This is a genomic window from Methylobacterium sp. Leaf466 (genome assembly GCF_001425565.1).
Taxonomy (GTDB): Bacteria; Pseudomonadota; Alphaproteobacteria; order Rhizobiales; family Beijerinckiaceae; genus Methylobacterium.
The window spans coordinates 1-55,739 of sequence record NZ_LMRC01000008.1 but is presented as its reverse complement, the minus strand read 5'-3'; the positions used below and the strand labels follow the sequence as shown (position 1 = coordinate 55,739).

Here is a 55,739-nt window from a genome sequence, read left to right as displayed (position 1 = left end):
CGGTGATGAAGCGCTCGAACAGGCCGGTGTTCTCGATGGTGAGGTCGAGGGCCTTGGCGGTGGCCGAGAGCCAGGCGTAGCCCGAGACCGCCGCATCCGCGTCGAACACCTCCGGCCCGATGCCGCCCACCGTGCCGTTGAGGCGCAGCGTGCCCATCTCCTTGCCGGAGACCGAGATCTCGCGGACCTTGAGTTCGCGCGCCGCCTCGTCCCAGGAGGATTCGGCCACCGCATCGAGGTCGAGGTCGCGGTAGCCGTACTGGCCGAGCGAACCGAGGCCGGGGATGCCGGCCACGGCGGCCGAGGGCAGGGTGAGCCCCGACAGGCTGAGCCGGCCGGCGGTGGGCACCCCGTCCTTGGGCGTGCCGAAGCTCATGGTGGCGTCGCGCAGGCCGACATGGGCGGCGGGCAGGACGACCGGCGCAGGGACGGGCGAGGGAGCGGGCATCGCCGGCGGGCCGGCGCGCAGGTCCCCGCCGAGGCCGGGAGGCCTGTCGACCGGGACCCTGGCGGCGGCCGGCGGAGGCTCGGCGGGCACGGTCTCGGCCGGCAGGTCGATGGCGACGTTCTGCACTGCCAGGGTGCCGATGGTGGGGGTGAGCCGGCGCAGATCGTCGTCGGAGGGCGGCGTCGTGAGCGCGGAGAGCCGGCGCAGGGCGGCGACGGTCGGTGCCAGCGAGAAGCCCGAGAGCGAGAGCCGCCCGATCCGGGAGCGGGCGCCGCCGCCCGAAAAGCCGATGTCCTCGAAGCTGGCGCCGGCCGCCCCCATGGTGAAACGGGCGATGCTGAGGTCGACCGCCTTGTCCCTGGTCTCCTGCAGGCTGAGGCCCGTGGCTTCGAGCGCGCCGATCGCGACGGAGTCGACGAGGTCGGCCGCCATCCCGGTCAGCCGGGCCCGCTCGGCCGGGGACATCGTGTCGAGGGCCTCCCTGTCGAGGTCGAGCCCGGTGAGGGATTGGAACGCGCCGGCCCAGGTCGCCGGCGTCTGGCGGCCGCTCATGTCGCGGCCCTCGATGCGGGCGATCCGGAGGGCCGTGCCGCGGTCGTCGACATAGGCGACGTCGCTGAGCGAGACCACACCGTAGATCCGCTGCATGGCGCCCTTGCCGTCGCCCGGCTCGCCGTAGAGGCGCGACAGGGTGACGAGGTCGACGTCGCGGGCCTCGATGCGGCCGTAGGTGCCGGTGCCGGTGCGCGGGCCGCCCGTCACCGAGACGGAGGCGCCCGAGGCGGTGAGTTCGGCGATGCGCCCGGCCCGGACGTCCTTGGCGACCACGTCGCGGTAGACCACGCCCTGGCGGGCGGGGCCGCCCTCGACATAGGACACGCGCAGTTCGGGGATCGTCAGGCTGGCGGCGTCGAGGCGGGCGAGGCGGGCCGGCCAGGGCGCCCCGGGGCCCGGCTTGAGCAGGGCGACGACGTCGTCCTTCGACAGGCGGGTGCCGCTCACCGTCAGGCGCGGCGCGGTGAGGACGGTGCCGCCCAGCGGCAGCACCACGTCCTGGAGCGTGACGTCCTGCACCGCGGAGGCCGCTTCCTGGGCGACGGCGGGCGACAGGACGCCGTGGAGGCCGGGCCCGGCGCCCATCAGGGCGATCAGGCAGACCGAGAGCCCCGCGGCCCGCGTCAGGTTCGGGCGGGCCTTCCAACAGGTCATGGGCGTATCCGGATCGCTGGCGGGGAAAACCGTGAGCCTCGAGGCCGCGCCATCCCTGCCGCGTTTTGCAGGGCGAGGCAATCGCGGGCGGTCCGATCCCGTCAGAGCGAGAACGAGGTGCCGCAGCCGCAGGAGGCGGTGGCCTGGGGGTTCTCGATCTTGAACGACTGGCCGATGAGGTCGTTGACGAAGTCGATGGTGGCGCCGCTCATGTATTCCAGCGAGACCGGGTCGACCAGCACCGTGGCGCCGTCGCGCTCGATGGCGACGTCGTCGCCGGCGCGGGTGCGCTCCACGTCGAAGGCGTAGGAGAAGCCCGAGCAGCCGCCGCCGTTGACGCTGATGCGCAGGGAGGCGCCCGGAGGCTCGGCCCCCATGATCTCGTTGATGCGCTTGGCGGCGCGGGGGGTGAGGGTGATCTCAGGACTCGTCATGCTCGGGTTCCGGTCCATCGTTGTCGGCGCCGGTGATTGCCGTGGCCGGTGCCGCACACAAGATATGAGGTGCGGGTGCGCGCCGCAACGCGGCGGATGCGGTAGCCGGATGCCAACGGACGAATCCGATGACCCTGGGTTGCCGAGCCTCAGGCGTCGGCGGCCGCATCCGCGGCCTTGGCTTTCGCCTTCGCTCGACGCCTTGGAGGACCGATGTCCTCCAAGGCCCGCTTCGCGGGGCGCTCTTCGCGCCCGGACCATCGAAATCGGGTTTCACCCGCCAGCATGAAGGAACGCGACGTGCGGCACAACGGGGAACGCTGGCGGGCGCCCTACGCGACCGACCCGGCCGCCACGCGCGGGCGCCTGATCCCAGAGCCGGCCTCGGCGACGCGCAGCGACTTCCAGCGCGACCGCGACCGCATCATCCACGCGAGCGCGTTCCGGCGCCTCAAGCACAAGACCCAGGTCTTCGTGCACCACGAAGGCGACCATTACCGCACCCGGCTCACGCACACCCTCGAGGTCAGCCAGGTCGCGCGGGCGCTGGCGCGGGCGCTCGGCCTCGACGAGGACCTGGCCGAGGCGCTGGCGCTGAGCCACGACCTCGGCCACACCTGCTTCGGGCACACCGGCGAGGACGCGCTGGATCTGGCCATGGCCGCGCACGGCGGCTTCGACCACAACGCCCAGGCGTTGCGCATCGTCACCCGGCTGGAGCGACGCTACGCCGGCTTCGACGGGCTCAACCTCGCCTGGGAAACCCTGGAAGGCCTCGTCAAGCACAACGGCCCCCTGCTCGGGCCGGACGGCCGGCCGACCCCGCGCTGGGCGGAGCGCGGCATCCCGGCGGCGATCCTCGACTACAATGCCCTCAACGACCTCGACCTGTCGCGCTTTGCCGGGCCGGAGGCGCAAGCGGCGGCCATCGCCGACGACATCGCCTACGATTCCCACGACCTCGACGACGGCCTGCGCGCCGGCCTGTTCGAGCTCGGCGAGCTCGACGCGGTACCGTTCCTGGCCGGCCTCCTCGACGAGATCGACGTCCTCCATCCGAACCTGGAGCCATCGCGAAAGATCCACGAACTGGCGCGGCGCGTCATCACCCGCTTCGTGGAGGACGTGATCGGCGAGAGCCGCCGCCGGATCGCGGCCCTTGGCCCGCGCTCGGTGGAGGACATCCGCGGGGCGCGCGAGGCCGTGGTGGCGTTCTCGCCCGCGATGGTGGAGGCGGACGCGCAGATCAAGACGTTCCTTTTCGCGCGGATGTACCGCCACCCCGGCGTGCTCAGCGTTCGCGCCAAGGCCGACGTCATCGTCGCCGACCTGTTTGCCGCCTTCACCGCCGACCCCGCCGCGATGCCCGAGGAATGGCGCGCCGGCCTCGACGACGCCACCCCGAGCCGCCTCGCCCGGCGCGTGGCCGACTACATCGCCGGCATGACCGACACCTACGCGGTCCTCGCCCACCGCCGGTTGTTCGCCACGACGCCCGACCTGCATTGGGGTGGGATGGATCGGGGGTTGCCGCTGGCCGAGGGATGAGGATGGCCCCAGCGCCCCCGCCTCGCTCCGACCGGTCGAAAGCGCCACGCTCCGGCGCGAAACCATCCGCGCCGGAACGAGGCTTTCGCGTGCGCGGGCAGGACGACTACGCGGGCAGGACGACCACCTTCGTCTTGACCTGCGTTCGTGCGTAGAGGTCGATCATGTCCTGGCTGAGCAGGCCGACACAGCCACTGGTGATGCCCGTGCCGATCGTCTCGGGATCGCTCGAGGCGTAGATCGTGTAGAGCGTATAGGCGCCGTTCTGGTAGAGATGGAGGGTGCGGGCGCCGAGCGGATTGTCGAGGCCGCCCGGCATGCCGCGGGCGTATTTGGCGGCCTCGGGCTGACGCCGGATCATTTCCTTGGGGGGCGTCCAGGTCGCCCATTCGGACTTGCGACCGACATAGGCGTCGCCACTCCACAAGAACCCATCGCGGCCGACGTTGGCGCCGTAGCGGGTGGCGGTCCCATCGCCCTCGATGCGGTAGACGTAGAAGTTGCCCGGATCGACGACGATCGTGCCCGGCGCCTCCTTGGACTCGTAGCGAACCGTCCGGCGATAGTACTTCGGGTCGACCTTGCTGACATCGGCCGCCGGGATCGGGAATTTTTCGTTCGGCAGCGGCCCGTAGATCTTCGCCGCCTCGGCGAGGAGCATGCCGTCGGAGGTCGCGCAACCGGCCAGCCCCATCGCGCCGAACCCGACGGCCGAGCCGGCCACGAAGGACCGGCGGCTGAGAAGCCCGGCCCGACGCCCGAGCGGAGCGGCCTCATCCCCCTCGGCAGTCCCACCGTCCATCGTCATGATCCCGGAACTCCCATGTCCTGCGGGCCGATGCGGCAACGCGCCGACAGACACCCATCGAGCGTATTGCCAAGCTGAGATTGCGGGTCCCCAGCTCGTCAGGCAAGCCCGGCTCTCGCGTCGTGACGCTGGCTGTCCATCGAGGCCAACACCGTCAGGGAGAGCGAGTGGCCCGACGTGCGCCAGCGTCAAAGACAAGAGACACTTCGCAGGATCGGCAACGCCCTCGAGACCGCATCAATATTCGGTACCCGGAAGCAGGCGGAATACGTCGAGAGTGAGGCCACGATCTCCCGGCGTCCGAGATCGGTCGGCGATAGACCGCCCCTCGAACCCTGGAAAGCTCGACCCGACGCCCCCCTCAATGCGGCACCCCCTCCCGCCCCGCCTCCAGCTGCCGCGCCAGTTCGAACCCGATCTCCATCATCAGGTCGTCCACCGCGGCGCAGAGGCCGGGCTGGCGCAAGTCGGCGCAGAGGATGCGCAGCGCGATGGCGTGTTCGGCCATGCGGTTGACGATGGCCTGGGGCTCGGGGTCCTCGTCCGGCCCGAAGGCCAGCGCGATGCCGTCGCCCTGGCGGGGCTGGCCGAGGGGGTCGCGGGCAACGCGGCCGCGCAGGCTCACCCGTGTTGCCCCGTCCCGGGCCCGCAGGGTCAGGTCGAAGGGGCCGCCGCGCTCGGCCGCCGCCTCGAAGGCCGCCTGGATCCGGGCCCGGTCGGCGCGGTGCAGGGCCGCCACGAAGGCGGCGAGGGGGAGCCCGCGCGTCGCCGCCTCCGGCGCCAGGCCGAGCCGGCGGGCCACAGGGGCGGAGACGGCGATCAGGGCCTTGGGCACGTCGTAGCGCCAGGTGCCGACGACGCCGGAGGCCTTCAGGGCCGACCGGAGGTCCGGCAGGGCTCGCGAGGGTCGCCGAAGGGAAGCCGCCATGGTCGATCCGCGATGGGTGCCGCGCCTGAGGTCCCGGCGCTCACAGTAGCGATACCTGAGGTTGATATCGATGCGCACCCGGTGACTAGGCCGGGTGGTAGAGCTATCGATATCAACGGGATGAGGGAAGGGGTCTCGGATCGCCTTCTGCCGGAAAAGCAACTTCAAATTGTTATTGCGGCATCCCGCCGCGTCCTGGCCGAAGCGCCGGCGTTAACGACCCGTTAACCACGATGACCCAGACCCGGATCAGGTCATCCTTGCATCACAGGATGGCGGGCCGTGGCCGGGGCGATCGACGGGCCGACGCGAAGGAGACCCGATGCAGGCCATCACGTTCGTGACGCAGAAGGGCGGCAGCGGGAAGAGCACCCTGTGCATCTCGCTGGCCGTGGCCGCCCGCGAGGCCGGGCTCTCGGTCTGCATCCTGGAGATGGACCGCCAGGCCACGATCAGCGACTGGGCCGACCACCGCACCGCCGACGGCCCCGAGGTGGCGCAGATCGACGCCACGCAGATCGACGGGGTGATGGCCCGGCTGCGCGAGACCGCCTACGACTTCGTCTTTATCGACACTCCGGGCGTCGATTCCCCCGGCACCCTCTCGGCCATCCGCGCCGCCGACCTCTGCCTCGTGCCCTGCCGGCCGACGCCGGCGGACCTGCGCGCCTTCAAGCCGACCCTGGCCGCGATCTACCGCCTGGAGAAGGCCTTCGCCTTCGTGCTCAACCAGACCCCGGCGCGCTCCTACCGCATCCGGGACGCCAGCGACGGCCTCTCGGTGCTGGGCGTCCTGCCCGACGTGACCATCGTCTCGCGCACCGACCACCAGGACGCGATCGGGTTCGGGCAGGGGGTGACCGAGTTCAACCCCAAGGGCCAGGCCGCCGCCGAGGTGCGCGGGCTCTGGCGCTGGATCGAGCGGCGGATGCGGGAGATCGCGGACATCGGAGCCGGGCATGTCGCGGCCGCCTAAGCCGAGCCTTGCCGCCATCGTGGCGGCCTCCGCCGCCCCCGGGCGCGGCGCCGAGGCCGTCGCGCCGGCCGCTCGGCCCGCCACCCTCAAGGCCCGCGCCCGGCAGATGTCGGTCTACCTGGAGCCGCCGGTCTACGATCAGCTGCGCGACCTCGCCCACGTCGAGCGCACCAAGATGCACGCCCTGATGCTGGAGGCCCTCGACCTGCTGTTCCGCCAGCGCGGCAGCCCCTCCATCGCGCATCTCACCCAGGCGAGCGCGCCCAGGCCTGATGTGGACGCGAAAGACGCTTTAGGCTGAACCGGTTGCGGTCGTTCGCTGATGCGATGCCCGAGGTATCGGGCGATGCTGACGCGAGCCGAGTGCGCCGGCAGGACGGGGCGTCCTGCGGACAGCGTGGAAGGCGTAGTCTTTACTTTTTCCTGTCAATATTTTGCAGCGGTTTCCGGATGTTGATTCTCGGGGATAACCCGGTGGCCGGCCGGACCCGCCCCGTCATCGTTCAGGCTTCGTTTACGCCGTCTCGACAAGTGTTCGTTTCGGGATGACGCCGCCGGGTTCGCGGCGCGGCCCGACGCCGCTTGAAACGTCTCGAACAAGGGTCCGCCGGTCTCGCCCTCCGCGCCGGCGGCCGCCCCGTGTCGCGTACACGGCTGAGGGCACGGGTTTGATCGCGTGATGGTGCGTATCTGGAAGGCCGGAGACTCTGCTGCGCGGATGCGGCCGGTCTGGCGGGTGCGGCCGGCCTGGCGAGTGATGGCCGTAACGGCCCTGGCCCTGACCACGGCCAATTGCGCGGCCCCGACGCAGAAGCTCGCCGGCGGCGCGACCGGGTCCGGCTCCGAGATCGATCCGAAGTACGGCGTCAAGGCGAGCCCGCGGCTATACAAGGAGGGCGACGTCATCCCCAAGGGGGGCGGGCGCCGCTTCTCGGGCAAGCCCTACGTGGTGGCCGGGCGCACCTACGTCCCGCGCGAGGACGCCAAGGGCTATGTCCGCGAGGGGCTGGCCTCCTGGTACGGGGCGGCCTTCCACGGCCGGCTCACCGCCAACGGCGAGGTGTTCGACCGCAACTCGGTGGCCGCCGCGCACCCGACGATGCCGCTGCCGAGCTACGCCCGGGTCACAAACCTCGCCAACGGCCATTCCATGGTGGTGCGGGTGAACGACCGCGGCCCCTATCACGCCAACCGCCTCATGGACGTCTCCGAGGAGGTGGCCAGCGCCCTCGATTTCCGCCGCCGCGGCACCGCCAAGGTGCGGGTGGAATACGTCGGCAAGGCCTCCACCGCCGGCAGCGACGACGCCAAGCTGATGGCGACCCTGCGCACCGACGGGCAACCGGCGGCGATCCGCGGGGCCGCTCCGGTGATGCTCGCCGACCTCGGGCCGGACGCCGAGATGCCGGTGCGCGCCTCGCGCCCGGCCATGGCCTTCAAGCCGGCGGCCGAGGTGGACGAACCCGCCCCCCGGCCGGTCCGCATCGCCCCCACCGTCGTGGCGGCGGCGAGCATCGCCGTGCCCGCGGCGGTGCAGCCGACGCGGGTGCGTACCGCCGCCTTCGTGCCGGTGCGCCCCTCGCACCAGGCCTCCGCGAACCAGGCCTCCACCAACCAAGCCTCCGCGAACACGAAGGCGCCCATGAGCCTGGCGCCGCCGCCGATCCGCCTGGCAGGCGCTCCCCAGGAGATTCACAGGCAGGAAATTCACAGGCAGGAGATCGACCGGTCGGCGTTCGCCGGCCACCGCCCGGCCGGGTCCGGGGCGAGCGTCAGGCTCGCCGCCGGCAAGGAGACGGTCAAGGACGCCCCCAGGGTCGAGCCGGCCGCCCGGCGCGGAAGCGGGCCGATGGCGCCGCCCAGCCGCCTCGCCGCCCAGCCGGCGCCGCCCTCCGCGCCCATGGCCGGGCGCATCGCGGTGCCGCCGGCAAGGCCCGGGCAACCGGCAAAGCCCGTGCTGCTGGCAGGGGCCAGATCCGTCGAGACGAAGCCGGCGGACACCAGGGTCGTCGCACCGGCCGGCCTCAAGGCGCAGCCCGCGAAGGTCGCCGCGGCCCCGGTCGCCGCCAAACCCCGGCGCGCCCAGTTCGCCCGGGTGGAGTGACCGGCCGGTGCATCCCGACGATGCACCGCGGCAAAGCCACGTTCGTTTTCAGCGCCGAATCCTGTAGCGTGCCGCGCAGGATACGAGATCGAGCCGGCGCCGATGGCGTCGGCGCTGCGAGGCGAGTGATGCACGACGCGACGAGGAAGCCGGCAGGGCAGAGGAAGCCGGCAGGGCATGGGCGTGCGCTGCGGCGATGGGCGATCCTGTGCCTGGTGCTGCCCGCCGCCCTGGGCCTGCGCGAGGCCGCCGCGCAGAGTTTCCAGACGGCGGCACCGCACGCGATCCTGATCGACGCGGATTCCGGCTCCGTCCTGTTCGAGAAGCAGGCGGACGAGGCCTTCTCCCCGGCCAGCATGGCCAAGCTGATGACCACCGAGATCGTGTTCAACGAGATCCGGCAGGGCCGGCTCTCCATGGACAGCGAGTTCCAGATCTCCGAGGACGCCTGGCGCCGCGGCGGGGCGGGGGGCGGCGGCTCCTCGATGTTCGCGCAGCTCAACAGCCGCATCAAGCTCTCGGACCTCCTGCGCGGCCTCATCGTCCAGTCGGGCAACGACGCGGCCATCGCGCTCGGCGAGGGCATCGCCGGCTCGGAGGAGAATTTCGGACGGATGATGACGGCGCGGGCGCGTGAGATCGGGCTGTCGCGCTCGACCTTCCGCAACGCCACCGGCTACTCGGCGCCCGACCAGAAGACCACGGCGCGCGACCTCGCCAAGCTCGCGATCCACCTCATCGACACCTATCCCGACCTCTACAAGATGTTCGCCGAGCGCGAGTTCACCTGGAACAAGATCAAGCAGCAGAACCGCAACCCGCTCCTGACCCTCGACATCGGCGCCGACGGGCTCAAGACCGGCTACCTCGAGGAATCCGGCTACGGGCTCACCGGTTCGGCGGTGCAGAACGGCCAGCGCCTCGTGATGGTGGTGAGCGGCCTCAAGACCGCCCGCGACCGCGCCGCGGAATCGCGCAAGCTCGTCGAATGGGGCTTTCGCGCCTTCGAGCCGCGCCAGATCTTCGCCGCCGGCGAGAGCGTCGCCGAGGCCTCGGTCTACGGCGGCGCCAAGGGCGGGGTGCCGCTGGTGGCCAAGAAGCCGATCCGCCTCCTGGTGCCGCGCGGCTCGGGCGACAAGGTCACGGCCCGCGTCGTCTATCGCGGCCCGCTGACGGCGCCGGTGGCCGAGGGCGCCCAGGTCGCCCGGCTGCGGATCACCCGCGGCGAGACCCAGGCCCTCGACCTGCCCCTCTATGCGGCCGAGACGGTGGAGGCCGGCAGCATCCCCCAGCGCGCCCTCGACGCGGCCTGGGAGGTCGGCACCGGCCTGTTCCGCAAGGCGATCGGCACCAGTGACGGCGACAAGGCCACCACCGGCTCGTGAGCGGCTCCGCGACACCGGCGAACCCCGGCCAAACCCTCGCCGGCCAAACCCTCGCCGCTCACGGCCGCCCGGGCGCCTTCATCACCTTCGAGGGCGGGGAGGGCGCCGGCAAGTCGACCCAGATCGGCCTGCTCGCCGAGCATCTGCGCCTGCGCACGCCCCGGCCCGTCCTCACCACCCGCGAGCCCGGCGGCTCGCCCAAGGCGGAGGCCCTGCGCGAGGCGCTCCTGTCGGGCATCGCCAAGCCGCACGGCGCCTTCGCGGAGGCGCTGGTGTTCTACGCCGCCCGCATCGACCACCTCGACACCCGCATCGTGCCCGCCCTCACCCGCGGCGAGATCGTCCTATGCGACCGCTTCATCGATTCGACGCGGGCCTACCAGGGCGCCGCCGGCGGGGTCGATCCCGGCCTCATGGCCAGCCTCGAGCGGGTGGTGGTCGGCGACATCCGTCCCGACCTCACCCTCGTGCTCGACCTCGACCCGCGGATCGGCATGGAGCGGGCCAAGGCGCGGGCGGAGGCGAGGGCGGGCGAGGCCGCGGCCCCCGACCGCTTCGAGGCCGAGGCGCTCGACTTCCACCACCGCCTGCGCGCGGCGTTCCGCGCGATCGCCGAGGCCGAGCCGGAGCGCTGCGTCCTCATCGACGCCGGCCAGGACACCGATACCGTGGAGGCGACGATCTGGTCGGCGGTGAGCGAACGCCTGCCGCGCCTGTTCGCCGCCGACCGGCCGCAGGGGACGCACGACGATGCCGCCTGAGCGCAGCGCCGAGACGCTCGAGCCCGGCGACCTACCCGACATTCCGCGTCCGCGCGAGCAGACGGCACTGGTCGGCCACGGCGAGGCACAGGCCGCGATCGCCGCGGCGATCGGCTCCGGACGGCTGCACCACGCCTGGCTGATCGGCGGCCCGCGCGGCATCGGCAAGGCGACCCTGGCCTACCGGGTGGCGCGCTGGCTGCTGGCCCATCCCGAGGCGGGGCCGGTGCCGGACGACCTCGAAGTGCCGGCCGGCCACCCGGCGGCCCGGCAGGTGGCGATCCTGTCCCATCCCAACCTCAAGGCCCTGCGGCGGACCAAGCCCCCCGGCGCCAAGAGCCTTCCGACCAAAATCTCGGTGGATGCGGCGCGCAAGGCGCTGGAATTGTTCGGCGCCACCGCCGGCGGTGCCGGCTACCGCATCTGCATCGTCGACAGCGCCGAGGACCTCAACGCCAACTCGGCCAATGCGCTCCTCAAGATGATCGAGGAGCCGCCGCCGCGCTCGCTCTTCCTCGTCGTCAGCCATGCGCCGGGCCGGCTCCTGCCCACCATCCGCTCGCGCTGCCGCGCCCTGAGCCTGCGTCCCCTCGGGGCGGGGGAGGTGGCGCAGGTGATCGGCGGCTTTCCCAACCCCTTCGTCCAGCCCGAGCCCGCCGCCCTGGCCCGGGCCGCCTCCCTCTGCGAAGGATCGGTGGCGCGGGCGGTGGCGCTGCTCGACCCGGCCACCGCCGGCCTCGTCACCGAAGTCGAGACCCTGCTCGCCCGCCTCGACCATCCCGACTGGCGCCGCATCCTGGCGCTGGCGGACAAGCTCGCCGGCCGCGACGCCGACGACCTGTTCGCGGCCAGCCTCGACACGGTGTTCCGCTTCGTCTCGGACGAGTTGCACCGGCGCCGGGACGAGCCCCCCGCGCGGCTGGCCGCCCTGGTGGAGGTTTGCGACGGCATCGCCCGCGCCGCGGCCGAGGCCGCCACCTACAACCTCGACCGCAGGCCGCTGGTCCTGTCGCTGTTCGGCGATCTCGCCGCTTCGATGCGCACGCCGGCTTGACCGAGGGCGCGGACCCGCGCAACCCATCGGGACGATTCCATGCACCTCTTCCCTGAACCCGCGTCTCCGGGGGACCTCGACGTGACAGACCCGGCAGCCCCAAAGACCTTCGGCATCACCACCGCGATCTCCTACCCCAACGGTGCGCCGCACATCGGCCACGCCTACGAGGTGATCGCCACCGACGCCATCGCCCGCTTCAAGCGCCTCGACGGCTTCGAGGTGCTGTTCTCCACCGGCACCGACGAGCACGGCCTCAAGATCCAGCAGACCGCGACGCGGGCCGGGGTGAGCCCGCGCGAACTCGTCGACGACATGGCCGCGCGCTTCAAGGCCATGGCCGATGCGCTGGACTGCAGCTTCGACCGCTTCATCCGCACCACGGAGGCCGACCATTACGCGGCCGCGCAGGAATTGTGGCAGCGGATGGAGGCCAACGGCGACATCTACCTGTCGAAATACGCCGGCTGGTACTCGGTGCGCGACGAGGCCTATTACGCCGAGGACGAACTCGAGACCGGCCCCGACGGCACGCCCGTGGCCAAGGCCACCGGCACGCCGGTGACCTGGATGGAGGAGGAGAATTTTCTTTTTCGTCTGTCCGCGTATCAGGACCGGTTGCTCGCCCTCTACGAGAGCCAGCCCGACTTCATCGGCCCTGAGACCCGCCGCAACGAAGTGGCGAGCTTCGTGCGCTCCGGCCTCAAGGACTTTTCCGTCAGCCGCACCAACTTCGATTGGGGCGTGCCGGTGCCGGGCCACCCCGACCACGTGATGTACGTGTGGGTCGACGCGCTGACCAACTACCTCACCGTGACCGGCTTTCCCGACGAGGCCGACGCGCGCAAGAAATTCTGGCCGATGGACCTGCACGTGATCGGCAAGGACATCGTGCGCTTCCACGCCGTGTACTGGCCGGCCTTCCTGATGTCGGCGGGCCTGCCGCTCCCCAAGCGCGTGTTCGGCCACGGCTTCCTGCTGACGCGGGGCGAGAAGATGTCGAAGTCGCTCGGCAACGTCGTCGACCCCTTCGACCTGATCGCCACCTACGGCGTCGATGCGCTGCGCCACTTCGTACTGCGTGAGGTGCCCTTCGGCGGCGACGGCAACTACAGCCACGAGGCGATCATCGCGCGCTACACGGCGGACCTGTCGAATGGGCTCGGCAACCTCGCGCAGCGCTCGCTCTCGATGATCGCCAAGAACCTGTCGGGCGTCGTCCCGGAGCACGGCGAGTTCACGGACGAGGACCGTGCCCTCCTGGGGCTGGCCGACGCGCTGCCGGGCACCGTGCGGGGCGCGATGGACAAGCTGGCGCTGCACACCGCGCTCGGCGAGATCTGGGCGGTGGTGACGGCCTCCGACCGCTATTTCGACGCGCAGAAGCCCTGGGTGCTGCGCAAGACCGACCCGGCCCGGATGGGCGCCTCGCTCTACGTGGTGGCCGAGACCCTGCGCGCCATCGGCATCCTGGTGCAGCCGTTCATGCCGGGCTCGGCGGCAAAGCTCCTCGACCTGCTCGGCGTGCCACCCGAGCGGCGCCTGCTCGCCGATGTAGGGGAGGGTGGGCGGCTGGTGCCGGGTACGGCCCTGCCCGCGCCGAGCGGGTTGTTTCCAAGGTTCGTAGAGCCGGAGGCGTCCGCAAGCTGATTTCGAAACACCGTCTTCCAGGCGTTACGTCTTGTGGTTACATGTGAACCATGGGGTTTCAGTGGGATGCCAGGAAGGATGCGGCCAATCAGGCCAAGCACCTCGTCGGCTTCCAGCAGGCCGCTGAGATCTTTCGGGGCTTCAGGTTGGTCCGCGAGGACATCCGCCGCGACTACGGCGAGCGTCGCTTCATCGCCCTGGGCCAGTACGACGAGGCGGTGCTGCGTGTCGTCTACACGCAGCGCGGCGGAGACATCCGCATCATCTCAGCATGGAAGGCAGGTCGTGATGACCGGGAAGCATACATCCAAGCGCGAGACGCTGGTCCGGTTTGACGAGTTCGACGCGATGCCGCCGGCGCCGCCGCTGAGCCCTGCCTTCAGGGCGCTCACGGACGAGGACGCCGAAGCGCGGGCTGCAAGTGACCCGGATGCCGGGACGATCCCGCCCGGCTTCTGGGACACGGCGCAACCCGTCGGAGCCGAGACCAAGGAGCAGATCACCCTGCGGCTCGACCCCGACGTGTTGCGGCACTTTCGAAGCCAGGGCAAAGGTTACCAATCCCGCATCAACGCGGTGCTCAAGAGCTATGTGAAGGCGAAGGAGAGCGCGCGTTAGACATCGCCCTTACCGGCCCGGACTCGACGTGCCGGGCGCGGATATCGGCCAGCGCCCTGCATCGACCCGTGCTCGGGACGTCATGGATATGCCGGAATGGATCGCACTTTCTCTCGGCGTCCTGGCCGGGATCGTCGTCGTAGGAGGGGCATTGACCGGGGCGCTATGGCCGCGCCGTCACCGGAGGCATAGTCGGCTCCATCCGCCTTCAGGCCGCGAAGACCCGCACGACTTTTCGTAGGCTCACCAAGGAACACCCCGCTCCGTATGCTCATCGACAGCCACTGCCACCTCGACTTCCCCGATTTTTCCGCCGACCTGCCCGGCGTGATCGCACGCGCCAAAGCCGCTGGCGTGAGCGGGATGCTCACCATCTCCACGCGCATCGCCAAGACGAAGACCTACGAGGCGCTGTCCGAGGCGCATCCCGAGATCTGGCACACGGTGGGCACCCACCCGCACGGGGCCGGCGAGGAGCCGGACGTGCCGGCGGCCGAGATCGTCGCCCTGACGCGCCACCCGCGCTGCATCGGGATCGGCGAGGCCGGGCTCGACTACCATTACGCCGACGCGGCGCCGCAGGCCGTGCAGGAGCGGGTCTTCCGCGCGCATATCGCGGCGGCCCGCGAGACCGGGCTGCCCCTCGTCATCCATTCGCGCGACGCCGACGCGCAGATGGAGGCGGTCCTCGTCGACGAGATGGGGCAGGGCGCCTTCAAGGCGGTGCTGCACTGCTTCTCGTCCGGCGCGCGGCTGGCGGAGGTCGGCGTCGAACTCGGGCTGTTCGTGTCGTTCTCCGGCATCGTCACCTTCCGGCGCTCGCACGCGCTGCGCGACATCGCGGCACGGGTCCCGCGCGACCGGCTGCTGGTGGAGACCGACGCGCCGTTCCTGGCGCCCGAACCCCATCGCGGCCGCACCAACGAGCCGGCCTACACCGCCGACACGGCACGCTCCCTGGCGGGGTTCCTCGACCTGCCGGTCGAGGCGTTTTCCGCCCTCACCACGGCCAATTTCCATCGGCTGTTCGACAAGGCCGTGCCGGCGGCGGGTCGGTAGGGCCTGGATGCGGGATCCGGCCGTGGGTTCATCGCTTATGTCGGCCGGACCGGTCCCGTCGTCGCAGACCGACCGATCGCATGAGAGGGATGAGATGACGGACCTCGTGCGCAACAAGGCGACCGTGATCGCCTTCTACGCGTTGATGTTCAACGATGGCCGGCCGCGCGAGGCGATCGAGCGCTACGTCGGCGACGACTACGTTCAGCACAATCCGCATGTGCCGACGGGCAAGGACGGCTTCATCGCGTATTTCGAGCGCATGGCGCGCGAATGGCCGGGCAAGCGGGTCGAGGTGAAGCGCGCGGTCGCCGAAGGCGACCTCGTCGTCCTGCATTGTTTGCAGCACTGGCCGGGCGATCACGACTACGCGGCGATGGACATCTTCCGGCTCGATGAACGCGGCAGGATCGTCGAACATTGGGACGTGCTGCAGATCCTGCCCGACACCTCGGCCCATCCGAACGGGATGTTCTGACATGTCGGGGCCGGACGCGCATCGTTCGGCAGGCTCGTGTTTTCGCGGCGACCGAACCGGGACACGACCGATGGGCGGGGGGAGGTGACACGCCCTTGCCCGCTCCGTTACGAACGGGCCGGGAGGTGCCGATGCGCTCGCTGAGCTTGACGATCTTGGGGTGCGGCTCGTCCGGCGGCGTGCCGCGGGTGGGCTACGGCTGGGGGGCCTGCGATCCGGCCGAGCCGCGGAACCGGCGCCGGCGCTGCTCGATCCTGGTGGAGGGGCGGGGGGATCACGGCACCACCACCCTCCTCGTCGACACCTCGCCGGACCTGCGCGAGCAGCTGCTGGCGGCCGAGGTCCGCCGCCTCGACGCGGTGCTGTTCACCCATGCGCACGCCGACCACACCCACGGCATCGACGACGTGCGGCCGCTGGTCATCCACATGCGCCGGCGCATCCCGGTCTATGCCGACCCCGAGACCCGCGCGCTCCTGGAGATGCGGTTCGGCTACTGCTTCGCGAGCCCGCCCGGCAGCGAGTATCCGCCGATCCTCGACATGAACGACCTGGCGCCGGGCGAGCCGGTCTCGATCCGGGGGGAGGGCGGCGCCATCACGGCGGCGGCCTTCGGGATGGAGCACGGCCGCGAGAGCGCCCACGGCTTCCGCTTCGGCCCGATCGCCTATGCCCCCGACGTCAGCGTGATGCCCGAGGCGAGCAAGGCGCAGCTCCAGGGCCTCGACCTCCTCGTCATCGACGCCCTGCGCGAGACCCCGCACCCGACCCATTATTCGGTCTCGGACGCGCTCGCCCTGATCGAGGAGGTGCGCCCGCGCCGGGCGGTGCTGACCAACCTCCACACCGACCTCGACTACGCGACGCTGGCGGCCAGGCTCCCGCCGCACGTGGTGCCGGCCCACGACGGGCTGCGGATCAGCGTCGACCTGTGAAGGCGGCCCGCCACAGGTCGGCGAGGGCGGCCGGCGCGAAGGCGAGGCCGGCCAGGACCAGGGGCGCCACCAGGAGCCCCCAGTAGAAGTTCTCGGGCCGGCCGAACGCCAGGAAGGCGCCGGCGTAACCCCACAGCAGCAGCGCGATGCGGTTGCCCAGCGGCGCGGCCCAGGCCGCCCAGCCGAGGAGACAGACCGGCACCAGCACGCCCGCGGCGGCCAGCGGCAGGAAGGCGAGGGCGGTGCAGTTGCGGATCGTGGTGACGACGAAGGGCCAGCCCGCCGCCCGCAGCCAGCCCTGCGAAGCGAGATCGGTGGGCAGGATCGCGGCCGCCACCATCGCGGCATGGGCCGCCAGCAGGCCGCAGGCCGTGAGGATCGCCAGGAACCAGGCGAGGGCCTCGCGCCGGTGGCCCTCGAGGGCGGCGAGCACCGCCATCACCAGGAGGTAGGGCAGGGCGATCTCGCGGATGGCGACGGCGAACAGGCCGACGAGGAGGCCGACCCCGTAGCGCCGCGGCGAGCGGCAGGCGAGGGAGAGCACGATCAGCACCGCCGCCCAGGCCTCGTGCCAGACCACGAAGACGGGCAGCAGCGCGAAGCTGATGCCCACCGCCACGAGGGCGAGGACGACGATCCAGCGCCGCCCGCCGGGCAGCGCCGTCTCCAGGCGCCGGGCGAGCACCACCAGGGCAACCGCCACGAGGAGGGCGAGGAGGAGGCCGGCGCCGGCCATCCCGAGACCGGCCTGGAGGGTGGCGAGGGTCGGCGGGCGCACGGTGACGAAGGGCTTGAGCGGGTAGTCGCGCAGCCGGTGCTCGGCCACGGCGGCGGCGTAGTACCCCTCCCCGCCCGCGACCCGCGCGGCGATCGCCCCGTAGAGGGCGGCGTCCGAGGCCTGGGGGTCGTCCCCGGTTGCCGCCAGGGACGGCGGCAACGGCGGGGCGAGCCCCGGCACCAGCCCGATCGCCGCCCCGTAGAGCATCAGCGCGGCGAGGCCGGCGAGGACGAGGCGGGCGGCGGCGGGCGGCCAGCCGGCGAAGCGTGTGACGAAACCGGAGGGCCTCATCGCGTCACTTGCGCCGGATCATTTGCGCCACGTCACGACCGAAGAAGCCGCAAAATTCCACACCGAGCCGATCACCGCCCCGGCCACGCCCGACAGCCACCAGCTCTGGTCGGCCTCGTAGATCAGGCTGCCGACCCCGACGTTGGCGGCGGCCCCGACGAGGCAGACCGCGTAGAAGCTGAGGAGCCCGGTGACGAAGGCCCAGCCGCGGCGGCGGCGGTCGCGATAGGTGAAGACGTTGTTTAGGGCGTAGTTGAAGGTCATGGCGGCCCCCACCGCGAGGCCCTGCGCCACCACGAAGGCGGCGAGCCCCGTGGCCAGCACGAGCCCCAGCACGCCGAGGTGGACCCCGAGGCCGAGGCCGCCCACCATCAGGAACAGGATCAGGCGCACCGGCACCAGGCGCCCCACCGTCTTCTCCAGGAGGAGCGTGAGGTATTCCGTCGCCACCATCAGGTCGAGCTTGCTCTCGCCCACCGTGCGGTTGCGGAAGACGTAAGGCAGTTCGACCACCCGCAGCGGGCGCGGCGCCGAGGCGACGATGTCGAGGAGGATCTTGAAGCCGATGCCGGAGAGCCGGGGCAGGGCCTCCTCGAAGGCGCCGCGCGCGATCACGAAATAGCCGCTCATCGGGTCGGAGAGCGGGGTCGCCAGGAGGCGATGGGCCAGCGCGGTGGCGAGGCCGCTGGCCGCCCGGCGCTCGGACGACCAGTCGCCGAGTCCCCCGCCGGCCGCGTGGCGGGAGCCCACCGCGAGGTCGTGGCCGTCCTCGGCCACCGCCGCGTAGAGGCGCGGCAGCAGGGTCTCGTCGTGCTGGTGGTCGGCATCGATCACCGCGAGGACGGGAGCGGAGGTCGCCAGCATGCCCTCGATCACCGCCGAGGCGAGGCCCTGGCGCCCGACCCGCTGCAGCACCCGCACACGCAGGTTGGTGCGGCCGATCTCGCGGATGAGACGGGCGGTACCGTCCTGCGAATCGTCGTCGACGAAGATCGCCTCCCAGACGATGCCGTCGAGGACGGCGTCGAGGGAGGCCAGGAGCGAGACGACGTTGCCGGCCTCGTTGCGGGTCGGAATGACGACCGCCAGGGCGATCGGCGCATGCACGCCGACCATGCGGTCGGCGACGATGGGAGCCTGGAGCATCGGACCATCCCGATAAAGATGCCCCGGGGCACCTTGAGATCGAGCCGACGGTCTAGCCGCGACCGGTTAAGAATTCCGTCAGGGCCTGGGCGCGGTGGGCGCGAGGCCGGCCTGGGTCAGGATCTGGACGCTGGCGGCCTTGGCGAGGCGGTCGTAGCCGGCGTCGGTCATGTGCAGCCCGTCGGGCCCGATCATCTGGGTCGGGGTCAGGAGGCCCTTGGCGACCCAGGTCTGCATCAGGGCGTGGCGGCGGATCACCGGCACGCCGAGTTCCTCGGCCAGGGCGTGGAGGGCGGCGCCGTAGCGCTCGGCGCCGTCGATGCCGCTGAGGCGCCGGCACCATTGCTGGTCCATCAGCACCACGTCGGCGCCGGTGGAACGGATCGCCGCGATGCCGTCGCGGGTGAGCTTGGCGAAGCGCTCCACGGAGACGCCGGTCATCGGGTCGTTGCTGCCGGTCTGCCAGATCACCAGGGTTGGGCGCTCGGCGAGCACGTCGCGCTGGAGGCGGCGGGCCATGGCCTCGGCGTCGTCGCCGCCCTTGCCGCGGTTGATCATGGTCACCGCCGGCCGGCCCGCGACGCCCAGGCGCAGGCTCTCGGAGAGGTCGCGCTGCAGCAGCGCCGGATAGGTCGAGGCCGGGGAGGAGGCGCCGATGCCCTCCGTGGACGAGGAACCGAAGGCGACGATGCGGACCTCGCCGCCCTCGGCGAGCCGGGCGGCCAGGCGCGGCAACCCCGTCGCCACGGTGACGGCGGCCGGCGGGGCCACCGGTTCGGCCCGCGCCGGAGTTCCCGATCCGGGTATTCCGAGACAGGCCGCAGCCAGACCGACGGCGGCCAGGAGGCGGGAGCGGGACGGGAGGCTCGGGCAGGGGCGGGGCATGAGGCTCGGCTCGGTCGCGGCGGTCCGGCGGGTGATCACGGACACCGCCTTCCCTTTGGAGGACGATTATGACGATTGCGCGATCATGTTAAGGGCATCCCACACCCAATGGAACGGCCGCGCTTCGACCGGCCGTATCTGCATCCGTGGTGAATCCAGCCTGGACGGGGATGGTGAATCCTTGTGGAGCGGTCCGGTCTACGAGGGGTAAGCCTCCGACGGAAGGCACGGCCCAACCGAGAAGGTCGTTCACAAGGAGCGCATCGGGCAGGAAAGTCCCCTTCCCCCAAGTACCTAGCGTCTCCATGTTCCATAATATATCTTATGCGAATAGCGGACCATGGCGACGGCGGGGGTCCGGGGGGGCGGCCTGCCGCCTCCGGATCCGACCCCCTCCGGCTCCGCGACGGCTGGCTAAGCGCCGTCCGAGGGCCTGGATGATCGTCATCGGGGCAGGGGCACCGGATCGGTGGCAGCCCCCCTGCCCCCGGCGAACCGCGCGAACCTGAGCGCCAGCGTCGGCAGGATCATCAGGTTGAGGATCGTCGAGGTGACGAGGCCGCCGAGGATCACCAGGGCCATCGGCCCCTCGATCTCGCGGCCGGGCTCGCCCGCCCCCAGCGCCAGGGGCAGGAGGCCGAGGCCCGTCACCAGGGAGGTCATCAGGATCGGCACCAGCCGGTCGGCGGCGCCGTCGATGGCGGTGGCCAGCGTCCAGGCCCGGCCCTCGATCGTGACGAGGTGTTCGTAGTGGGAGATCATCATGATGGTGTTGCGCAGCGAGATGCCGAACAGCGTCACGAAGCCGACGATGGAGCCGAGCGACAGCACGCCGCCGCTCGCGGCGACCGCGAGCACGCCGCCCACGAAGGCGAAGGGCAGGTTGACGAGCACCAGGAGGAGGTTGCGCACCGACCCGGTGACGACGGCCAGCAGCATCAGGATGCCGAACCCGGCAAAGCCAGAATAGAGCAGGAGGTCGCGCTGGGCCCGGTCCTGCACCTCCGCCGACCCCGAGTAGCCGAGGTAGACGCCGGGGGGCAGGGCGACCTCGCGGGCGATCTTGGCGCGGACCGCCGCCATGACGGCGGCGACGTCCCTTCCCTGCACGTTGGCGGTGACGGTCTGGACCCGCTGGGCGCCCTGGTGCTGCACCTGGTAGCGGCCCGAGGTCGCGTAGATGTCGGCGACCTGGGCGAGGCTGACGTAGCGGCCGTTGGGGGTGCGCAGGGGCAGCTCGCCGAGGCTGCCGGGGCGCCCGCGCGGCTGGGCGGCCAGGATGACGAGGACGTTGAAGACGGCGTTGCCCTCGTAGGTCTGGCCGACCACGTCGCCCTGGTAGGCGGTGCGCACCGCCTCGAGGACGTCGACGGCTTCGAGCCCCCAGTGGCGCAGGTCGTTCGGGCGCAGGGAGACGTTGACCTGGGGCAGGCCCGGGGGGGCGCTGCGCTGGACGTCGGTGGCGCCCGCGACCTCGGCGACCTCGCGGGCGATGTCCGCCGCCGCGGTCTCGATGCGGGTCAGGTCGTTGCCGAACACGCCGATCACGATGGGGGCGCCGGCGCCCGAGACGGTCTCCTCGATCCGCTCGGTGAGGAAGGTCTTGAGCGAAAAGGCGGCACCGGGGAAATCGGCCAGCACGGCGCGGATGCGGGCCTCCACCGCCTTCTGCGCCGCCCCCCCGAGACCGGGGTCGAGGTCGATGTGGATCTCGCTGTAATGGGTGCCGGCGGTGTCCTGGCCGGCCTCGGCCCGCCCGATCTGCGAGGCGACGGCGCGGATGCCGGGAATCGCCTTGAGGGCGGCGGTGATGCGGGTGCCCAGCCGCATCGATTCCTGCAGCGAGGTGCCCGGCGCCCCGGCCATGTGCAGGATCAGGTGGCCCTCCTTCAGGTCGGGCAGGAAGGTGCTGCCGAAGCCCGGCACCAGGGCGGCGCCAGCCAGCGTCAGGACGACCGCCAGGGCGACGACGGCGGCCGAGACCCGCTCGATCCCTGCCAGCGACCAGGCGTAGGCGGCGCGCGACCAGCGCATCACCGGCGGGTCGCCGGCCTGGGCCCCATCGCGCCCCGTCAGGAGCAGCATCGCCAGCGCCGGGGTCACGGTGAGCGCCACACCCAGCGAAGCCACCACCGCCAGGATGTAGGCGAGGCTCAACGGCCCGAACAGCCGGCCGGCGATGCCGGACAGGGCCAGCACCGGCAGGAACACCAGCAGCACCGCGAAGGTGGCGTAGGCCACCGCGGTGCGCACCTCCAGGATGGCGTCGATCACCACCCTGCCCTCCTCGCGGGGACGGCCGAGGCGGCGGTTCTCGCGCAGGCGTCGGACCACGTTCTCGACGCCGATCACCGCGTCGTCCACCACCTCGCCGATGGCGATGGCGAGGCCGCCCAGCGTCATGGTGTTGAGGCTCTCGCCCATCGCCTGCAGCGCCAGCACCGCCGCGATCAGCGAGAGCGGGATCGCCACCGCGCTGATGACGCAGGTGCGCCAGTCGTAGAGGAACACGAACAGCACGATCACCACGAGGATGCCGCCCAGCCCCAGGGCCTGGAGCACGTTGGCGTTGGCCAGGGTGATGAAGGCGGCCGGCTTGAACAGGTCGGGGCGCAGGGTGACGCCCTCGCGCTCCAGGGCGGGGGCGAGTTCGGCCAGGGCCGCCTCGACCCTGGCGGTGACCTCGCGGGTGTTGGCGCCGTACTGGGCGCCGACCATCACGAGGACGCCGGGCACCCCGTCGACCAGGGCCGCGCTGATCGGCGGCTCGCCGGCCGCGACCACGTCGGCGACGTCGGCCAGGCTCACGCTGGCGCCGCCCTCGTTGACGAGCACCGTGCGCCCCAGCGCCTCGGGGCCGAGGGATTGGCCCTCGGTCTGGAGGGTGACGCGCTGGTTGGCCGTATCGAGGAAGCCCGCCCCGCGCACGCCGGTGGCCTTGCGGGCGGCGGCGAGCACGTCGTTGATGCCGATGCCGAACCGGATGAGGTCGTGGGGCCGGACCTGGATCTGGAGCGAGCGCACCGCCCCGCCGTAGACCGAGACCTCGGCGATGCCCGGCACGGCCAGCAGCCGCAGGCGCAGGGTCCAGTCGGCGAGCGTGCGCAGTTCCATCGGCGAGCGGCCGGGCGCCGTCATCCCGACGAGGAGGACCGTGCTGGTGGCCGAGGTCAGGGCGGTCATGGCCGGGGCGCGCACGCCCTGGGGCAGGCGGCCGGCCAGCGCCGTCAGCCGCTCGGTGACGAGCTGGCGGACCCGGTAGATGTCGCTGCCGGCCCGGAAGGTGGCGGTGATCACCGAGAGGCCCTGGATCGAGTTCGAGCGCAGGGTGACGAGGCCGGGCAGGCCGTTGACCGACACCTCGATCGCCTGGGTCACCAGCACCTCGACCTGCTCGGGGTCGAGGCCTGGCGCCTCGGTCTGGATCACCACCGAGGGCGGCGCGAACTCCGGGAAGACGTCGTACTTGGCGTCGCCGAAGGTCGCCACGCCGAAGCCGGCCAGTGCCAGGGCGAGGGCGAGCACGATGCCGCGAAACCGCACGGCGAAGGCGACGAGGGCGGCCTGGGGACCCGAGGGCAGGGTGTCCTTGGTCATACGAAATCCGTTTGGTGGCTTCGCCATGCGGATGTCGGCGTCGCTCAGGCGCCCCGCGGGCTTGGTGATACGGGTCCCGCTTGATCCAAGCGGGAACCGTGTCAGTCGTTGTCCACGCCGCCGGAGACCTGGAGCTGGGCCTTCATCTCCTCGGACAGGAGCGCCTGGGCGCCGCGCAGGACGATCTCGGTGCCGCCGGGCAGGTCGTCGACCACGTAGGCGTCGTCGGCCATCACCGGATCGGCCTTGAGCGGGTGGCGGACGTAGGCGCCCGGCTGCACCGCCCGGTAGACCCAGGTGCCCCCGCCCCAATGCACCACCGCGTCCTCGGGCACGCTGATGCCGGTGACGGTGCGGTCGCCGGCCAGGAACACGAGCATGCTCATGCCCGGCAGGAAGCCGCTGTTGCCGGGCACGGTGTAGAAATAGCTCAGGCCCTGGATGCGGGCGTCGGTGCGGGTGGCCGGCGAGACGTAGGCGAGGGCGACCCGCGCGCTCTGGGGCGGCACCTCGGCGAAGGCCGCCGCGGGCGGACCCTTCAGGGTCTCGCCGGGGGGCAGGGTGACCTGGACCAGGAAGTCGCTGCGCTCGATCAGCCGGGTGACCGCGGCGCTGCGCTCGACGATGGCGCGGCCAATCACCGGCCCCCACTCCTGCTGGGCGGTGGCGCTCAGCGTGCGCACCTGCGATTCCGCCGCCGCCAGGGAGGCGACGTCGGTCTGGAAGGTGCCCTCGGTGGTCTCGACCTGCACGGTGGTGGCGTAGGGCCCCAGCGTCTTGGCCCGCTGCGAGGCGCTGCGCGAGACCTCGACCTTGGCCTGCGCCGTCTGCAGCTGGGCCCTGGCGGTGGCATAGGCGTTGGTGAGCTCGGTGACCCGGGCGAGATCGAGGACGCTGCCGTAGGCCTGCAGCTCGGCCCGGTGCGCCAGGGCCGGCACGACGCGGGTCTCGATGCCCACCAGTGCCTGCTCGGCCGGCTTGAGGCGCACCACCATGCGCCCCTCCTCGGCGGCGACCCGCTGGGCCGGCAGGTGCGGGCGCTCGGGCGGGGGTGGATCGGCGAGGGCGTGGAGGCGCGCCAGGGCGGCCTCGCGCAAGGGGGGATCGACGATCAGGACGGTCAGGCCGACCGCCGGCACGAGGGCCAACAGACCCCGGAGCCATCGCGTTGCGCGCGCCGCCACTCGTCACCCTCCCCCGAGGCTCGTTGCCGTCTGCATGTCCGATAGCGCGTCCGGGGGCGAACCGATACCGGCGGGCCTCACACGGGCGCGCCCAGGCAGTGCACCGTGATCGGCCGGGCCCGCCCGCGCACCGCCCGGGCGGTGAGCACGGGCGGCTCGGGCAGGGAGGAGGGCCGGTGGAGGGCGGCGATGAGGTCGCCGGTGAGCACGATCGGGGCACCCTCGGCCTTGGCGATGTCGAGGAGCCGGCTCGTGACGTTGACGGTGTCGCCGGTGGCGGTGATGTGCTGGTTGCGCGTGCCCCCCAAGCGCGAGACCACCACCGGACCGGAGTGGACACCAATGCGGACGCCCCCCTGCCCCGGCCCGATCTCGCGGTCGAGCCAGGCCGCCAAGCGGGCGGCCAGATCCCGCGCGGTGGCGAGCGCCCGGTCGGGGTCGTCCGGCCGCGCCTCGGGCAGGCCGAACAGGATCATGGCGCCGTCGCCCATGAAGCTCGTCACCGAGCCGTCGCGCAGGGTGGCGGCATCCTCGACGATGTCGTGCATGTCCTTGAGGAGCGCGCGGGTCGAGGCCGGCCCCAGGCGCTCGGACAGGCCGGTGAAGCCCGAGAGGTCGACGAACAGCACCGCGGCCGCCTGCTCCACCGGCACGACGAGGAAGTCCGGCTCCCGCGCCAGCCGGGCGGCGACCGCCGGGGGATGGAAGCGCAGGAGCGCGTCGCGGTCGCGGGTCAGCCGGACGGCCTGGCGCCGGTCGAGCCAGAGCCGGGCGCCGAGGTAGGCGAGCACCGGTACCGCGACGGCGGCGAGCGGCAGCGCCAGGCTCAGCCAGATGCCGTAGGCGAACAGCCCCGTCACGGCTCCCGCCGTCAGAGCGACGAGGAGGCACGCGAGGCCGAGGCCGAGGGCGACGCGCCGGAAGGCGACGAGCAGGATCGCCAGGGCCGGCAGCAGCAGGGCGATGCCCGCGTCGATGCGCCGGACGGTGGCGGTGCGCACCAGCGCATCGCCGGCGGTGAGATGCGCCAGGGCGGTGGCCAGGATCTCGACCCCCGGCAGCACCCGGTCGAAGGGAGTCGGCAGCACGTCGCCGCTCCCCGGGCTGGTCGCCCCCACGAGGACGAGGCGGCCCCGCAGGCCGACGCCGCCCGCCCGCCCCTTGACCACGTCGGCGGCGCTCACGGTGCGCACGGTCCCCTGCGGCCCGTAGAAGCGCAGGGCGAGGCTCGCCCCGACGTCGAGGGGAACGGTGAGCCCGCCGAGGGTGACGGCGTCCGGCCCGAAATCCGGGTCGCGCCCGGCGGCCAGCGCCGCCAGCCGCAGCGGCAGCGACGGCTGCAGTTCTCCCTCCGCCACCACCAGCAGGGGAACGTGGCGGGCGATGCCGCCGTGGTCGGTGGCGACGTTGACGAGGCCGAGGCCGGCCGCCTGCGAAAACCTGTCGGCGGGCCGCAGCAGGCGCTCGGCGACGGGCAGGTTCGCGAGCGCACCGGCTCTGGCGCGGGCCTCGTCGCCGAGGCGCGGGAACAGGGCGGCCATGGCGATCACCGCCCGGGTCTCGGAGAAGGCGGCGGCGAGATCGGCGTCGTCCCGTTCGGTGCCGGCGGCCACGAACAGGACGTCGACCCCGATCGCCCTCGCACCGGCCGAGGACAGCGCCCGCAGCAGCCGGGCGACATAGGCCCGCGGCAGGGGATAGGCGCCGGCGGCCGCGATGGTGGCATCGTCGATGGCGACGACGACGACGTCGGCCGGGGCCGGCCGCGGCCCGGCGACGAGGAAGCGCAGGTCGGCCAGCGGCGCCTCGATCCGGTCGAGGAGGCTCGCCTGCCCGCGCAGGTGCGGCAGCACCAGGGCGAGGCTCCAGGCGAGGCCGAGGCCGAGCGCCGCCAGCAGCAGCAGCCCCCCGCCCCGCTCCGCCCCCCGCATCAGGACGAGGTCCGGGTCGGGTTTCCCCCGCAAGCACGTCCGTCCGCGAAAGCCCGGTGGATCGACGCACTCATGCCCATTGGAGCCCTCACCGGCCGAACCGGGCGAGCAGATGCAGGGCGCGCTCGCGCGGCCATTGCCGGACCGTCAACCCGCCGGTCGATTCGACATCGACCCCGTCGCCGGGGCCGAGGGTGACGCTCGAACCCTGCGGGAGGCTCGAACCCTGCGGCCGGGAGACGGCGACGCGGCCGGCGCGCACGAACACCGCGGTGGCCCGGCCCGTGACGTCCACCGCCCAGGTGGTGCCGCGCACCGAGGCGATGGCGTGGGGGGTGAGGACCTGGAAGCCGTTGCGGCGCCCCGGCGGGACCTCGATCAGGATCCCCCGCCCCCGCAGCTCGGCGCCGACGGGGCGCCCTTCGCGCTCGATCAGGCGATAGTCGGCCTGCTTCTCGGCGGTGACGGTGAGCCCGTCGGCGCAGGCGAGCACCTCGCGCGGCGGATCGGTGAAGGCGGTGGTGCGGCAGCCTTCAGCCGAAGCCCCTCCCACGCCGGCCAGCAGCAGGGCTGCGGCCAGGATGGGCACGGCTCTCATCGATCGATCGACCGTCATGGTTCTCCGTCTCCGGCGCCGGCCGCCGAACGCGACAGCGGTCCCGGGCCGACCGTGGCCCGGATGCCGACTAGGCGCTGAGCGCATCCGCACGTCACGATCCGTCCGAGGGTCCCGCCAGGCGGGCGAGCGCATCCGCGTCGCGGATCAGGATGCGCCCGCGGCCGAGCGCGATCAATCCGGCCCGCTTCCACACCTGGAGCTGGCGGTTGACGCTCTCGCGGGTGGCGCCGACGAATCCGGCCAGGTCCTCCTGCGACACCGCGATCTCCGTGCCGAAATCCTCGGCCAGACCGATCAGGCGGCGCACCAGGCGCCGGTCCAGGGGAAGGAAGGCGGCCTCCTCGGCCTGCTCGCTCATCCAGCGGATGCGCGCGCACAGGAGCTCGATGACCTGGATCGCCAGTTCGGGGCGCCGGGTGAGGAGGGCGAGGAGATCGCCGCGGCGCACGACGAACAGGTCTGCCGCCTCGCTCACCACGGCGGTGGCGGTGCGCGGCCGGCCGTCGAGGAGGGCGACCTCGCCGAAGACGTCGCCGGCGCCGAGCACGTTGAGGGTGCGGCGCTGGCCGTCCCCGGTCGCCGCCACGATCCGCACCTGGCCCCGCCGGATGGCGTAGAGGGCGTCGCCGGGGTCGCCCTTCAGGAACAGGGTGCGGCCGGCCTCGAAGCCGCGGGTGAGGCAGAGGCCGGCGATGGCCGCCACCGCCTCGGGCCCGAGGCTGGCGAAGAACGGATTGACGGACAGCAGGCGAGCGAGATCGCCCGGTTCCCTCATCGCGGCCCCCTCCCCTCGCGGAGTGGCGAGAAGAGCATGGCCGTGGCAAAGGCGCCAGCGGACTCGAGGCTATCGCGGCGGCCCTCGCGTACGGACGCGGGACGTTTAGCCTGAGCGGATCAGCGGATGCGGCCGGGACGGGCCGGCTCGAACACGATCCGGCGGTGGAAGGCGCACCAGCTCTTGCCGTCGGGCACGGGCGCGCCGCAGCATACGGCCTGGTCGTTGGGCTCGCCGATGATGAACTTGCAGACGAACGCGCCCGATTGCGCGAAGGGCACGCGCAGGTCGGCGGACGGTTCGGCGATGGCATCGGCCTCGCCGATCTGGGATAGGCGGACGAGTTGGTTCATCGATATCAAGACTCGTGGAGGCCAGGGCTCGCGCGGGGGCAAGCAGGGCCCGGCCTGTGGATAACGGCGTCGCGTCCCCACGGATCGCCCCGACGGCGGGGAGCCGTCGTCGGGGCGATCCGAAGAGATCCCAAGCCCGGACCGATTCGGCCCAGGACACGGCAACGTCATGCGTTTGTTGTATCTGGGGTTCTTGACTCGGCAAACAAGTGCCCGTGCGCCGGTGTGCTGCAGCGCACAGACCCGTCGCGGGTCGTCGGCCCTCAGCGAATGCCGCCGCTGGCGGTGATCTCCTCGCCGGTGAGCCAGCGGGCCTCGTCGGAGGCGAGGAAAGCCACGACGCTGGCGATGTCGTCGGGCTGGCCGGAGCGGCCGAGCGGCGTTTGCGCGACGAGACCCGCTTCCATCTCCGAGCCGACGATGCCCGCCGCATGGGTGCCCTCGGTGACCACGAAGCCGGGGCTGACCACGTTGACCCTGATCCTGCGCGGCGCCAGTTCGTTGGCGAGCACGCCCGAGATCGCGTTCACGGCGCCCTTGGTCCCGGAGTAGACCGAGGCGGCCGGCGTATTCACGCGGGTGATGGCCGAGGAGATGTTGACGATGCTGCCGCCCTCCCCGAGGTGCCTTGCGGCCGCCCGGGTCGCCAGCAGGACGCCGAGCACGTTGACGTCGAAGAGCCGCCGGTAGTGCGCCTCGGTCACCTCCTCGATCGCCGAGAATTCGTAGACCCCGGAATTGTTGACCAGCACGTCGAGGCGGCCGAACGCCTCGACCGCCGCCTCGATCAGCGCTTGCGCCTGCGCCGCCTGCGAGACGTCCGCCTGGACCGCGACGGCCCGGCCTCCCGCCGCGGTGATGGCGGCCACCACGGCCTCCGCCCCCGCCTTGCTCGAGGCGTAGTTGACCACCACCGCCGCGCCGTCCTTCGCCAACGCCCTGGCGATGGCCGCGCCGATCCCCTTCGATGCGCCGGTCACCACGGCGACCTTCCCGTCGAGCTTCGACATCCGTGCTATCCTTCGACCCTGGGCCGGCACCGGGATGGTCGCCGCTAGTCCCATAGTTCAGGACTTCGGAACTGAAGACGCGCAGATCAAGCCCCCATTTGGACGATCATGAGGCCGCTGTTTCATCCCCCGATCGAGGACGTTCCGCCCAACGCGATCCTGCACGCGCTGTCCGATCCGAACCGGGCTGCGATCTTCGCCAGCATCATGGGGGCGGGCTGCGTCGAGGCGTGTTCGGCGCTCGCCGCGGTGGGGGACCGGGTGATTCCGAAGTCGTCGCTGTCCACCCACTTCAAGGTGCTGCGCGAGGCCGGCCTGATCCGCTGCGAGCGTCACGGCGTCGAGATGCGCAACCACTCGCGCCACGCCGAGGTCGAGGCCCGCTATCCGGGCCTCCTGTCCGCGATCGTCAGGGCCTACGCGTCGAGCGGCTGCGAGGGCGCGACGAGCGCCGGCTCCTGAGGCCGTGGCGGGCGGGCCCTATTCCGCCGCGAACAGGCCGAAGCCCTCCGGCGGCACCGCCTTGCCTTCACGGGCCAAACCCTTGACCTCGCTCGGCGGCGCCTTGGGGTCACCGGGCGATGCCTTGGGATCGCCCGGCGCGGTCTCGCAGCCGAGCCCCGGCAGGGCGACGACGCGGTTGCCGCGATAATCCATGCGGCAGACGATGGTGCCGCGGGTCTCGATGTAGCTGAGCAGGCGCCGGGCCCGGCCGGGCGAACGGCTGCCGATCGCCCGGGCCAGGGCCTCGTCGCCCGGGCAGGGCTCGGCGGCCAGGGCCGCGCGGGCGAGCAGAAGGAACAGGCCCTGGACCTCGTCGGGCAGGGCTGCGGCCACGCTCCGCGCCTCTTCCCAGCGGGCATCGGCCTGGGGATCGACTCCGGCGGCCTCCTCGTCGACGCCGGCCCGTGCGACGCCCAGGCGCCGGCGGAAGGCCGAGAGGGTGATCGCCTCGCCGTCGAGGCCCCGCATCCGGCAGCGTACCAGAAAGTCCTGGTAGACCACCGCCACCGGCTGGCCGGCGGCATCGCGGTCGTCGGCGATGCCGCGCAGGACCGCCTCGATCCCCTCGCGGATCTCGGCCTCCGACAGGGTCGGCGCCGCCTCGACGGGCTCGGGCCGGTGGCGGCCGAGTTCGCGCATCAGCTCGGCCGGCGTGGTGCGCGGCGTCGGCGTCGCCCGCGGGGCCGGCGTCCAGGCGGCGGGCTCGTCGTCGGCGCGGGTCAGGATCAGGGCGCGCAGATCGGCGGTGGCGGCCTGCGGCAGCGGGATCAGGGTCGGCGAGCCGGCCCGGCTTCCGGTGAAGACCGGGCCGATGCGCAGCGCCAGGGGACGCCGGCTGAGGGCGGGCCCGAGGGCCACGAATTCGCCGCGCGCCAGGTCGCGGAAACGCTCGGCGCCGCGCCGGTCGAGGCCGAGCAGGTCGGCGGCGCGTGCCATGTCGATGTCGAGGAAGGTGCGGCCCATCAGGAAGTTGGTGGCCTCGGCGGCCACGTTCTTGGCGAGCTTGGCCAGGCGCTGCGTCGCGATCACCCCGGCGAGCCCGCGCTTGCGGCCGCGGCACATCAGGTTGGTCATCGCCCCCAGCGAGGCCTTGCGCGCCTCGTCCGAGACCTCGCCGGCGGCGGCCGGCGCGAACACCTGGGCCTCGTCGACCACCACGAGGACGGGATACCAATGGGCGCGCTCGGCCTCGAACAGGCCGCCGAGGAAGGCGGCCGCGGCCCGCATCTGCGCCTCGGCGTCGAGGCTCTCCAGATCGAGCACCACCGAGACCCGGTGCGCGCGCACCCGCGCGGCGATGGCCTGGAGATCGGACTCGCCATGGGCGCCGTCGACCACGACGTGGCCGTGCGCGGCGGCCAGGGTGACGAAATCGCCTTCCGGGTCGATCACCACCTGCTGCACCGCGCCGGCACTCTGTTCGAGCAGACGGCGCAGGAGGTGCGACTTGCCCGAGCCGGAATTGCCCTGGACGAGGAGGCGGGTCGCGAGCAGCTCCTCGAGGTCCATGAGGGCGGGTTCCGCGCCCGCGCCGAGGCTGACGCCCATCTCGATGCCGACCGTCATCACCGCTCCGGTTGCCCGCCAAGTCCGGTTGCCCGCCAAGTCCGGTTGCCCGCCAAGACGGGGACACGGGGGATCGCCGCGATCCCTCGCCCGCGCAGTCTAGCACGCGGGCCGCGTCGGCGGACGGGCGGCGCGGCCGGGCATCCACAGGGCTTCGGCCGCACGGGAGAAGGGTGGAGAACCCGGACCTGACAAGTATCCTAGGACTTTTATTCCAGGAAATAAATGCTAATGCAAGTTCGCTGACGATCGAGGCGCGTGTCCCCTCCCCCTTGCGGGGTTGGCCCGGCGACCCTGTGTCGAGGCAGGCGGAACCACTCCACTCCCCTGCCACCTCCTCGCAAGACGAAGGGAAAGCGTCCCGCTCGAACGCTTCGAAGCGAGCCGCAGGCTACCGTCCGCGAGGTCGTGGCCGGAGAGGTCGCACCAACCCTCCCCTGTCGCGCGGGGACACCGGCGTGCCGCCGCCGGTCTTTCGAGCGGCCGGGTCGTTGTAGAAGGGCTCGTCGAGGCAGCGGGCGCACGGATCCCAACGAGGGAAAGACCGTCATCCGCGCCGGCATGGGCGCTGCGGCGCCCGAGTCACGTGTGCCGGTCCGACCGGCATGGCGCCGGGCGAGGAGCCTCGCTCCGCTCGACAAGCGCAGTCGTCGATTCAGGCGTCCCGGCCGTCGGCGGCCAGTTGTGCGAGGCCGGCGTCGACCTCGGCGCCCAGCATCCTGCGCTCGGCCGGGGTGAGGTCGGCGGCCCAGCCGCGCTGGCCGAAACCCTCGGCGCATTTGGCGCGCTCGGCGTCGAGATAGGCGAGGGTCGCCTCCGGCGCGGTGCGCATGGCATGGGCGAAGCCGAACCAGGCCGCGCGCTCCACCACCGCCAGGCGCGCCCGCAGGCGGATCATCACCGCCCGATCCGGGCTGACCTCGTCGTCCATGTGGCAGCCTTCCCTTGCGATCAGCGGCGCTGTTCGCAGCGCGTCTTGACGTAGCGGCCGGCATCGCCGGAATGGCCGGCGCTGGCGGCGAGGATGGGCCCCTGCAGCAGGCATTCCTGCAGGGAGTGGGCAGGGCCGGTGATCACGTCGAGGGCGGTCTCGCGCGTGCAGTCGGGCTGCGGCAGGTTGGCGGCACAGATCAGGGCGACGACGATGATCGTATTCATTTCATCTGAACTAGATCGCGCGCGCCCGCCAGCAAGGGGGCCTCAGGCGGTCCGCAGGGCCCGGGGACGACCGGTCGCACTCCACTGCATCAGGGCGAGCATCACCAGGACCGTCGCGAGGTAGGTGGCGCCCTGGAGCGCGGTGGGGCGGTCGGTGTAGCCGACGAGCGCATGCAGGACGCGGCCGGGCCAGGACGCCTCGGGCAGGATGGCGGCGGTGTTCCACAGGGTCTGGCCGAGCACGGTGACGAGGCCGGCGTTGGCGAGGAACTGCGCCGCCTGGGCGGCCAGGCCCGCGGCCAGCAGCACGATCAGCGCCGAGGTGACGGAGAAGACGTAGCGGGTGGGGATCGCGGCGAGCCCGAAGTAGCTCACGGCCGAGACCGCCGCGCCCGCCGCGACCCCGGCCAGCGCCCCGATCTGGAGGTCGGCGCCGGAAGCGCCCGAGGCCACCAGCCCGTAGAGGAACAGGACGAGCTCGGCCCCCTCGCGCAGGATCGCGGCGCCGACCACCACGGCCAGCGCCGCCGCCCGGCGCTCGCCCGCCCGCACCGCATCGCCGGCCGCGCGCAGGTCGCCGGCGAGCTCGCGCCCGTGCCGGCTCATCCAGGTGTTGTGCCAGACCAGCATCAGCACCGCGACGACGAGGACGCCGGCGTTGAGGATGTCCTGGCCGGTGCCGTCGAAGGCGTCGGAGACCGATTCGGCGAACAGCGCCAGCAGGGCCGCTCCGGCGAGACCCGCCGCGACCCCCAGCGCGATCCAGCGCCGGCTGCCGGGCATGCCGCGGGTGGCGGCCATGACGATGCCGACGATGAGGCCGGCCTCGATGACCTCGCGGAAGGCGATGACGAAGGCGCCGATCATGGCGGATCTCCTGTGGAGGGAGGGAAGGCGGTCACCAGATCCAGAACATCAGGACCCAGCCGGCGCTCGACAGGGCGATGGCCGCCCCGATGGCGGCGGTGGCGGACAGACGCCGCAGGCCGCGGCCGGAGAGGCCGGCGACGGCGTAGGCGAGGCGCAGGGTCCAGAGGCAGGCCCCGGCCAGCAGCAGCGCCCGGATCTCGGGCACGAACGGGACGTCGATGCGCTCGCCGCGCAGGAACCCGACGGTGAGGGCGGAGAGCCCCAGGAACAGGCCGCAGCCGGCCACCGGGATCAGGGTCTGGACGAGGTGGTGGAAGCGGGGCCAGGACCACGCGCCGAGCGCCCGGGTCGCCAGCGCCACCAGGGCGGCGAGGGCGAGCCCGAGGCCGATTGCCGCGGCGGCGACGTAGGCGATCAGCATCGTCCCGTCGAGGAGACTGAGCACGTCGTTGTGCTCGGGGTAGTTGGTGAGCACCCACCACGGCAGGGTCGTCTCGAGGGGCCAGGCGGTGCCGCGCTCGATCAGCCAGGTGGCCAGGGCCTGCTTGGCCGACACGAACCACGGGCTCGAGGACCATTGGAAGGCGCCCACCGCCAGCCCCATCATCCCGAACAGGATCAGGGCGCTCTGGCCGGCATCCGGCTCGGTGCCGGCGACATGGACGATCTCGTGGTTGGGCGAGCGCCGGGCGAGGCGCACGGCGCCGCGGTAGCCGCTGCAGCGCCCGCACATGTGGCAGGCGCCCGCCCCGCGCATGGTCCTGACGGGGACCAGGGGCGCGCAGTTGAACGCCTCCGACCGGGCCGGGCGGGGCGAGGCGGCCCAGGTGCGGCCGTCCACCTGGAAGCTCACCGGGGCGAGCTTGGCCAGCACCGCGAAGACGCCGTTGACGGGGCAGAGGTAGCGGCACCAGACCCGCTTGTTGCGGCCGTAGACGAGGCCCACCGCCATCGCCGCGAGGGTCGAGCCGCCGAGCACCACGAGGACGGGCTTGGGGTAGCCGTAGACGCTGACCATCTGGCCGTAGACCGTGGTGCCCGCGAAGGCCACGAACGGCCAGCCGCCCCAGCTCAGCCAGCGCGGCACCGCCCGCCCGAGGCTCCAGCGGCTGGCGGCCTCGGTGAGGGTGCCCTCCGGGCACAGCAGGCCGCACCAGGCCCGGCCCACCACCGCCATGCTCACCAGCACGAACGGCCACCAGATGCCCCAGAACGCGAATTGCGCCGCCAGCGTCAGGTCGGTCCAGATCTGGGCGCTGCGCCCGGGCAGCGGCAGGAAGGCCGGCACCGCCACGAGCACGAGGTAGACCGCCACCACCGCCCATTGCAGCGCCCGCACCGTGCGCAGGTGGCGCCCGAGCCAGTCGCCGAGCCGCGCCAGGCCGGCGTCGATCCGGCCGAGGCCGGGCCGGGGCAGGCCGGGTGGGTGCGCGATGGGCTGGGGGGTCACGGGAGGGTGCCTTCGGTGACGGGGAGGATCGAGGATGGGCGTGTCGGGTCCGCCGGGCCCGAAGAGGGTCGCCCGACCGTCCCCTCCCCCTGCCCCTGCCCTCCTCGCCGAGGGAGAGGGGATGCCGATCGGCGTGAGCGACGGGCGGAGGTCATTTCGCGACCAGGGTCGCCTTGGCCTCCGGGTGGAAGTCGTCGAACACCGCGTAGGAGCCGGGATCGACGGTGCGGAACACGATCGACGAGGTGGAGCCGGCCGCGATCGCCTTCTCGCGGCGCAACTCCGCGCTCTCGAACTCCACCGGGGTCTGGCCGGTGTTGGCGATCTCGAGCTTGAAGCGGGTGTTGGCCGGAACCTCGATGACGCTGGGGACGATGACCCCGTCGCGCATCTCGACCCGGATCACCGGCAGGTCATCGGCCCGGGCCGGGGACGCGGCGAGACCGGCGGCGAGCAGGGCCCCGGCGGCCCACCGGGCGGTCAATACGCCCCCTTCTTGCCGGTGCCGGCGAAGGTGAAGTCCTGGACGAGGTCGAACGGCTTGAACCACTCCCCGACGCCGGTCTCCTTGTCGACGTGGCGGCCGAAATGCGCGTGCGGGCCGGGGGGCGCCACGGTCACGGTCAGGCGGTAGCGGCCGGGGCCGGCGAGCTTGACGTTGTCGCCGTAGTGCGGGCCGTCGTTGGCCACCATCGGCATCAGCGTGCCGCTCACCCTGGTCTCGGTGGGCTTGTCGCCGTCGAGCTTCACCAGCGCGAAGGTGACCGACAGCGAGGGCATCCAGTCGCCCTCGGCGAAACCGTTCCTGTTGTCCTTGGCGGCGCGGACGTCGGCCTCGAGGTGGATGTCGGAGTCGGCGGCCGCGCGCATCATGCCGGGCGGGTCCATCTCGATCGGCTGCAGGTAGACCGCGCCGACGTCGATGCCCTGCTGGACCACGTGCGGGCCGATCGGCACCTCCTTGGCGTGGGAAGCGCCCACCGCCGCCAGGCTCGCGAAAACCGCCCCGACCAGGGCCCTGCGACCGCCACGTCCCAGCATCACTCGACACTCCGCGAGGCCGATCCGCCCCGGCCGTGCCCGCAACGCCGGATGGCGGCGGGGACCGGGCGCAGGCATAAACCAATACGGGCCGCGTTCAACATTTATCGTCGTCATGGGATTAACTGGCACTGCGTCGTCGTGCCACCCATTTTGACGGTGCCTGACCTGAGAATTATAACAATTCCAGACTGGCGCATCTGGCGATATCGATGCGAGCCGCCGGCGTTGCTTGGCGGCGGGGCTTGGCGGCGGCGTGGCTTGGCGGCGGCGGAACGCGAGGGGCCCCGCCCTCGGGGGCCGGGCCTCAGCCCCCGTGGCGATCGCGCCAGGCGGGGGGACCGGCGGCCAGGGCCGTGGCCTCGAAGACCCCGATGGCCACCGACCGGGCCAGCACGCGGGCCGCCGCGTCGCCGAGGCGGGCGAGGTCGCCGACGGGATCGGCCAGCGGCACCCGGCCGGTGGCGACGGCGAAGACCACGTCGCCGTCGAGCGGCGTGTGGACCGGGTGGATCGCCCGGGCGAGGCCGTCCTGCGCCATCACCGCGAGGCGGCGGGCCTGCGCCTTGGTGAGGATCGCGTCGGTGGCGACCACCGCAAGGGTGGTGTTGGCGCCGGGCAACTCCTTGCTCGGCCAGGCGAAGGCGTCGGCCGGCATCGCCGGGGGGAACCCGCGCCCGCCGAACTCCGCGCCCACCTCGAAGGGGGACGCCCAGAACCACGGCCCCTCCCCCACCGTCACCCGGCCGAAGGCGTTGACCGCGGCGAGCGCCCCGACATGGGCCTGCGTGCCGGCCACGGGCGCGCTGGCCGAGCCGAGGCCGCCCTTGAGGCCGGCGGTGGTGGCGCCCATCCCGGCCCCCACCGAGCCGAGGGCGAAGGCGGGGGCCGCCGCACGGGCGGCGGCGTAGCCGAGGTCGCGGTATGGCGAAAAGCGGCCCCACGCCTTGTCGCCGCCGTTGAGGAGGTCGAACAGGACCGCGGCGGGCACGATCGGGACGCGGGCGGCCCCCACCGAAAAGCCGCGCCCGGTCTCGGCGAGGCGGGCGACGACGCCGGCCGCCGCATCGAGCCCGAAGGCCGAGCCCCCCGACAGGACGAGGGCGTCGATGGCCGCCACCGTGCGCTCGGGGTCGAGGAGGTCGGTCTCGCGGGTGCCGGGGCCGCCGCCGCGCACGTCGACGCCCGCCGTCACGGGGGCGTCGAACAGGATCGCGGTGGTGCCGCTGGCCAGGCGCCGGTCGTGGGCGTGGCCGACGCGGATGCCGGCGATGTCGGTGATGAGGCTGCGCATCGAGAGGTCGGCCTCCGTCCGGCCGATCATGGCACGCCGGCGGGGTCCGGGTCAGCGCCGGGCGGGGCCGGAGATCGGATCGCCGCGCAGGAGGGCGTTGAGCCGCTCGGTGTCGAAGCCGTCCGTGGCCTTGGGCAGCGGCGCCACCTTCATGGAGGCGACCGGCGCGGAGCCGGGGATCGCCCCCGTGGTGCTGGGGCCGAGCTGGGTCGAGCGGGCCATGACGGGAATCGGGGCGACGGGCGGATGCGCCAGCCGGTCGGCGCACACGAAGCCGATCGCCACGAGATTGATGCCGAAGACACTGCAGACGGCAAGGGACCGGAGGATACGCACCGCTGGCACTTCTCGAAGAACGCGAGGACCATCAACGGGTAGCGCAAGGGCGTTAACGAACCGGACCAGCCGGACGCCGGCTCCGCATCACACCGGCGCCAACCCCAGGACGGCACGGGACCGGGGGTGGCGGGGTCCTGCGAAGAACGCGTCCGTCGGGGCCACCTCGACGACCTGGCCCTGGTCCATGACCACGATGCGGTCGGCGACGCGGCGGGCGAACCCCATCTCGTGGGTGACGCAGACCATGGTCATCCCGGACCGCGCCAGGTCCACCATGGCCTCGAGCACCTCCTCCACCATCTCCGGGTCGAGGGCCGAGGTCGGCTCGTCGAACAGCATCACCGCCGGCTCCATGCACAGGGCGCGGGCGATGGCCACGCGCTGGCGCTGGCCGCCGGAGAGGTCGGCGGGGCGGGCGTCCGCCTTCTCGGGGATGCGCAGGCGGGCGAGGTGGTGGCGCGCCAGCGCCTCGGCCTCGGCGCGGGCCAGGCGCCGGACGTGGACCGGGCCCAGGGTGCAGTTCTCGAGGACGGTGAGGTGGGGGAACAGCTCGAAACTCTGGAACACCATGCCGACGCGGGCGCGCACCGCCTCCAGGGCCGCCGGGCCGTCGAGGCGGATGCCCGTCACGGCGATGCTGCCCGACAGGTGGGGCTGGAGCCCGTTGATGCAGCGGATCAGGGTCGACTTGCCCGACCCGGAGGAGCCGCACACCACCACCCGCTCGCCCCGGGCCACGGTGAGGTCGACGTCGCGCAGGACATGGGTGTCGCCGTACCAGGCGTTGACGCCCGACAGGACGACGGCCGGCTCACTCTTGCCCATCTCACTCTTGCCCGGCTCGCTTTTGCCCGGCTCGCTTTTGGCCGACGGGTTCATCGGGCCCGGTCCCCGGCGGCCAGCCGCCGCTCGATGAAGCCGGCGTAGCGCGCCATCAGGAAGCAGAAGGCGAAGTAGAACAGCCCGGCGAAGACGTAGGCCGTGAGCGGCACCATCGGCGCCGACCAGCGCGGATCGGCGCGCGCCGATTCCAGCACCCGGATGAAGTCGGCGATGCCGACGATGGAGACCAGCGTCGTGTCCTTGAACAGGCCGATCAGGGTGTTGACGATGCCGGGCACCACCACCTTGAGGGCCTGGGGCAGCACGACGTGGCGCAGGGTCTGCACCCGGGTCAGCCCGAGGGCGGCGGCCGCCTGCGACTGGCCGTCGGGAATCGCCTGGAGGCCGCCGCGCACCACCTCGGCCATGTAGGCCGAGGCGAACAGCGCGATGCCCACGAGCGGCCGCACCAGCCGGTCGACGGTGAGGTCGCCGGGCAGGAACAGGGGCAGCATCACGTTGGCCATGAACAGCACGGTGATGAGCGGCACCCCGCGCCAGAACTCGATGAAGCCGATGCAGGCGTAGCGCAGCACCGGCAGGCGCGAGCGCCGCCCGAGCGCCAGCAGGATGCCGAGCGGCAGCGCGGCGACGATTCCGGTGAGCGCCACCACGAAGGTCACCAGCATGCCGCCCCACAGCCCGGTCGGCACCGACCCGAGGCCGAGCCGGGGCGCGCCCGCGAGCAGGACGAAGCCGACCACGGGCAGCACGGCGAAGACCAGGACCGCGCCGAGACCGCGCCGGGGCGCATCGAGCCACAGCATCCAGCCCGCGCCCAGGGCGGCGAGGGCGAACACGAGGTTCACCCGCCAGCGCTCCCCCACCGGATAGGAGCCGTAGACGAGGTAGCCGATCTTGTCGGCGACGAAGGCCCAGCAGGCCCCCACCGGCCGGCCCGCCACCTCCGGGCGGCAGGCCTCGCCGGAGGTCCCGGTCCAGACCGCGTCGACCACGAGGAAGCGCAGCACCGGTGGCACCAGCCAGGCGAGCAGCGCCAGGATCACCAGGGTGGTGAGCGCGTTGCCCCATCCCGAGAGCAGGTTTTCGCGCAGCCATCCGAAGGCGCCCCCGGGCCTCGGCGGGCGTGGCCTCGGCGGGACCGGGGTGCTGCGCACGAACCGGGTCATCGGCGCCCCGCCGGCGCGACGCGGGCGTTGTAGGCGTTCATGGCCAGCGCCGTGGACAGGCTGACGAGGAGGTAGACCGCCATGGTGATCGCCACCGCCTCGATGGCCTGGTTGGTCTGGTTGAGCACGGTGCCCATAACCACGTGGACGAGGTCGGGATAGCCGATCAGCACCGCCAGCGACGAGTTCTTGGTGAGCGTCAGGTACTGGCTGGTGAGCGGGGGCACGATCACCCGCATCGCCTGGGGCACCGTGACGAGGCGCAGGGTCTGGCTGCGCGACAGGCCGATGGCCCTGGCGGCATCCGTCTGCCCCACCGGCACGCTCATGAGCCCGGCGCGCACGATCTCGGCGATGAAGGCGGCGGTGTAGGTGGAGAGCCCGATCAGCAGGGCGGCGAACTCCGGCAGCACGGCCAGGCCGCCCTCGACGTCGTAGGGGCCGCGGACCGGCCAGGATAGGCCGAGCGGCGTGCCGGCGAGCCACAGCCCCGCCAGGGTCAGGACGGGAGCCCCGAGGATCAGGGCGAGCCGGAGCGGCCACCGCCGCGCGGCGACGGCCGCGGTGAGGCCGAGGACGCCGGCGACGAGGATCGCCCAGCCGCGCCCGCCCAGGTCGGGCTGCGGCAGGTAGAGCCCGCGCTGGCTGAGGCTGGCGATCCCCCACAGGGAGGCCGGCTCCTGCGGGTCGGGCAGCGCGAGGCGCACCGCCACGTACCAGACCAGAAGCTGCAGCAGCAGCGGCAGATTGCGCACGAGGTCGATGTAGCCGGCCGCCAGCCACCGGGCCAGGAGGTTGGGCCCGAGCCGGGCGATGCCGAGGGCGAACCCCAGTGCCGTGGCGAGCACGATGGCGAGGCCCGAGACCAGGAGCGTGTTGAGGAGCCCGACGAGGATCGCCTCGCCGTAGGTGGCCGTGGCGGCGGCATAGGGGATCAGCCGCTGGCTGATGTCGAACCCGGCGTTGCGCCACAGGAACCCGAACCCGCCGACGATGCCCTGGCGCGCGAGTTTGTCGGAGGCGTTGGCGGCGGCGAGATAGGCGATCCCCGCCAGCGCGACGACGACGGCCGCCTGGATGGCCAGCGCACGCCGGCGAACGGGAGAGCGGGCGGGGTCAGGCATGGTTCACCGGATCGGCGGCCCGTAGTGCAGGCCCCCTTGCGTCCACAGCGCGTTGAGCCCGCGCGGCACCTTGAGCGGCGAGCCCTCGCCGACGTTGCGCGAAAACACCTCGCCGTAGTTGCCGACGTGGCGGACGATGCGCTCGGCCCAATCCACGGTGAGGCCGAGCCGTTCGCCGTAGCGGCCCTCCAGCCCGAGGATGCGGCGGGCGTCGGGTCCCGGCGCGGACTTGCGCATCGCCGCGAGGTTGGCCTGGCCGATGCCCGCTTCCTCGGCGTCGAGCATGGCGTAGTGGGTCCAGGCGACGATGTCGCGCCACTGGTCGTCGCCCTGGCGCACCGCCGGCGCGAAGGGCTCCTTCGAGATGGTCTCGTCGAGGATGACGTGCTCCTCCGGGTCCGCGGTGCGCAGGCGCTCGCCGTAGAGGGAGGACTTGTCGGTGGAATAGGCGTCGCAGCGGCCGGATTCGTAGGCGCCCAGGGTCTGCTCGGAATTGGCGAAGGTGACGACCCGATAGGTGAGCCCGCGGGTGCGGAACCAATCGGCGAGGTTCAGTTCGGTGGTGGTGCCCTGCTGCAGGCAGACGGTGGCCCGGTCGAGGTCCTTCACTGCGCCGATCCCGCGGGCCTTGCGCACCAGGAACCCCTGCCCGTCGAAGAAGGTGATGGCGGGGAAGTTCATGGCGCTGGTGTCGCGCGACAGGGTCCAGGTGGTGTTGCGCGCCAGCACGTCGACCTCCCCCGATTGCACGGCGGTGAAGCGGGCGGCCGAGGACAGGGGCACGAACCGCACCGCCTTGGGGTCGTCGAAGATCGCCGCGGCCACCGCCCGGCAGAAATCGACGTCGAGGCCGCGCCACGCGCCGGCGCTGTCGGGCAGGCTGAACCCGGCGACCCCGGGGCTGACGCCGCAGACGAGGTGCCCGCGGGCCTTGACCTGCGCCAGCGTGCCGTCCGCCAGGGCGGGGGTGACGATCACGGCCGCCGACGCCACCGCTCCCGCGAGAGCCTTCTTCCCGAGAGCCCTCATCCCGAGGCGCCGCAGCGCCGCGGAGGCCGCTCGGGAGGCCGCCGGAGGCCGAGAAACACCATCGAGCCCTCCTTCGGGGCCCCGGCGCGGCGCCGCGGCACGCGGTCGTCGAGGGGTTGGATCGGCCAAGGGCGATGTCCGCGGTCTCGTGATGACGACGGGGCCATTGCGAAGGATCACGCCCTCGGGTCAACCCCCGCGGGTTGACGCCGCAGCCGCGCACGGGCTGTGATCGCACCGCAATACCCCCCTCGCCCTGCCTCGGTGACGATGTCGAACACCCCTCCCCGCGATCCCGGCCGCTTTGGCCGCAGCACCCGCCTGATCCATGCGGGCCGCGACCCCTCGGCCCAGCACGGCTTCGTCAACACCCCGATCTATCGCGGCTCGACGGTGCTGTTCCCCACCTACGACGACCTGATGCACCGGCGCGGACGCTACGACTACGGCACCAGCGGCTCGCCGACGATGGATTCCCTCAAGGACGCCTGGAGCGAACTCACCGGCGCTGCCGGCACCGTCCTGACGCCCTCGGGGCTCGCCGCGCTCACCGTGGCGCTGATGAGCGTGGTGAGTGCGGGCGACCACCTGCTGGTGACCGATTCCGCCTACCGCCCGACCCGCCTGTTCTGCGAGGGCGTGCTCAAGCGGTTCGGGGTCGAGACGACCTATTACGACCCGCTGGTGGGTGCCGGGATCGGCGAGCTGATGCGCGAGACCACCAGGGCGGTGCTGGTGGAGGCGCCGGGCTCGCAGAGCTTCGAGATGCAGGACGTGCCGGCCATCGCGGCGGTCGCCCATGCCCGCGGGGCGGCGGTGATCATGGACAACACCTGGGCGACGCCGCTGTTCTTCCCGCCCCACGAACGCGGGGTCGACATCGCCGTGGAGGCGGGCACCAAGTACCTCAGCGGCGGCTCGGACCTGCTGCTGGGCCTCACCTCGGCCAACGCCGCGCACTGGCCGGCCCTGCACCGCACCTTCGAGCATTTCGCCATGTGCGCCGGGGCGGAGGACGTGTTTCTGGCGCTGCGCGGCCTGCGCACCATGGAACTGCGCCTGCGCGAGCACGAGCGCCAGGGGCTCGCCATGGCGCGCTGGCTGCAGGCCCGGCCGGAGGTGCTGCGCGTCCTCCACCCGGCCCTGCCCGACGACCCCGGCCACGCGATCTGGAAACGCGACTTCTCCGGTTCCTCGGGCCTGTTCGGGGTGATCCTCGAGCCCGTCCCCACCGCGGCGCTGGCCGCCCTGCTCGACGGGCTCGAATTGTTCGGGATGGGGTTCTCCTGGGGCGGCTTCGAGAGCCTCGTCATCCCCTTCGACTGCAAGACCTACCGCACCGCCACCCGCTGGGAGCCGGGCGGCCCGGGCCTGCGCTTCCATATCGGGCTGGAGAACCTCGAGGATCTGCAGGCGGATCTGGATGCCGGGTTTGCGCGGTTGCGCGCGGCGATGTGAACGAGAGATCTCCTTCGTAGAGTGGCGCCGGGCCTCACGGCACCAGCCACCGCCCCGTCCACCCCGCCCCATCGCAAGAAAAACCGGCCCGGCGGTGGCCGCGCCGGTCGAGGTAGAGGAACTCCAGGGCCTCGGCCCGGACCTGCACGGCGCAGAAGTTGGCGCGGCCGAGGGCCACCGCCTCCTCCGCCTCGGGCAGCGTGTAGGCGTCGCCCGCGGCGATGCCCGCACCCGGGGCCGGAACGGTGCCGTAGCAGACCCGGCTCATCGCCATCGCGCCGGCCCAGGCGGCATCGGCGAGCGCGTCGTCGGTGTGCAGGCGGGCCTGACCGGACACCCGGATCTGGATCTTGGTGTCCCTGTCGTAGGCGTGCAGCGCGGCAAAACCGGTGGCGGCGATCTCGTCGGCCTTGCGCGAGCGCCGGTCGCAATGGAAGCGCAGGGTGCCCGTCTCCCGGTCGGCGGCGCGCAGCACCACGGTGCGCACCTGCGGCCGGCCGTCGGCGTCCACCGTCGCCAGCGCCGGGGTGTGGAAGCCGCTGCCGGCCTTGCGGGCGCCCTCCCCCAGGAGCCGCCACAGCTCGGTAAGGCTGGCGTCGAGGTCGTCGTGGAAGGCAGGCAGCGGCGTCACGGGGCCTTCGGCGCTCCGCCCCGGCGCTCGCGCACGATCAGCGCGACGTTGCGCAGGTAGATCAGGGTCGAGAGGCCCTGGCCGAAGATGATCACCGGCTCGCGGCGCACGAAGCCGTAGACCAGGGTCATCAGCCCGCCGGCGATGGAGAGGAACCAGAACGACATCGGGATCACGCTGCGGCCGGCCCGCTCGCTGGCGATCCACTGCAGGACGAAGCGCGAGCCGAACACCAGCTGCGCGGCGAGCCCGAACACCAGCCACAGGTCGAAGCGGGTGACGAAGACGTCGTAGACGTAGCCGCCCAGGTCCTCGGAGAGCTGCATCAGCATGGGGTCATCCCTCCGCCACCGCGGGTGCGGGGCGCCGGCGCCGGATCAGCCACCAGACCCCGGCGAGATCGAGAAGCCCGACCCAGAGCCGGTCGAACAGGCCGTAGTTCGAGCGCCCGGTGAAGCGCGGCCGGTCGACCACGTCGCGGTGGACGACACGGTAGCCCTCGCGGGCCACCAGCGCCGGCATGAAGCGGTGGAGCGCATCGAAATACGGCAGCGCCCCGTAGACCTCGCGGCGGAACACCTTGAGGCCGCAGCCGGTGTCGCGGGTGTCGTCCTTGAGGATGCGCCCGCGCACGCCGTTGGCGATGCGCGACTGCAGCGTCTTGAGGCGCCCGTCCTTGCGCCCGACGCGCTGGCCCTGCGCCAGGCCGACCCCGGCGCCGCCCGCCTCCAGGGCCGCGAACAGGGCGGGGATGAAGGCGGGGTCGTTCTGGCCGTCGCCGTCGAGGGTGGCGACGACGGGGCTGCGCACCACCGCGATGCCGCTGCGCACCGCCGCCGACTGGCCGGCGCTGCGGGCGTGGCGGAGCACCCGCAGCCAGGGCCGGCCGGCCCGGGCGGCGGCCAATGCTGCGGCGGTGCCGTCGCTGGAGCCGTCGTCGACGTAGATCACCTCGAACGGGGCCAGGGGGGCGCAGGCCGCGCCGATCTCCGCCACCAGGGCGGCGATGTTGCCGGCCTCGTTGCGGACCGGCACCACCACCGAGAGGCGCAAGGACCCGGATTCGGGCAGGGCGGGCAGCACGCTCACGGCGTCACCGCATAGGCGGAGAGGTCGACCCGGCGCCCGGTGTTGAGGTTGAAGCCCGACACCTGCCCGACCACGGAGACCTGACCGCCCGCCGGGTCCCTCGCCCGCGTCGCCTCGAGGTCGCCGGCGTGGCGGCCGTCGACGAAGACGAGGCGGCAGCCGCCGGCGGAAAGGAAGTCGCGCGCCTCGGCGCCGGTGTTGAGCATGGTCAGGTCCGTGCCGATGAGGAAGACGAGGCTCGGCTCGCGGTAGCCGAGGCTGGCGACGGCGGGCCGGCAGGGCAGGCGATCGCGGATGGCGGCGAGCCGGGGGGAGACCTGGAGCGCGGCCAGCGACGGCTGGGTCAGCCCGAGCACGCCCGGCACGAGCAGGACGGAGGCGAGGACGCCGAGCATCATCGCGCGCTCCCGGTGCGCCCGCACCAACGCCCCGGCGGAGGCGACCGCGACGAGGCAGGCGGCGGCGAGCGGCGCGAGGCCGGCCCAGGGGACCACCCGGTCGAGGTGCCAGGCGACCCCGACGAGGCCGGCGCCGAGCCCCACCGGGATCAGCACCACGAGGGCGGCGGCGGCGGCGTGGCGGATCCGGCCCGGCAGCGTGCCGGCCCGCCAGGGGTCGAGGGCGGCCCCCGGCACCAGGGCCATCACCGCGAGGAGCGCCACCGCCGGCATCACCGGCAGGAGGTAGTGCGGGAGCTTGGTCGGCACCGCCTCGAACAGGAGCCAGGCCGGGACGATCCAGGCGAGCAGGAAGGCGGCGGCGTCGGTGCGGCGGTTGGCGAGGGCGAGGGGCAGGCCCAGCGCCGCGAAGGCGGCTCCCGGCCAGAAGGTGGCGAAGAACACCAGGAGGTAGGTGCCGGGGGGCGCGCCGTGCTTCTCGGCGGCCCCGCCGACCTTGGCGAGCATGTCCTGCCCCACCGACGCGCTGAGGAAGGCGCCGCCGCTCTTCCAGACGATGGCGACGAACCACGGCGCCACCACGACGAGGGTGAGGGCGAGGCCGAAGGCGGGCCGCAGCGCGCGCAGCCAGGCGCCGGAGCGGTGGAGGAGGCAGAGCGCCACGGCGGGCAGGCCGACGAAGAGCGGCACCATCGGCCCCTTGACCAGGATGCCCACGGCGACAGCGGCCCAGAACAGCAGCACCGTGGCCCGGTCGAGGTCGCGCCGGCCGCGCCAGATCCAGGCGCGGGCGAGCCCGCCCATGGCGGCGGTGCAGCAGGCGGCGAGCAGGGCGTCGGTCTTGGCCAGGTGCGCCTCGGCGCAGAGCATCAGGCAGGTGGCGAACAGGGCGGCGGCCAGCACCGCCCCGCGCCGGGCGAGGAACACCAGGGCGGCCCAGTAGCTCAGCAGCGCCGCGGCCAGGGCGCCGAGGAGCGAGGGGATGCGGTAGAGGGCGATGGTGGTGCGGGCCTCGGGCACGCCCAGCGCCTCCCCGGCCGCCACCGCGGCGGCCTGCACCCAGTGGATGCCCACCGGCTTCTTGTGGCGGGCCTCGGCCTGGAAGCGGATGTCGACGAGATCGCCGGTCTCCAGCATCTGCTTGGTCGCCTGCGCGAAGCGCGGCTCGTCGCGGTCCATCGGCTGCAGCGAGACCAGGCCGGGCAGGAAGCAGGCGAGGCAGAGGGCGAGGATCAGCGCGCAGGCGTTGGCGTGGCTGCGGGCACCGAAGGCGAGGACGGTCTCGGCGAACCGGAAACGGTCGCCTCGGGTCCGGTCTGCCGCGGGACTGTTCATTGCGGGCGGATCATCGAGGCGGCGGCCGTGAAGGCGGGGACAAGCGCGGCTCCGGACCGGCGCTGCCGAAAAGCGTCCGTGTCGGGGAAGGGCGTCCGTGTCGGGGATGGCCGGGGGAAAGTCAAATTCGGCGCCTCTCCCCTCAGGGCGATCGGGTGAACCCGATGGCCCTGTGTTTTTGCCGGGCCTCGAGCGCCGGCGGCCACCTCCGCGGCCTTGGCTATCGCTGCGCTCGATGCCTTGCAGGACGGATGTCCTACAAAGCCTGCTCCGCGGGGCGCTCTTCGCGCGCCGATGGTCGACGATCGGGTTTCACCCGATCGTCCTGCCTCTCCCCGCCACGCCCCGGCCGGGGTAAGGAGGGGCGAGCGCCGCGCCATCACGGAACCCGCCATGAGCCGACAGATCGACACCCTGCAGGTCGGCCTCCTCGCCTTCCCGCGCGTGCAGCAGCTCGACCTCACCGCGCCCTACGAGGTCTTCGCCTCGGCCGACGGCATGCAGGTGCATGTGGTGGCCGCCAGCCTCGATCCGGTCGCCAGCGCCACCGGCCTCGTCCTGATGCCGACGACGACCTTTTCGGCCTGCCCGGACCTCGACGTGCTGTGCGTGCCCGGCGGGGTCGGGGTGAACGCGCTGATGCAGGACGAGGCGACCCTGGCCTTCGTGCGCCGGCAGGGGGCCCTTGCGCGCTACGTCACCTCCGTCTGCACGGGGGCGCTGGTGCTCGGGGCGGCCGGGCTTCTGGAGGGGCGGCGGGCGACCACCCATTGGGCCGCCCTCGACCTGCTGGCGGCGTTCGGGGCGGTACCCGTGGCCGAGCGGGTGGTGCGCGACGGCAACCTCGTCACCGGCGGCGGCGTCACGGCCGGGATCGACTTCGCCCTAACGCTGGTGGCCGAGCTGATGGGCCGGGCGGAGGCCGAGCGGGTCCAGCTCGCCCTCGAATACGCCCCCGCCCCGCCCTTCGACGCCGGTACGCCGCGGACGGCGGGCGCCGACGTCCTGGCCGCGGCCAGGGGGGGCCTGGCCGCGAGCCGGGCCGAGCGCGAGCGGATCGTGGCCGCCATCACGGGCCAAGTCACAGGCCAAGTCACAGGCCAAGTCACAGGCCAAGTCATCGGCACGGTCACGGATACGCCAGCGCCTTGAACAGCACCCAGCCCGAATCGGCCGCGCGCTGCTCGGTGAGGCAGGCCCAGGCCTCGTTGTCGGGCAGCGCCCGCAGGTGGGCCGACCGGAACGGATTGCGCCCCTCGCGCGGGATCGGAACGGCCGCGTGGGTCGCCGCCAGGCGCCCGGCCAGCACGTCGAGGCTGCGGGTCCCGCCGACGACGTGGTTCTCGACGACGATGTCGGCGCGGGCCAGCGCGGGCGTTTCGGCGGGGTCGAGCACCGCGAGTTCGGCCCCCTCGATGTCGACGAGGACGAGGGCCCGCCCCGGCTTGTTCGCGATGACCGCCTGGAGGGCGGCCGCCGTGGCCTCCTCCCTGAGGTCGAGGCTCACGTGGTTGAGCGCCGCATTCGCGCGGATGACCGCGCGCGAGGCCGGGTCGCGCTCGAAGGCCACCACCGGCAGCGGCGAGGCGAGCGCCATGCCCACCGCGAAATAGCCGTTGGCGGCGCCCACATCCACGAACACCCCGTAGGCCGAGAGATCCCGCGCGAACAGGGCGGCGGCGACCTCGCGCTCGTAGTCGCCGAGCAGCATCGCGATGCCGTCGTGGCCCCAATGCGCCGCCCGGCCGAGCCGCAACCCGCGGAACGGCCCGTCCTCGACGACCCCGCCCGTGGCCGCGTGGATCGCCGCCAGGTGTCGGCCCTTCACCAGGGCGACGTGGTTGTAGAACAGCGAGGTCGAGACCGCCTCGAACAGCCGCGCGGTGAGGCGGTTGCGCGAGACCACCGCCGTCACCGCCTTCAGGCTCGACCTGAGCACACCCATCGCCGCCCCTCCCCGCACCGGGTCGATGGTAGAGCACCATCGGCGACGCGCGATAACGCGGCGGGGGTGAAATGATGGGGACGGATGCTGCGGGCGATGACGGAGGGGGCGGTTTTGAGGGTGTCGCTGCGGCCGGGGGGCGAGCCCTCACCCGGATGGCCTCGCGCGCCCTGCCCGCGCCCTGCCCAGGACGATCGCGCCGCGCCGACAGGTTTCGCAGCGCCCCGAGGCGAACCCGGCACGCCCGCACCGCATGATCGCCGAACCGGAGCGATCGACGCTCTGCCCGCGAGAGCCTGGCGCGGGGCCGAAGAACTCGATTTCCCTTGCCCCCATCATGCTCTAGAGCCGTCCCGAACGAGGTCGGCGGGGAAACATGCGTCCATGATCCTGGTCCCCGTCTGGACCGTGACGGCGCTCGCCGCCGTCATGGCGGTCAAGCACTACCTCGCCGACTTCCTCCTCCAGACCACATGGATGGCCCGCGGCAAGGAGGGGGCGCGGGGCTGGCTGCTGCCGCTCGCGGCCCATGCCGGCTGCCACGCGGGCCTGACGCTGGCCGTCGCCCTCGCGGTGGCGCCGCACCTGTGGTGGCTGGCGCTCGTGGACTTCACGATCCATTTCGCGGTCGACCGGGTGAAGGCGATCGTCGGCCGGCGCACCGCCCTGGTGCCGTCGCAGGCGCCGTTCTGGTGGCTGATGGGCTTCGACCAGCTCCTCCACGGCCTCACCGATCTGGGCCTCGTCACCGCCTTCCTGAGCCTGTGATCCGTCGGGCCGCCCATATCCCGGCCCGTGGCCCGGCCCGTGGTACGAATTCCGCTGGACACCGCCGGTACGGCGGAACGGGGCCCGACCTCGGCACGCCCGCGTGCCGGACCGGGACGGGCCTCGCGACCGACGTCCCGGCCCGGGAAGGAGTGCGGACATGAGCACGGGGATCGCGCGCGGCGCACCGCGTACGGCAGCGGCCGACATCCCGGACGCGGTGCGCATCGGGACGATGGTGCTGATCCTGCTGGTGATCCTCGTCGGGCCGAGCCCGTTCCAGGACCGGACCGGCACCTACCTCATCGAATCGGGGGCGGGCGGCAACCTCCTGACGCAGGTCCTCTTCCTCACCATCGGCGGCGCGGCCGGCCTCGTGATCCTCCACCGCGGGCTCGGCGTCCTGCGGCCTTTGACGACCGCCCCGGCCGTGGCGACGCTGGCCTGGTTCTGCCTGACCACCGTGACCTCGGTGGACCCGGCCACCTCCGGGCGCAGGCTGGTCTCGCTCCTGATCATGCTGATGGCGGCGGCCGCGATGCTGCTGCTGGCCCGCAACCTGCGCCAGTTCGCCCTGACCTTGGGCGCCACGGCCGCCGCGATCACGGCGGTCTGCTACCTCGGGCTAGTGCTGGCGCCGAACCTGTCGATGCACACCGCCGGCGACCTCACCGAGCCGGAGCACGCCGGCAGCTGGCGCGGGCTGTTCGACCACAAGAACGGCGCGGGCGCGACCATGGCGATCTTCGTGTTCGTGGGCCTGTTCTGCCGGAGCGTCGGATACCGGATCCTCGGCACCGCCCTGGCCGTGGCCGCGGCGGTGTTCCTGGCCTTCACCGCCGCCAAGTCGTCCTCGGCGCTGATGCCGACGGTGCTCGTCCTGTCCTGGCTCTGCACCCTGTCGGGGGCGGGCTGGTGGCGGGCGGCCGTGATCGTCGGACCGGTCGCGCTGCTGCTGGCCGGCACCGTGGGGACCGTGCTCGTCCCTTCCATCGAGGCCGTGGTGGCCTCGGTGCTGGGCAGCGCCAGCTTCACCGGGCGGACCGAGATCTGGGGGTTCGCCCTCGACAACATCGCCAGGCGGCCGATCACCGGCTACGGCTACGGCGCCTTCTGGGAGAGCGTGTTCTACGGCGGCGGCGGCGAGGGCGCGAGCTGGGTCAACGCCATCAAGAGTGCGCACAACGGCTACCTCAGCGTCGCCCTCGACATCGGCCTGCCCGGCCTCGCCCTGACCCTGTGGTGGCTGGTGCTGGCGCCGCTGCGCGACCTGCAGGCGCGCGGGCGCGGCATCGATCCCCTCGGGATGCTGTTCCTGCGGCTGTGGCTGTTCGTCCTGACGATCACGGTGTTCGAGACGGCCCTCTACGTGCCCACCAACGGCCTGTCCTTCCTCATCGCGCTCTCCGCCTTCGGCCTGCGCTACCGCGCCACAACGGGTCTGGTGGGCGCACGCGCGTCCGCCTGATCCGGGCTCACGCGGCGATGCGCAGGGAGCGGTCGCCGGCCCCGATCCGGCGGGCGTGCAGGGCCACCACCGCGTCCTGCGGGCGCTCGGCGTGGAGCGCCAGCATCGCCTGCGCACCCGCCTCCTCGCCGGCCGCGAGGCGGTCGAAGGCATCGCGGTAGCGGGTCTCGAAGGCGGCCTCGCACACCGCGGGCGCCGGCTCGAACACCGGCACGCCCTGGGCCTTGCCGCGCAGCATCAGGGTGCCGATCGGCCGGAAGGCGCGGCCGGGGCAGCCGGCCACGGTGCTGCCGGCGATGCAGATGCGGGTACCCAGCGCCTTGTTGGCCGCCTCGAGCCGGGCCGCCGTGTTGATGGCGTCGCCGTGCGCCGTGTAGTCGAATCGGCGCGCGCCGCCGAAGTTGCCGACCACCGCCGGCCCGGTGTTCACGCCGATACGGGTCTTGCCGAAGGGCACCCCGGCCTCGCCCTGGGCCGCCGAGAACCCGGTGGCGAAGGCATCCATGGCCAGCGCGCAGGCCACCGCCCGCTCGGCATGGTCGGGCTGGTCGAGGGGCGCGTTGAACATGACGTGGACGGCATCGCCCACGATCTTGTCCACGGTGCCGCCATGCGCCATGGCGACGCCGCACAACCCGTCGAGATAGCCGTTGAGCAGGGCGACGAGGGATTCCGCCCCCCGGGTCTCGGTGAGGCTCGTGAAGCCTTCGAGGTCGGTGAACAGGAACGTCATGGTCCGGGTCTCGCCGCCGAGCTTGAGCGCGCCGGGATCGGCCACCAGGGCCTGGACGAGGTCGGGCGAGAGGTAGTGGGTGAAGGCCTGGCGCAGGTGCAGGGCATCCCCCTCCGCCAGGAGGTGGCGCGTCAGGATCGCCGCGGAAAAGCTCAGCCCGACCACGAGGCCCGGCAGGGTGGCATCGACGAGGAGGCCGGCCCGGACGTAGGCGAGCCAGGCGCCGAGGCCCAGGGCGGCGATCGCCAGTCCCGTGAGGCCGGTGGCCAAGCGCAGGCCCAGGGCCGCGGCGGCCAGCGCCGCCGCGAGGGCGAGGCCGGCGGCCGCGACGATCTCGACGCCCCCCGCCCAGGCCGGACGGTCGAGGGTCGCCCCGGTGAGGATCTGCTCGAGGGCCTCGGCATGGACGTTGATGCCCGGCTCGTAGGCGTTGAGGGGCGTGGGCCGCAGGTCGCCCAGCCCGACGGCGCTGGTGCCCAGGAGCACGATGTGGCCGGCCACCGCCTCGCGGGCGGCGGCATCGAGCTGAGGCTGCATCAGCCGCCAGGCCGGAACGGAACGCTCGCGCACGCTGCCGCTGTGGTGGAGCAGCAGCGCGCCCTCGGCGTCGAGGGGGATCTCCAGCGACCCGACCCGGACGGTGAATCCGGTGACGGCGCCGTCCGGGCCGCCGTTCTGCTCGGTGCGGACCCGGACGGTGTCCTCGCCCTGCGCCACCCGCAGCGCCTCGAGGGCGAGGGAGGGCACGAGGCCGCCGCGCAGGGACCCGAGGATCGGCAGGCGCCGCACGATCTCGTCGCGCCCCGCCGCGATGGTGAAGCTGCCGTGTCCGGCCGCCGCCCGCTCGAGGAGCGGGATGTTGGCGATGACCCCGGAGAAGCCCGGCAGATGCGCGGCCGGATCGGGGCCCAGCACCGCGAATCCGGGCCGGGCCGGGGCGGCCGCGCCGTTGTCGGCCGGCAGGAGGCCGTAGCCCGAGACCACCCGGCCCTTGGCGAAGGACGCCGCGAGGGTCTCGTCGTGGTCCGGCAGGCGGTCGCCCGCGGCATCGCCCTGCCAGCCGTAGCGGGTGCGCCAGGTCTCGGCGAGGGTGCGCGGCGAGGTCCGGTCGGGCTCGGCGAAGACCACGTCGAGGGCGATGGCCGCCGCACCGAGGTCGCGCAGGGTGTCGACGAGCCCGGCCACGGTGTCGCGGGACCACGGCCATTGCCCGTGTCGCGCCAGGGTGGCGTCGTCGATGTCGACGACCCGCACCGGGGCCGGCGTCGCGAGGGTGCGGGGCGCGGCCCGCTGCAGGAGGTCGAAGCCGGCCAGGCGCAGCCGCTCGAACGGATCGGCCAGAGTCGCGCGCAGGGCGAGCACGGCCAGGAGCGCGGCAAGGCCGGCCATCACCGGAGAGAGGCGTCTCAGTCCGCGTCGCATCGCCAACGGGATCCTCATGGAACGGAACGCGGGCGACCCGCGCCTCGCCCGGCATTCTGGCAAGGCCGGATGAACGAATCGGCCAATGCCGCGAGCCGCCGCGAGGCGTATCCGAGCAGGTGGCACGAGGAGGGCGGAGAGGTTCGCTTAAACTTCTTCTGACAAAGGTTTCCCCGTCGCCCTGTCGCGGGCTGCGAGGCGCACCTTACGCCCATGCCGGATACCTATGCCCGCCTCACCCTGCCGACGGGATCGGTGCTGTTCGAGGAGGGCGAGGTCGGCCGGGCCGCCTATCTCGTGATGGACGGCGAGATCGAGATCTTCCTGCGCCGCGAGGGCGGCGAGGTCAGGCTGGCGACCCGGGGGGCCGGCGAGATCGTCGGCGAGATGGCGCTCCTCGACGCCGGCCCGCGTTCGGCCTCCGCCAGGGTCGCCCGCGACTGCAGCCTGATCCCGGTGACCGACGACCAGATCCAGCACCGCATCGCGCAGCTCGACCCGATCCTGCGGATGTGCCTGGGCGTCGTCATGGCCCGCTACCGCGACATGCTCGCGATGGTGAACCGCACGACCCTGCCGCATCCCGAGCCGAGCCGGGCCGCCGCCGCCGCCGACCAGCCGGTCCATTCGACGCAGATGCAGGCCGCCATCGGCCAGCTCGTCATGGAACGCGAGCTGCGCCGCGCCCTCGACGAGGGCGAACTGGTGCTGTTCTTCCAGCCGATCGTGCGGTTGGATTCGGGCCGGTTCGCGGGCTTCGAGGCGCTGATGCGATGGCGCCACCCCGAACGCGGCCTGATCCCGCCCCTCGCCTTCATCCCCGTGGCCGAGGCGAGCGGCCTCATCGTCGAGATCACCCGCTGGGCGCTCGCCGAGGTCGGCCGGGTGATGCCGGAGATCATGCTGGCGGCCCTGCAGAACCCGCAGGCCATGGAGGGCGTGCCCTTCGTCAGCGTCAACGTCTCGGGCCACGACCTGGCGCTGATCAGCTTTCCCGCCATGGTCGCCGAGATGCTCGCCACCAGCGGCATGGCGCCCGAGAGCCTGAAGCTCGAGATCACCGAGAGCATCCTGATGCAGGACCCGCGCGCCGCCGCGGACGCCCTCACCCGCTGCCGCGACAGCGGCATGGGCATCGCCATCGACGATTTCGGCACCGGCTATTCGAGCCTGAGCTACCTGAGCACCCTGCCGATCACGACCCTCAAGGTCGACCGCGCCTTCGTGCAGGCGATGCTCGGCGACCCGCGCAGCCGCAAGATCGTCCAGACCATCCTGCGGCTCGCCGACGAACTCGCCATCCCGGTGGTGGCCGAGGGCATCGAGATCCCGGCCGAGGCCGAGGCCCTGACCGCCATGGGCTGCGCCTTCGGCCAGGGCTACCTGTTCGGCCGGCCGGTGCCCCTGGCCGAGACCCTTGCGCTCGTCCGCACCGCCGGAACCCGCGCCCTCGCCGGCCCCCCGACGGCCCCCGACGGGCCTGCCCCTTCGTTCCTCGCCCCCCCTTCGCTCGCCCGGACCGGATAGCCACCCCGATGATGCCCTCCCGCGCCACCCTGCCGCCCGCCCTCCTTCCTGCCCTTCTCGCGGTCGCATCGACCCTGTTCGGCCCGTCCGCGGCCGGGGCCGCCACCGTGGTCGGCCGGGTCGACAAGGTCGAACGCCAGGCCGTGGCCGTGGTCGAGGGCCAGCCCCGCGACATGACGGCGACGGGCCCGGTCTATTTCAGCGACATGATCCGCACCGGGGGCTCCTCGCGCCTGGAGGCCAAGCTCAGCGACGGCACCGTCCTGACGCTCGGCGAACACGCCAAGCTCACGGTGGACGAGTTCGTCTACAAACCCGAGCGCCAGGGCGGCAAGCTCGGGATCACGGTGGCGCGCGGCGCCTTCCTGTTCGTGGGCGGCAAGATCGAGGGCCCGACCGGGGGCAACGTCGCGATCCGCACCGCGGTGGGGACACTGGGGGTGCGCGGCACCACGGTCTGGGGCGGCCCGATCGACGGCGGCTTCGGCGTCCTCGTCCTCGACGGCCTCGTGACCGTGAACACCCCGCGCGGCCGCGTCACCCTGCGCAAGGGCGAGGGCACGATGGTCTATTCCGGCCGCGCCCCCCAGAAGGCCGCCCCCTGGCCGGAGGACCGCACCAAGCGGGCGGTGGCCACCATCAGCTTCACGCCGGGCCGGTGAGGGCCATGAGAGGCTGAAGGACTTTTCAGGCTGAAGGCCTCGTGAGGCTGAAGGACTCGGCGAACGCTCGCCCCGCCGACGGTTTCGGGTCGCTTCATCGCTCCGGCCCTCGGCCGGATCCCCCCTCGGCAGGGGTTCCGGGCGGGCGGCAAGGGCCGGTGCGGTGGGCCGGGGCGGTGCATCACCGTGACGGCGGGCCCGCCGGGGAACCGCGGTTCGCCGGGCCCTCGCCCCTTTCGGCCAAGTTTTCGGCCAAGCTTTTAGGCCAAGTCATAGACGGCGTCGCCGAGGCGCCGGAACGGGCCGCCGGGATTCGAGCGCTTCCACAGGCGGGTGTTGAGGGCGGCCACCGGATCGGGGCCCGGCACCGTGACGCCGGCGGCAGCGAGGCCGGCGACGAGTTCCCCCGCATGCAGCGGCCGGCCCGCCTCGCGTAGGAGCGCGACGCAGGCAGCGACGATCGCCCGGCCCCGGCGCCGGGCCTCGGAACGGGACGCGTCGTCGCCGGCATCGAACCCGTCCGGCGCCATGGCCCGATCCGACGCCGGTTCGGGGAGTGACGCGGCCGGTCGGAGGCGGTGGCCGAGGTCGAGGAACGCCAAGCAGTCGGCGATCTCCCGGTCGAGGGCGTCGCGGCGGCGTCGCAGCGCCTCGAGGTGGGCCTGCGCTTGCGCCTGGGTCGGAAATTCCATGGGCGAGATCCGGATCTGCCCGCCGTTCCTAGCGCAAGCAACGGATTATTCCAACACCTCGGATTGGAATATCGGGTCTCGCCGGTCTCGTACCGTCTCCTGTACCTGAGGGCTGGCCGTGGTTTGATGCGGCTTGGGCGTCCGGCGATCTGACGATTTCCAGGTCTGTCGGGATGAGATGTGCTTTGCCATCGTGGCGCGACCGTCAATCGGCGCGATCCCGGACGCCCTGTGTGCGTACTCCGAACAGTCGGTTGGGC

General features: G+C 72.7%; 54 protein-coding genes (1 of these 54 running past the window's edge). 20 read left to right on the top strand and 34 right to left on the bottom strand.

Translation table 11 applies throughout. The features are described from left to right. On the bottom strand, positions 1-1,657 hold the 5' portion of the coding sequence (locus ASG59_RS05520) for a hypothetical protein (protein ID WP_056407406.1). The gene continues 269 nt to the left of window position 1, outside the view; 1,657 of the gene's 1,926 nt are visible here — the first part of the coding sequence; the start codon lies at positions 1,655-1,657; its stop codon lies beyond the left edge, outside the window. Between the two features lie 101 nt (positions 1,658-1,758). Further along, on the bottom strand, positions 1,759-2,091 hold the full coding sequence (locus tag ASG59_RS05515; protein ID WP_055881848.1) for an iron-sulfur cluster assembly accessory protein: 333 nt from the start codon (positions 2,089-2,091) through the stop codon (positions 1,759-1,761). Positions 2,092-2,376: 285 nt separating this feature from the next. Here ASG59_RS05515 and ASG59_RS05510 point away from each other — a divergent pair, with 285 nt between their 5' ends. After that, positions 2,377-3,639, top strand: coding sequence for a deoxyguanosinetriphosphate triphosphohydrolase (locus tag ASG59_RS05510; RefSeq protein ID WP_056286991.1), 1,263 nt, complete (start codon positions 2,377-2,379; stop codon positions 3,637-3,639). 106 nt (positions 3,640-3,745) lie between these two features. Here the strand turns inward: ASG59_RS05510 and ASG59_RS05505 are convergent, their stop codons facing one another. Both ASG59_RS05505 and ASG59_RS05500 read right to left on the bottom strand, forming a co-directional pair. Then, the gene (locus tag ASG59_RS05505) at positions 3,746-4,447 is read right to left on the bottom strand and encodes a L,D-transpeptidase (protein ID WP_055881853.1); all 702 of its coding nucleotides are present in this window, start codon (positions 4,445-4,447) and stop codon (positions 3,746-3,748) included. Between the two features lie 361 nt (positions 4,448-4,808). Next, entirely contained in the window at positions 4,809-5,375 is a 567-nt protein-coding gene (locus tag ASG59_RS05500; RefSeq protein WP_082528637.1) for a PAS domain-containing protein, read from the bottom strand. A 322-nt stretch (positions 5,376-5,697) separates the two neighbouring features. Between ASG59_RS05500 and ASG59_RS05495 the strand changes: the two genes are divergently transcribed. The 12 genes from ASG59_RS05495 (at position 5,698) to ASG59_RS05440 (ending at position 16,395) form a co-directional block, all read left to right on the top strand. Continuing rightward, positions 5,698-6,351, top strand: coding sequence for a ParA family protein (locus ASG59_RS05495; protein WP_055881858.1), 654 nt, complete (start codon positions 5,698-5,700; stop codon positions 6,349-6,351). After that, positions 6,335-6,652 (top strand): ribbon-helix-helix domain-containing protein, encoded by a 318-nt coding sequence (locus tag ASG59_RS05490; RefSeq protein WP_056407401.1) that lies wholly within the window; start codon positions 6,335-6,337, stop codon positions 6,650-6,652. The genes ASG59_RS05495 and ASG59_RS05490 overlap by 17 nt, the downstream gene beginning before the upstream one ends. Before the next feature lie 417 nt (positions 6,653-7,069). After that, positions 7,070-8,455: a septal ring lytic transglycosylase RlpA family protein gene (locus ASG59_RS05485; RefSeq protein WP_056407399.1), complete on the top strand. Its 1,386-nt coding sequence runs from the start codon at positions 7,070-7,072 to the stop codon at positions 8,453-8,455. Positions 8,456-8,583: 128 nt separating this feature from the next. Beyond that, positions 8,584-9,840: a D-alanyl-D-alanine carboxypeptidase family protein gene (locus ASG59_RS05480; RefSeq protein ID WP_082494703.1), complete on the top strand. Its 1,257-nt coding sequence runs from the start codon at positions 8,584-8,586 to the stop codon at positions 9,838-9,840. An 80-nt stretch (positions 9,841-9,920) separates the two neighbouring features. Continuing rightward, positions 9,921-10,601 carry a dTMP kinase gene (gene tmk / locus ASG59_RS05475; RefSeq protein WP_244475634.1) on the top strand — a complete coding sequence of 227 codons (681 nt, stop codon included), beginning with the start codon at positions 9,921-9,923 and terminating at the stop codon, positions 10,599-10,601. After that, positions 10,591-11,655 carry a DNA polymerase III subunit delta' gene (locus ASG59_RS05470; RefSeq protein ID WP_055881865.1) on the top strand — a complete coding sequence of 355 codons (1,065 nt, stop codon included), beginning with the start codon at positions 10,591-10,593 and terminating at the stop codon, positions 11,653-11,655. The genes tmk and ASG59_RS05470 overlap by 11 nt, the downstream gene beginning before the upstream one ends. Before the next feature lie 81 nt (positions 11,656-11,736). Next, positions 11,737-13,305: a methionine--tRNA ligase gene (metG, locus tag ASG59_RS05465; protein ID WP_156399116.1), complete on the top strand. Its 1,569-nt coding sequence runs from the start codon at positions 11,737-11,739 to the stop codon at positions 13,303-13,305. A gap of 50 nt (positions 13,306-13,355) precedes the next feature. Beyond that, positions 13,356-13,640 (top strand): BrnT family toxin, encoded by a 285-nt coding sequence (locus ASG59_RS05460; RefSeq protein ID WP_056407393.1) that lies wholly within the window; start codon positions 13,356-13,358, stop codon positions 13,638-13,640. Continuing rightward, positions 13,594-13,923, top strand: a complete 330-nt coding sequence (locus ASG59_RS05455) for a BrnA antitoxin family protein (RefSeq protein ID WP_244475633.1) — start codon at positions 13,594-13,596, stop codon at positions 13,921-13,923. The genes ASG59_RS05460 and ASG59_RS05455 overlap by 47 nt, the downstream gene beginning before the upstream one ends. A gap of 267 nt (positions 13,924-14,190) precedes the next feature. Then, entirely contained in the window at positions 14,191-14,982 is a 792-nt protein-coding gene (locus tag ASG59_RS05450) for a TatD family hydrolase (protein ID WP_056407389.1), read from the top strand. Positions 14,983-15,076: 94 nt separating this feature from the next. Next, the gene (locus ASG59_RS05445) at positions 15,077-15,460 is read left to right on the top strand and encodes a nuclear transport factor 2 family protein (protein WP_056287005.1); all 384 of its coding nucleotides are present in this window, start codon (positions 15,077-15,079) and stop codon (positions 15,458-15,460) included. A gap of 131 nt (positions 15,461-15,591) precedes the next feature. Beyond that, positions 15,592-16,395 carry an MBL fold metallo-hydrolase gene (locus tag ASG59_RS05440; RefSeq protein ID WP_055881881.1) on the top strand — a complete coding sequence of 268 codons (804 nt, stop codon included), beginning with the start codon at positions 15,592-15,594 and terminating at the stop codon, positions 16,393-16,395. Here ASG59_RS05440 and ASG59_RS05435 read toward each other — a convergent pair. The 10 genes from ASG59_RS05435 to ASG59_RS05390 form a co-directional block, all read right to left on the bottom strand. Then, complete coding sequence (locus tag ASG59_RS05435) at positions 16,379-17,464, bottom strand: hypothetical protein (RefSeq protein WP_056407387.1); 1,086 nt, start codon at positions 17,462-17,464, stop codon at positions 16,379-16,381. The two genes, ASG59_RS05440 and ASG59_RS05435, sit on opposite strands and share 17 nt — an antisense overlap. Positions 17,465-17,482: 18 nt before the next feature. Then, a complete protein-coding gene (locus ASG59_RS05430; RefSeq protein ID WP_056407385.1) occupies positions 17,483-18,610 on the bottom strand; it encodes a glycosyltransferase family 2 protein in 1,128 nt (375 codons plus the stop codon). Positions 18,611-18,688: 78 nt separating this feature from the next. After that, on the bottom strand, positions 18,689-19,540 hold the full coding sequence (locus ASG59_RS05425) for an SGNH/GDSL hydrolase family protein (RefSeq protein ID WP_244475632.1): 852 nt from the start codon (positions 19,538-19,540) through the stop codon (positions 18,689-18,691). A gap of 399 nt (positions 19,541-19,939) precedes the next feature. Further along, positions 19,940-23,092 carry an efflux RND transporter permease subunit gene (locus ASG59_RS05420; RefSeq protein WP_156399115.1) on the bottom strand — a complete coding sequence of 1,051 codons (3,153 nt, stop codon included), beginning with the start codon at positions 23,090-23,092 and terminating at the stop codon, positions 19,940-19,942. A gap of 101 nt (positions 23,093-23,193) precedes the next feature. Further along, positions 23,194-24,240 carry an efflux RND transporter periplasmic adaptor subunit gene (locus tag ASG59_RS05415; protein WP_244475631.1) on the bottom strand — a complete coding sequence of 349 codons (1,047 nt, stop codon included), beginning with the start codon at positions 24,238-24,240 and terminating at the stop codon, positions 23,194-23,196. A 113-nt stretch (positions 24,241-24,353) separates the two neighbouring features. Then, entirely contained in the window at positions 24,354-26,240 is a 1,887-nt protein-coding gene (locus ASG59_RS05410; RefSeq protein WP_156399114.1) for an adenylate/guanylate cyclase domain-containing protein, read from the bottom strand. Between the two features lie 55 nt (positions 26,241-26,295). Further along, on the bottom strand, positions 26,296-26,823 hold the full coding sequence (locus ASG59_RS05405) for a FecR domain-containing protein (protein WP_056287056.1): 528 nt from the start codon (positions 26,821-26,823) through the stop codon (positions 26,296-26,298). A 94-nt stretch (positions 26,824-26,917) separates the two neighbouring features. Continuing rightward, entirely contained in the window at positions 26,918-27,601 is a 684-nt protein-coding gene (locus ASG59_RS05400; RefSeq protein WP_056407382.1) for a Crp/Fnr family transcriptional regulator, read from the bottom strand. 119 nt (positions 27,602-27,720) lie between these two features. After that, positions 27,721-27,954 carry a hypothetical protein gene (locus tag ASG59_RS05395; RefSeq protein ID WP_055881906.1) on the bottom strand — a complete coding sequence of 78 codons (234 nt, stop codon included), beginning with the start codon at positions 27,952-27,954 and terminating at the stop codon, positions 27,721-27,723. A 263-nt stretch (positions 27,955-28,217) separates the two neighbouring features. Further along, on the bottom strand, positions 28,218-28,964 hold the full coding sequence (locus tag ASG59_RS05390) for a glucose 1-dehydrogenase (RefSeq protein WP_056287062.1): 747 nt from the start codon (positions 28,962-28,964) through the stop codon (positions 28,218-28,220). Positions 28,965-29,072: 108 nt separating this feature from the next. On the opposite strand from ASG59_RS05390, the gene ASG59_RS05385 reads away from it, so the two are divergent. Further along, the gene (locus ASG59_RS05385) at positions 29,073-29,426 is read left to right on the top strand and encodes a helix-turn-helix domain-containing protein (RefSeq protein WP_055881913.1); all 354 of its coding nucleotides are present in this window, start codon (positions 29,073-29,075) and stop codon (positions 29,424-29,426) included. Between the two features lie 18 nt (positions 29,427-29,444). Here ASG59_RS05385 and ASG59_RS05380 read toward each other — a convergent pair whose 3' ends face one another. From ASG59_RS05380 to ASG59_RS05320, 13 genes are all read right to left on the bottom strand, one after another. Continuing rightward, positions 29,445-31,034, bottom strand: coding sequence for an ATP-binding protein (locus ASG59_RS05380; protein ID WP_056407380.1), 1,590 nt, complete (start codon positions 31,032-31,034; stop codon positions 29,445-29,447). A 655-nt stretch (positions 31,035-31,689) separates the two neighbouring features. Further along, positions 31,690-31,965: a hypothetical protein gene (locus ASG59_RS05375; protein WP_056287069.1), complete on the bottom strand. Its 276-nt coding sequence runs from the start codon at positions 31,963-31,965 to the stop codon at positions 31,690-31,692. Positions 31,966-31,985: 20 nt separating this feature from the next. After that, a complete protein-coding gene (locus ASG59_RS05370) occupies positions 31,986-32,192 on the bottom strand; it encodes a hypothetical protein (RefSeq protein ID WP_055881921.1) in 207 nt (68 codons plus the stop codon). Positions 32,193-32,234: 42 nt separating this feature from the next. Beyond that, positions 32,235-33,059 carry an FTR1 family protein gene (locus ASG59_RS05365; RefSeq protein WP_056287072.1) on the bottom strand — a complete coding sequence of 275 codons (825 nt, stop codon included), beginning with the start codon at positions 33,057-33,059 and terminating at the stop codon, positions 32,235-32,237. A 31-nt stretch (positions 33,060-33,090) separates the two neighbouring features. Beyond that, entirely contained in the window at positions 33,091-34,512 is a 1,422-nt protein-coding gene (locus tag ASG59_RS05360) for a 4Fe-4S binding protein (protein ID WP_244475630.1), read from the bottom strand. Positions 34,513-34,663: 151 nt separating this feature from the next. Then, positions 34,664-34,996 carry a cupredoxin domain-containing protein gene (locus ASG59_RS05355; protein ID WP_055881927.1) on the bottom strand — a complete coding sequence of 111 codons (333 nt, stop codon included), beginning with the start codon at positions 34,994-34,996 and terminating at the stop codon, positions 34,664-34,666. Further along, a complete protein-coding gene (locus ASG59_RS05350; RefSeq protein ID WP_056407377.1) occupies positions 34,993-35,553 on the bottom strand; it encodes an iron transporter in 561 nt (186 codons plus the stop codon). The genes ASG59_RS05355 and ASG59_RS05350 overlap by 4 nt, the downstream gene beginning before the upstream one ends. Before the next feature lie 307 nt (positions 35,554-35,860). Next, the gene (locus ASG59_RS05345) at positions 35,861-36,877 is read right to left on the bottom strand and encodes a P1 family peptidase (RefSeq protein ID WP_244472485.1); all 1,017 of its coding nucleotides are present in this window, start codon (positions 36,875-36,877) and stop codon (positions 35,861-35,863) included. A 21-nt stretch (positions 36,878-36,898) separates the two neighbouring features. After that, a complete protein-coding gene (locus ASG59_RS05340) occupies positions 36,899-37,183 on the bottom strand; it encodes a hypothetical protein (protein ID WP_056287078.1) in 285 nt (94 codons plus the stop codon). A gap of 87 nt (positions 37,184-37,270) precedes the next feature. Further along, on the bottom strand, positions 37,271-38,065 hold the full coding sequence (locus tag ASG59_RS05335) for an amino acid ABC transporter ATP-binding protein (RefSeq protein WP_082528634.1): 795 nt from the start codon (positions 38,063-38,065) through the stop codon (positions 37,271-37,273). Continuing rightward, positions 38,062-39,198, bottom strand: coding sequence for an amino acid ABC transporter permease (locus ASG59_RS05330; RefSeq protein WP_056407376.1), 1,137 nt, complete (start codon positions 39,196-39,198; stop codon positions 38,062-38,064). The genes ASG59_RS05335 and ASG59_RS05330 overlap by 4 nt, the downstream gene beginning before the upstream one ends. Beyond that, on the bottom strand, positions 39,195-40,322 hold the full coding sequence (locus ASG59_RS05325) for an ABC transporter permease subunit (RefSeq protein WP_056407373.1): 1,128 nt from the start codon (positions 40,320-40,322) through the stop codon (positions 39,195-39,197). The genes ASG59_RS05330 and ASG59_RS05325 overlap by 4 nt, the downstream gene beginning before the upstream one ends. A 3-nt stretch (positions 40,323-40,325) precedes the next feature. After that, complete coding sequence (locus ASG59_RS05320) at positions 40,326-41,351, bottom strand: amino acid ABC transporter substrate-binding protein (protein ID WP_056407371.1); 1,026 nt, start codon at positions 41,349-41,351, stop codon at positions 40,326-40,328. A 270-nt stretch (positions 41,352-41,621) separates the two neighbouring features. On the opposite strand from ASG59_RS05320, the gene metC reads away from it, so the two are divergent. Next, a complete protein-coding gene (metC, locus tag ASG59_RS05315; RefSeq protein ID WP_056407419.1) occupies positions 41,622-42,809 on the top strand; it encodes a cystathionine beta-lyase in 1,188 nt (395 codons plus the stop codon). A 34-nt stretch (positions 42,810-42,843) separates the two neighbouring features. Here metC and ASG59_RS05310 read toward each other — a convergent pair whose 3' ends face one another. The 4 genes from ASG59_RS05310 to ASG59_RS05295 are packed head-to-tail and all read right to left on the bottom strand — an operon-like array spanning position 42,844 to position 46,262. Beyond that, positions 42,844-43,440: a pyridoxamine 5'-phosphate oxidase family protein gene (locus ASG59_RS05310; RefSeq protein WP_056407369.1), complete on the bottom strand. Its 597-nt coding sequence runs from the start codon at positions 43,438-43,440 to the stop codon at positions 42,844-42,846. Next, positions 43,437-43,772, bottom strand: coding sequence for a lipid-A-disaccharide synthase N-terminal domain-containing protein (locus ASG59_RS05305; protein ID WP_055881956.1), 336 nt, complete (start codon positions 43,770-43,772; stop codon positions 43,437-43,439). Before ASG59_RS05305 ends, ASG59_RS05310 begins: the two co-directional genes overlap by 4 nt. 4 nt (positions 43,773-43,776) lie before the next feature. Next, positions 43,777-44,529 carry a glycosyltransferase gene (locus ASG59_RS05300; RefSeq protein ID WP_244475629.1) on the bottom strand — a complete coding sequence of 251 codons (753 nt, stop codon included), beginning with the start codon at positions 44,527-44,529 and terminating at the stop codon, positions 43,777-43,779. Beyond that, positions 44,526-46,262 (bottom strand): glycosyltransferase family 39 protein, encoded by a 1,737-nt coding sequence (locus ASG59_RS05295; RefSeq protein WP_056407366.1) that lies wholly within the window; start codon positions 46,260-46,262, stop codon positions 44,526-44,528. Before ASG59_RS05295 ends, ASG59_RS05300 begins: the two co-directional genes overlap by 4 nt. A gap of 393 nt (positions 46,263-46,655) precedes the next feature. Between ASG59_RS05295 and ASG59_RS05290 the strand changes: the two genes are divergently transcribed. After that, complete coding sequence (locus tag ASG59_RS05290) at positions 46,656-47,414, top strand: DJ-1/PfpI family protein (RefSeq protein ID WP_082528633.1); 759 nt, start codon at positions 46,656-46,658, stop codon at positions 47,412-47,414. Here the strand turns inward: ASG59_RS05290 and ASG59_RS05285 are convergent. Next, positions 47,392-48,207: a hypothetical protein gene (locus ASG59_RS05285; protein ID WP_056407364.1), complete on the bottom strand. Its 816-nt coding sequence runs from the start codon at positions 48,205-48,207 to the stop codon at positions 47,392-47,394. The two genes, ASG59_RS05290 and ASG59_RS05285, sit on opposite strands and share 23 nt — an antisense overlap. A 384-nt stretch (positions 48,208-48,591) precedes the next feature. Between ASG59_RS05285 and ASG59_RS05280 the strand changes: the two genes are divergently transcribed. Together ASG59_RS05280 and ASG59_RS05275 are read left to right on the top strand one after the other, a co-directional pair. Beyond that, entirely contained in the window at positions 48,592-48,975 is a 384-nt protein-coding gene (locus ASG59_RS05280; RefSeq protein WP_055881969.1) for a DUF3307 domain-containing protein, read from the top strand. A gap of 160 nt (positions 48,976-49,135) precedes the next feature. Beyond that, positions 49,136-50,443, top strand: coding sequence for an O-antigen ligase (locus ASG59_RS05275; RefSeq protein ID WP_056287104.1), 1,308 nt, complete (start codon positions 49,136-49,138; stop codon positions 50,441-50,443). 7 nt (positions 50,444-50,450) lie between these two features. Here ASG59_RS05275 and ASG59_RS05270 read toward each other — a convergent pair whose 3' ends face one another. Further along, positions 50,451-52,598, bottom strand: a complete 2,148-nt coding sequence (locus tag ASG59_RS05270) for an adenylate/guanylate cyclase domain-containing protein (protein ID WP_162245434.1) — start codon at positions 52,596-52,598, stop codon at positions 50,451-50,453. Between the two features lie 213 nt (positions 52,599-52,811). Between ASG59_RS05270 and ASG59_RS05265 the strand changes: the two genes are divergently transcribed. After that, the gene (locus ASG59_RS05265) at positions 52,812-54,125 is read left to right on the top strand and encodes an EAL domain-containing protein (RefSeq protein ID WP_056287113.1); all 1,314 of its coding nucleotides are present in this window, start codon (positions 52,812-52,814) and stop codon (positions 54,123-54,125) included. Positions 54,126-54,133: 8 nt separating this feature from the next. Further along, complete coding sequence (locus ASG59_RS05260; RefSeq protein ID WP_056287116.1) at positions 54,134-54,787, top strand: FecR family protein; 654 nt, start codon at positions 54,134-54,136, stop codon at positions 54,785-54,787. Between the two features lie 260 nt (positions 54,788-55,047). Here ASG59_RS05260 and ASG59_RS05255 read toward each other — a convergent pair whose 3' ends face one another. Next, positions 55,048-55,479 (bottom strand): hypothetical protein, encoded by a 432-nt coding sequence (locus ASG59_RS05255; RefSeq protein ID WP_055881991.1) that lies wholly within the window; start codon positions 55,477-55,479, stop codon positions 55,048-55,050. Positions 55,480-55,739 lie beyond the last annotated feature (260 nt).

Bases quoted from the DNA above. Each gene is read 5' to 3' on its own strand.
- ASG59_RS05420 (WP_156399115.1), bottom strand. From the start codon at position 23,092: ATGACCAAGGACACCCTGCCCTCGGGTCCCCAGGCCGCCCTCGTCGCC.
- ASG59_RS05280 (WP_055881969.1), top strand. From the start codon at position 48,592: ATGATCCTGGTCCCCGTCTGGACCGTGACGGCGCTCGCCGCCGTCATG.
- ASG59_RS05285 (WP_056407364.1), bottom strand. From the start codon at position 48,207: ATGGGTGTGCTCAGGTCGAGCCTGAAGGCGGTGACGGCGGTGGTCTCG.
- ASG59_RS05330 (WP_056407376.1), bottom strand. From the start codon at position 39,198: ATGACCCGGTTCGTGCGCAGCACCCCGGTCCCGCCGAGGCCACGCCCG.
- ASG59_RS05445 (WP_056287005.1), top strand. From the start codon at position 15,077: ATGACGGACCTCGTGCGCAACAAGGCGACCGTGATCGCCTTCTACGCG.
- ASG59_RS05370 (WP_055881921.1), bottom strand. From the start codon at position 32,192: ATGAATACGATCATCGTCGTCGCCCTGATCTGTGCCGCCAACCTGCCG.
- ASG59_RS05430 (WP_056407385.1), bottom strand. From the start codon at position 18,610: ATGCTCCAGGCTCCCATCGTCGCCGACCGCATGGTCGGCGTGCATGCG.
- ASG59_RS05375 (WP_056287069.1), bottom strand. From the start codon at position 31,965: ATGGACGACGAGGTCAGCCCGGATCGGGCGGTGATGATCCGCCTGCGG.
- ASG59_RS05510 (WP_056286991.1), top strand. From the start codon at position 2,377: ATGAAGGAACGCGACGTGCGGCACAACGGGGAACGCTGGCGGGCGCCC.
- ASG59_RS05255 (WP_055881991.1), bottom strand. From the start codon at position 55,479: ATGGAATTTCCGACCCAGGCGCAAGCGCAGGCCCACCTCGAGGCGCTG.
- ASG59_RS05440 (WP_055881881.1), top strand. From the start codon at position 15,592: ATGCGCTCGCTGAGCTTGACGATCTTGGGGTGCGGCTCGTCCGGCGGC.
- ASG59_RS05325 (WP_056407373.1), bottom strand. From the start codon at position 40,322: ATGCCTGACCCCGCCCGCTCTCCCGTTCGCCGGCGTGCGCTGGCCATC.
- ASG59_RS05265 (WP_056287113.1), top strand. From the start codon at position 52,812: ATGCCGGATACCTATGCCCGCCTCACCCTGCCGACGGGATCGGTGCTG.
- ASG59_RS05405 (WP_056287056.1), bottom strand. From the start codon at position 26,823: ATGACGGTCGATCGATCGATGAGAGCCGTGCCCATCCTGGCCGCAGCC.
- ASG59_RS05480 (WP_082494703.1), top strand. From the start codon at position 8,584: ATGCACGACGCGACGAGGAAGCCGGCAGGGCAGAGGAAGCCGGCAGGG.
- ASG59_RS05275 (WP_056287104.1), top strand. From the start codon at position 49,136: ATGAGCACGGGGATCGCGCGCGGCGCACCGCGTACGGCAGCGGCCGAC.
- ASG59_RS05350 (WP_056407377.1), bottom strand. From the start codon at position 35,553: ATGCTGGGACGTGGCGGTCGCAGGGCCCTGGTCGGGGCGGTTTTCGCG.
- ASG59_RS05260 (WP_056287116.1), top strand. From the start codon at position 54,134: ATGATGCCCTCCCGCGCCACCCTGCCGCCCGCCCTCCTTCCTGCCCTT.
- ASG59_RS05270 (WP_162245434.1), bottom strand. From the start codon at position 52,598: ATGCGACGCGGACTGAGACGCCTCTCTCCGGTGATGGCCGGCCTTGCC.
- ASG59_RS05455 (WP_244475633.1), top strand. From the start codon at position 13,594: ATGACCGGGAAGCATACATCCAAGCGCGAGACGCTGGTCCGGTTTGAC.
- ASG59_RS05305 (WP_055881956.1), bottom strand. From the start codon at position 43,772: ATGCTGATGCAGCTCTCCGAGGACCTGGGCGGCTACGTCTACGACGTC.
- ASG59_RS05320 (WP_056407371.1), bottom strand. From the start codon at position 41,351: ATGAGGGCTCTCGGGAAGAAGGCTCTCGCGGGAGCGGTGGCGTCGGCG.
- ASG59_RS05485 (WP_056407399.1), top strand. From the start codon at position 7,070: ATGCGGCCGGTCTGGCGGGTGCGGCCGGCCTGGCGAGTGATGGCCGTA.
- ASG59_RS05400 (WP_056407382.1), bottom strand. From the start codon at position 27,601: ATGAGGGAACCGGGCGATCTCGCTCGCCTGCTGTCCGTCAATCCGTTC.
- ASG59_RS05345 (WP_244472485.1), bottom strand. From the start codon at position 36,877: ATGATCGGCCGGACGGAGGCCGACCTCTCGATGCGCAGCCTCATCACC.
- ASG59_RS05395 (WP_055881906.1), bottom strand. From the start codon at position 27,954: ATGAACCAACTCGTCCGCCTATCCCAGATCGGCGAGGCCGATGCCATC.
- ASG59_RS05335 (WP_082528634.1), bottom strand. From the start codon at position 38,065: ATGAACCCGTCGGCCAAAAGCGAGCCGGGCAAAAGCGAGCCGGGCAAG.
- ASG59_RS05380 (WP_056407380.1), bottom strand. From the start codon at position 31,034: ATGACGGTCGGCATCGAGATGGGCGTCAGCCTCGGCGCGGGCGCGGAA.
- ASG59_RS05505 (WP_055881853.1), bottom strand. From the start codon at position 4,447: ATGACGATGGACGGTGGGACTGCCGAGGGGGATGAGGCCGCTCCGCTC.
- ASG59_RS05500 (WP_082528637.1), bottom strand. From the start codon at position 5,375: ATGGCGGCTTCCCTTCGGCGACCCTCGCGAGCCCTGCCGGACCTCCGG.
- ASG59_RS05495 (WP_055881858.1), top strand. From the start codon at position 5,698: ATGCAGGCCATCACGTTCGTGACGCAGAAGGGCGGCAGCGGGAAGAGC.
- metC (WP_056407419.1), top strand. From the start codon at position 41,622: ATGTCGAACACCCCTCCCCGCGATCCCGGCCGCTTTGGCCGCAGCACC.
- ASG59_RS05490 (WP_056407401.1), top strand. From the start codon at position 6,335: ATGTCGCGGCCGCCTAAGCCGAGCCTTGCCGCCATCGTGGCGGCCTCC.
- ASG59_RS05365 (WP_056287072.1), bottom strand. From the start codon at position 33,059: ATGATCGGCGCCTTCGTCATCGCCTTCCGCGAGGTCATCGAGGCCGGC.
- ASG59_RS05295 (WP_056407366.1), bottom strand. From the start codon at position 46,262: ATGAACAGTCCCGCGGCAGACCGGACCCGAGGCGACCGTTTCCGGTTC.
- ASG59_RS05385 (WP_055881913.1), top strand. From the start codon at position 29,073: ATGAGGCCGCTGTTTCATCCCCCGATCGAGGACGTTCCGCCCAACGCG.
- ASG59_RS05290 (WP_082528633.1), top strand. From the start codon at position 46,656: ATGAGCCGACAGATCGACACCCTGCAGGTCGGCCTCCTCGCCTTCCCG.
- ASG59_RS05515 (WP_055881848.1), bottom strand. From the start codon at position 2,091: ATGACGAGTCCTGAGATCACCCTCACCCCCCGCGCCGCCAAGCGCATC.
- ASG59_RS05460 (WP_056407393.1), top strand. From the start codon at position 13,356: ATGGGGTTTCAGTGGGATGCCAGGAAGGATGCGGCCAATCAGGCCAAG.
- ASG59_RS05450 (WP_056407389.1), top strand. From the start codon at position 14,191: ATGCTCATCGACAGCCACTGCCACCTCGACTTCCCCGATTTTTCCGCC.
- ASG59_RS05435 (WP_056407387.1), bottom strand. From the start codon at position 17,464: ATGAGGCCCTCCGGTTTCGTCACACGCTTCGCCGGCTGGCCGCCCGCC.
- ASG59_RS05470 (WP_055881865.1), top strand. From the start codon at position 10,591: ATGCCGCCTGAGCGCAGCGCCGAGACGCTCGAGCCCGGCGACCTACCC.
- ASG59_RS05390 (WP_056287062.1), bottom strand. From the start codon at position 28,964: ATGTCGAAGCTCGACGGGAAGGTCGCCGTGGTGACCGGCGCATCGAAG.